Source organism: Alcanivorax sp. HI0007 (assembly GCF_001635525.1).
Classification (GTDB): domain Bacteria; phylum Pseudomonadota; class Gammaproteobacteria; order Pseudomonadales; family Alcanivoracaceae; genus Alcanivorax.
On sequence record NZ_LWEJ01000122.1, the window covers coordinates 1 to 44,880 of the forward strand.

The 44,880-nt window shown below is 56.0% G+C and carries 41 protein-coding genes and 1 tRNA gene; 27 read left to right on the top strand and 15 right to left on the bottom strand.

The window, feature by feature from the left end; genetic code table 11:
* Together A3714_RS06950 and A3714_RS06955 are read right to left on the bottom strand one after the other, a co-directional pair.
* A partial coding sequence (locus tag A3714_RS06950; protein ID WP_197463385.1) for an LON peptidase substrate-binding domain-containing protein occupies positions 1–634 on the bottom strand: 634 nt, incomplete at its 3' end.
* 54 nt (positions 635–688) lie between these two features.
* Positions 689–1,324, bottom strand: a complete 636-nt coding sequence (locus A3714_RS06955; protein WP_063509757.1) for a methyltransferase — start codon at positions 1,322–1,324, stop codon at positions 689–691.
* Between the two features lie 96 nt (positions 1,325–1,420).
* Here A3714_RS06955 and A3714_RS06960 point away from each other — a divergent pair, with 96 nt between their 5' ends.
* Positions 1,421–2,707 (top strand): AarF/ABC1/UbiB kinase family protein, encoded by a 1,287-nt coding sequence (locus A3714_RS06960; RefSeq protein WP_231866102.1) that lies wholly within the window; start codon positions 1,421–1,423, stop codon positions 2,705–2,707.
* 47 nt (positions 2,708–2,754) lie between these two features.
* Here A3714_RS06960 and A3714_RS06965 read toward each other — a convergent pair whose 3' ends face one another.
* The 3 genes from A3714_RS06965 to rimO form a co-directional block, all read right to left on the bottom strand.
* Entirely contained in the window at positions 2,755–3,705 is a 951-nt protein-coding gene (locus A3714_RS06965) for an alpha/beta fold hydrolase (RefSeq protein ID WP_062816329.1), read from the bottom strand.
* Positions 3,706–3,828: 123 nt separating this feature from the next.
* Complete coding sequence (locus A3714_RS06970; protein ID WP_063509758.1) at positions 3,829–4,674, bottom strand: DMT family transporter; 846 nt, start codon at positions 4,672–4,674, stop codon at positions 3,829–3,831.
* Positions 4,675–4,678: 4 nt separating this feature from the next.
* Positions 4,679–6,004: a 30S ribosomal protein S12 methylthiotransferase RimO gene (gene rimO / locus A3714_RS06975; RefSeq protein WP_063509759.1), complete on the bottom strand. Its 1,326-nt coding sequence runs from the start codon at positions 6,002–6,004 to the stop codon at positions 4,679–4,681.
* A gap of 130 nt (positions 6,005–6,134) precedes the next feature.
* Between rimO and thpR the strand changes: the two genes are divergently transcribed.
* Positions 6,135–6,641, top strand: coding sequence for an RNA 2',3'-cyclic phosphodiesterase (thpR, locus tag A3714_RS06980; protein WP_062816091.1), 507 nt, complete (start codon positions 6,135–6,137; stop codon positions 6,639–6,641).
* A gap of 91 nt (positions 6,642–6,732) precedes the next feature.
* A complete protein-coding gene (locus A3714_RS06985) occupies positions 6,733–7,362 on the top strand; it encodes a YbhB/YbcL family Raf kinase inhibitor-like protein (protein WP_063509760.1) in 630 nt (209 codons plus the stop codon).
* 73 nt (positions 7,363–7,435) lie between these two features.
* On the opposite strand, the gene A3714_RS06990 is transcribed toward A3714_RS06985, so the two are convergent.
* Positions 7,436–7,512: transfer RNA gene (locus A3714_RS06990), tRNA-Pro, on the bottom strand.
* 142 nt (positions 7,513–7,654) lie between these two features.
* Between A3714_RS06990 and A3714_RS06995 the strand changes: the two genes are divergently transcribed.
* A complete protein-coding gene (locus A3714_RS06995; protein WP_063509763.1) occupies positions 7,655–8,761 on the top strand; it encodes a methyltransferase in 1,107 nt (368 codons plus the stop codon).
* 104 nt (positions 8,762–8,865) lie between these two features.
* Here the strand turns inward: A3714_RS06995 and mtnC are convergent, their stop codons facing one another.
* The 5 genes from mtnC to A3714_RS07020 form a co-directional block, all read right to left on the bottom strand.
* A complete protein-coding gene (mtnC, locus tag A3714_RS07000) occupies positions 8,866–9,540 on the bottom strand; it encodes an acireductone synthase (protein WP_063509761.1) in 675 nt (224 codons plus the stop codon).
* 192 nt (positions 9,541–9,732) lie between these two features.
* Entirely contained in the window at positions 9,733–10,275 is a 543-nt protein-coding gene (locus A3714_RS07005; RefSeq protein WP_062816088.1) for an acireductone dioxygenase, read from the bottom strand.
* Between the two features lie 4 nt (positions 10,276–10,279).
* The gene (locus A3714_RS07010) at positions 10,280–10,915 is read right to left on the bottom strand and encodes a methylthioribulose 1-phosphate dehydratase (protein WP_063509557.1); all 636 of its coding nucleotides are present in this window, start codon (positions 10,913–10,915) and stop codon (positions 10,280–10,282) included.
* 4 nt (positions 10,916–10,919) lie between these two features.
* Positions 10,920–11,948 (bottom strand): S-methyl-5-thioribose-1-phosphate isomerase, encoded by a 1,029-nt coding sequence (gene mtnA, locus A3714_RS07015; protein ID WP_063509558.1) that lies wholly within the window; start codon positions 11,946–11,948, stop codon positions 10,920–10,922.
* Positions 11,938–12,393: a PGPGW domain-containing protein gene (locus tag A3714_RS07020; RefSeq protein ID WP_062816085.1), complete on the bottom strand. Its 456-nt coding sequence runs from the start codon at positions 12,391–12,393 to the stop codon at positions 11,938–11,940. The genes mtnA and A3714_RS07020 overlap by 11 nt, the downstream gene beginning before the upstream one ends.
* Before the next feature lie 121 nt (positions 12,394–12,514).
* Here A3714_RS07020 and A3714_RS07025 point away from each other — a divergent pair, with 121 nt between their 5' ends.
* The gene (locus A3714_RS07025; RefSeq protein ID WP_063509559.1) at positions 12,515–12,988 is read left to right on the top strand and encodes a DUF2489 domain-containing protein; all 474 of its coding nucleotides are present in this window, start codon (positions 12,515–12,517) and stop codon (positions 12,986–12,988) included.
* Positions 12,989–13,048: 60 nt separating this feature from the next.
* On the opposite strand, the gene A3714_RS07030 is transcribed toward A3714_RS07025, so the two are convergent.
* On the bottom strand, positions 13,049–13,786 hold the full coding sequence (locus A3714_RS07030) for a DUF3108 domain-containing protein (RefSeq protein WP_063509560.1): 738 nt from the start codon (positions 13,784–13,786) through the stop codon (positions 13,049–13,051).
* Between the two features lie 28 nt (positions 13,787–13,814).
* Between A3714_RS07030 and A3714_RS07035 the strand changes: the two genes are divergently transcribed.
* Positions 13,815–14,492 carry a hypothetical protein gene (locus A3714_RS07035; protein WP_063509561.1) on the top strand — a complete coding sequence of 226 codons (678 nt, stop codon included), beginning with the start codon at positions 13,815–13,817 and terminating at the stop codon, positions 14,490–14,492.
* A complete protein-coding gene (locus A3714_RS07040; RefSeq protein WP_231867830.1) occupies positions 14,485–14,871 on the top strand; it encodes a PilZ domain-containing protein in 387 nt (128 codons plus the stop codon). The genes A3714_RS07035 and A3714_RS07040 overlap by 8 nt, the downstream gene beginning before the upstream one ends.
* A 57-nt stretch (positions 14,872–14,928) precedes the next feature.
* Here A3714_RS07040 and A3714_RS07045 read toward each other — a convergent pair whose 3' ends face one another.
* A complete protein-coding gene (locus tag A3714_RS07045) occupies positions 14,929–15,558 on the bottom strand; it encodes a hypothetical protein (RefSeq protein WP_062816081.1) in 630 nt (209 codons plus the stop codon).
* Positions 15,559–15,947: 389 nt separating this feature from the next.
* Here A3714_RS07045 and A3714_RS07050 point away from each other — a divergent pair, with 389 nt between their 5' ends.
* Positions 15,948–16,865, top strand: a complete 918-nt coding sequence (locus A3714_RS07050) for a 5'-nucleotidase (RefSeq protein ID WP_062816080.1) — start codon at positions 15,948–15,950, stop codon at positions 16,863–16,865.
* Positions 16,866–16,952: 87 nt separating this feature from the next.
* Here the strand turns inward: A3714_RS07050 and A3714_RS07055 are convergent, their stop codons facing one another.
* Positions 16,953–17,750 (bottom strand): sulfite exporter TauE/SafE family protein, encoded by a 798-nt coding sequence (locus tag A3714_RS07055; protein WP_063509562.1) that lies wholly within the window; start codon positions 17,748–17,750, stop codon positions 16,953–16,955.
* Positions 17,751–17,922: 172 nt separating this feature from the next.
* On the opposite strand from A3714_RS07055, the gene cysB reads away from it, so the two are divergent.
* Positions 17,923–18,897: an HTH-type transcriptional regulator CysB gene (cysB, locus tag A3714_RS07060; RefSeq protein ID WP_062816078.1), complete on the top strand. Its 975-nt coding sequence runs from the start codon at positions 17,923–17,925 to the stop codon at positions 18,895–18,897.
* 199 nt (positions 18,898–19,096) lie between these two features.
* Positions 19,097–19,714, top strand: a complete 618-nt coding sequence (gene thrH, locus A3714_RS07065) for a bifunctional phosphoserine phosphatase/homoserine phosphotransferase ThrH (protein WP_063509563.1) — start codon at positions 19,097–19,099, stop codon at positions 19,712–19,714.
* A 92-nt stretch (positions 19,715–19,806) separates the two neighbouring features.
* On the opposite strand, the gene pabB is transcribed toward thrH, so the two are convergent.
* On the bottom strand, positions 19,807–20,859 hold the full coding sequence (pabB, locus tag A3714_RS07070) for an aminodeoxychorismate synthase component I (protein WP_231867831.1): 1,053 nt from the start codon (positions 20,857–20,859) through the stop codon (positions 19,807–19,809).
* A gap of 407 nt (positions 20,860–21,266) precedes the next feature.
* Between pabB and A3714_RS07075 the strand changes: the two genes are divergently transcribed.
* The 17 genes from A3714_RS07075 to A3714_RS07155 form a co-directional block, all read left to right on the top strand.
* Positions 21,267–22,127 carry a DUF6160 family protein gene (locus A3714_RS07075; protein WP_063509565.1) on the top strand — a complete coding sequence of 287 codons (861 nt, stop codon included), beginning with the start codon at positions 21,267–21,269 and terminating at the stop codon, positions 22,125–22,127.
* Positions 22,128–22,237: 110 nt separating this feature from the next.
* A complete protein-coding gene (locus A3714_RS07080; protein ID WP_063509566.1) occupies positions 22,238–24,145 on the top strand; it encodes a sulfotransferase in 1,908 nt (635 codons plus the stop codon).
* Positions 24,146–24,347: 202 nt separating this feature from the next.
* Positions 24,348–25,157, top strand: coding sequence for a C39 family peptidase (locus A3714_RS07085; RefSeq protein WP_063509567.1), 810 nt, complete (start codon positions 24,348–24,350; stop codon positions 25,155–25,157).
* A 45-nt stretch (positions 25,158–25,202) separates the two neighbouring features.
* The gene (locus A3714_RS07090; protein WP_063509568.1) at positions 25,203–26,219 is read left to right on the top strand and encodes a transporter; all 1,017 of its coding nucleotides are present in this window, start codon (positions 25,203–25,205) and stop codon (positions 26,217–26,219) included.
* 51 nt (positions 26,220–26,270) lie between these two features.
* On the top strand, positions 26,271–27,917 hold the full coding sequence (locus tag A3714_RS07095; protein ID WP_231867832.1) for an OmpP1/FadL family transporter: 1,647 nt from the start codon (positions 26,271–26,273) through the stop codon (positions 27,915–27,917).
* A gap of 56 nt (positions 27,918–27,973) precedes the next feature.
* Positions 27,974–28,876: a hypothetical protein gene (locus A3714_RS07100; protein ID WP_156493053.1), complete on the top strand. Its 903-nt coding sequence runs from the start codon at positions 27,974–27,976 to the stop codon at positions 28,874–28,876.
* Positions 28,877–28,920: 44 nt separating this feature from the next.
* Positions 28,921–30,867, top strand: coding sequence for a hypothetical protein (locus A3714_RS07105; protein WP_156493054.1), 1,947 nt, complete (start codon positions 28,921–28,923; stop codon positions 30,865–30,867).
* Positions 30,868–30,964: 97 nt separating this feature from the next.
* Positions 30,965–31,663, top strand: coding sequence for a GntR family transcriptional regulator (locus A3714_RS07110; RefSeq protein ID WP_063509572.1), 699 nt, complete (start codon positions 30,965–30,967; stop codon positions 31,661–31,663).
* A gap of 72 nt (positions 31,664–31,735) precedes the next feature.
* The gene (prpB, locus tag A3714_RS07115) at positions 31,736–32,623 is read left to right on the top strand and encodes a methylisocitrate lyase (RefSeq protein WP_063509573.1); all 888 of its coding nucleotides are present in this window, start codon (positions 31,736–31,738) and stop codon (positions 32,621–32,623) included.
* 86 nt (positions 32,624–32,709) lie between these two features.
* Positions 32,710–33,840, top strand: coding sequence for a 2-methylcitrate synthase (gene prpC, locus A3714_RS07120; protein ID WP_062816067.1), 1,131 nt, complete (start codon positions 32,710–32,712; stop codon positions 33,838–33,840).
* A 168-nt stretch (positions 33,841–34,008) separates the two neighbouring features.
* Positions 34,009–36,600, top strand: a complete 2,592-nt coding sequence (gene acnD / locus A3714_RS07125; RefSeq protein WP_063509574.1) for a Fe/S-dependent 2-methylisocitrate dehydratase AcnD — start codon at positions 34,009–34,011, stop codon at positions 36,598–36,600.
* 116 nt (positions 36,601–36,716) lie between these two features.
* A complete protein-coding gene (gene prpF, locus A3714_RS07130; RefSeq protein ID WP_063509575.1) occupies positions 36,717–37,895 on the top strand; it encodes a 2-methylaconitate cis-trans isomerase PrpF in 1,179 nt (392 codons plus the stop codon).
* 165 nt (positions 37,896–38,060) lie between these two features.
* The gene (locus A3714_RS07135; protein WP_063509576.1) at positions 38,061–39,545 is read left to right on the top strand and encodes a bifunctional 2-methylcitrate dehydratase/aconitate hydratase; all 1,485 of its coding nucleotides are present in this window, start codon (positions 38,061–38,063) and stop codon (positions 39,543–39,545) included.
* Positions 39,546–39,948: 403 nt separating this feature from the next.
* A complete protein-coding gene (locus A3714_RS07140; RefSeq protein ID WP_156493055.1) occupies positions 39,949–41,241 on the top strand; it encodes a hypothetical protein in 1,293 nt (430 codons plus the stop codon).
* A complete protein-coding gene (locus A3714_RS17720; protein WP_156493839.1) occupies positions 41,238–42,032 on the top strand; it encodes a hypothetical protein in 795 nt (264 codons plus the stop codon). Before A3714_RS07140 ends, A3714_RS17720 begins: the two co-directional genes overlap by 4 nt.
* A 3-nt stretch (positions 42,033–42,035) precedes the next feature.
* Positions 42,036–44,480 (top strand): DUF6160 family protein, encoded by a 2,445-nt coding sequence (locus A3714_RS07150; RefSeq protein ID WP_156493057.1) that lies wholly within the window; start codon positions 42,036–42,038, stop codon positions 44,478–44,480.
* A 55-nt stretch (positions 44,481–44,535) separates the two neighbouring features.
* A partial coding sequence (locus A3714_RS07155; RefSeq protein WP_156493840.1) for a hypothetical protein occupies positions 44,536–44,880 on the top strand: 345 nt, incomplete at its 3' end.

Consider the following 44,880-nt stretch of genomic DNA (forward strand, 5'->3'; position numbering starts at 1 on the left):
CCATGCGTGGTTTCAATGGCACGGTTTCCAGAATGGCCTGGAGCTCCGAACCATTGGCACTGGTCAGTGCTGCGGCAAAGTCGGTAAGCGGTGACGGTTCGCTGGGGGAAAAGTTCTGCAGATAGTGCCTCAGCCCCTCATTGTAGAGAGGGTTCAACGGCAGCAGTTCACGAATGGTATTGATGATGGCCATGCCAAAGGCGCGGATGGTTTCATCCGCCTCGGCGCGGGGTTCCGGGTAGCTGACCTCGGTCATGAAAGGCCGCTTGCGGTTCAGCCAGTGCTCAATTCGGAATCGAGTGGTGCCCTGGGCCACCATCTGGAACTGGCCGTTCTCCTCATTGAGGGCATGGACCTTGACCAGGCAGCCATATTCCGGGAAATCCTCCTGGGTGACCGTATTCGGGTCCTTGTCGCCCACGTAGACCAGGCCCAGAGACTGGTGGGGTGTCTGGCTCACCCGTTCCAGGGTGGCTTGCCAGCGTTCCTTGTCCAGCATGACCGGTTGCACCAGCCCGGGCATAAAGGGGCGATGCTGCACGGGGATCAGGTATATTCGCTGGGGTTTCAGCTGGTCGGGCAACGCCAGGCTGCCCGAGGATTGCTCAACAGTATTGGTGTTGTCTTGGCTCATAGTGTTGTCACTTCCATTCAGCGTGGAAACAACATGGTGGCGATGGGCAAAAAATCAATTGTTGATGATCAACAGGTCGGCTGACAGGGATTTCGGGGTTTTGGTGCGGCGCTCCACCACACGGGCGTCCATCCCCGCATTCTCACACTTTTCTGCCAGGGCATAGAAGGGGGAACGTCCCGGGTCGGCAATGATTACCTGCTTGACCCCGCTGCGCAGTCCCCGGCGTATCAGGTTGAAGAGCACCGGGGTCAGTTCATCCCAGAAGCAGATATCGGCGCCAGCGATAATATCCACGTCCGCCAGCCGCTTTTTAGTGAGTTTTTCAAAGCGATCCTGCTGCCGGGTTATCTGGACCTTGTTGATCTGGGCATGTAAATCCAGATAGGGGAACACGTCCGGGTCCGCATCCACAGCGGTGACCCGGCAGCCAAAACGTTTGGCGGCAAAGATCGACAGGGGCCCCCAGCCGCAACCGATATCCATCATGTGCTCATTGGCGGACACTTTTCGTCGCGTCAGATGGTCCATGATCAGGAAGCTGGAGTTCCAGACCTTGTTGCCATGAATGGAGGGTGTGTGATTGGCACGTTTCAGGCGGCGGATTTCCCGGTGGCCGGAACGCAGCAGGGTGATGCCGCGAGTGCGAATGGTATGCGGCTCTCCGGCGCGTATAACTGTTCCTGACATAATCGCTCACCAGCGGCAAAGCTAGAAACAGTAAGGTCAAGCCCGGCGGGATTCAAGCCGTATTATGCAGGCATACTATGGGCAGACAGTTTCTGGATGAATAACCATAACGATTACACCCAGATGATGAGAGAAAGTATTGCCGGTGTCAGTGGTCTCGCCGCCGGAAGAACCCGTTATTTACGTGCCCTGACAGCCATGTCTCGAGTGGCGGCTGTCTATGCCGGTGGGGTTGGCAAGGACGACCGACATCAACGGCATTGCCGGGGCGCAGATATCCTGGCGGCTCTGTGTCGTCGTAATGGGGCGTTCTGGGTCAAGGCGGCCCAGTTCTTCAGTTGCCGACCGGACGTGCTGCCGCAGGAATATATTGAAGCGTTTCAGGCGTTGCAGAATGACGCGGCGCCGGTTTCCTTTGCGCGCATCGAAAAGGTGTTGAGGAAATCCTGGGGCAGGGACTGGCGTGAGCGGTTTCGCTGGATTGAAGAAATCCCGGTGGCGGTAGCATCCATAGCCCAGGTGCATCGCGCACGCCTGGAGGATGGCACGGATGTGGCCGTGAAAGTGCGCCTGCCCGGTGTCAGCAAGCTGTTCGAGCAGGATGCAAAGGTATTTCAGGTTCTGGCGGCGATTGCGGCGCCCCGATTCCGTGAGTTCGATCTCAAACAGGCCATCGAGCAACTGTTGATCATGACCGCCATGGAATTGGATTTTCGTAACGAGGCCGCCAATACCCGGCGCTTTTCCCGCCAGCCCCATCATGACCGCATCCGTATTCCTGATTTGATCGACGGGCTGTGCTCGGAACGGATTCTGGTTACCAGCTGGGAGCAGGGCCAGCGATTGCGCAACCATCTGGATGCAAATCCGGAACAGGCAAAAGATCTGCTCTCGGTGCTGTTGACCAGCTACCTGCAGCAGGTGACCCGTTTCGGGGTCTACCAGGCGGACCCGCACCCGGGGAATTTTCTGGTCAACGATCAGGGCCAGGTAGTGATACTGGATTTCGGCGCCATCGGGGTGCTGACGCCGGATCAGGTCCGTCGCTACTCACGACTGCTTTACGGTCTGATGGGCTTTGAGGGCGAGGTGGATATTGGCGAACTCTTTGTCCAGGCCGGTTTTAAAGGCGGGAGCCCGGAAACACTGAAAGAGCTGGCACTCTTTGTGCTGACTGACAAGGTCAATCAGCAGGGGCCGGTGGCGGCCATGGGCGAGCTGATGCAGCGGTTCCGGGAAGAGCGTATCAGTATTCCCGATTCCTATATCGGCATCTCCCGGGTGTTGATTACCCTGGGGGGCTTTCTGATGAGTTATCAGGTGCCTTTTGACTGGACCCCGCCAGAGCAGCGGCGGGTGCCGTCAAAGGGAGCCGCCGAATGACGTTTTCCCGGCTCAGTGTTTCAGGCTGGCTCCCCGGTCGGATCAGATCAGGATTCCGGCTGGGCTTCACGCCAGAACACCCGGAACGCATCGGCACTTTTGGTGGGCGCTTCTGCCATGGGCACATGACCAATGCCATCCAGAATCACTGCCCGAGCACGGGGTAACGCTTCCAGGAACGCCTCCACGTTGTCCACGCCCAGCAGTCGGTCTTCACGGCCCCAGAGAATCAGCGCCGGCTGATTCAGGGTCGTCAGTGTACCGGTGCCCTCAAGGCTCATGCCCGGGTCCGTGTCCATGTCTTGCCAGATCTTGTCCGCCACCGGGGCATTCTCGGCCTTTTTTGCGCCCATGATGTCGATAAAGAATTCGGGAATATAAGGGGCATCTTCCATGGCCCATTTGAGCGTGGTGTGGAACTGTTCAGGGCTACGAGGGATCAGGGGATTGCTGTCACTGGAGGCGAGAATAGCCTTGAACTCCTCCGTCTGGCGGGTCAGACCGGCGGAATCCACCAGCCCCATGGAAAGCACCCGCTGCGGTGCTGCCTGCGCCAGCGCCAGGGTGATGGCGCCGCCCATGGAATTGCCGGCCACGTGATAAGCCGGAATTTCCAGGGTTTCCATCAGGTTAACCAGACGCTCGGCCTGTGCGGCCATGGTGTAGTCCAGAGTGGTAGTGCGAGTGGTTTCACCGTGGCCTGGCAGATCCGGCACAACAAAGTGGAAGTCGCCTTCCAGTTCGTTGACAAAGCGCACCCAGTTACTGGAATCGGCGCCAAAGCCGTGAATCAGCAGTACCACCGGCTTGTCTTGCTGGCCTTCACTGCGCAACAGGTGCCATTGAATGCCGTCTGCGGTCTCCACAGTCTGATCTGTGAGGCCAGCACGGCTTTTTTCCAGACCCAGGCCGGTTTCGTAGGCCCATTTTGCCAGGCCGTCACAGCCGGAAAGAAGAAGGGTGCTGACCAACAGCAGGCTGAGTTTGAATGTGTGCATGCAGGAATCCCGTTTGTTGTTTTGCCGAGCCATGAGGATAGGGGATTTTGTGGTCGAGTGTCCTTCCCTGCGGGCCAATATACCGTGCGTCGTTAATGGTTCTGAAGGCAGCCAGCAAATACCCTATCGACTCTTCAGATTCCAGACACCGGCGGCGACAATCAGCAGCGTGCCAATGAGGGTGGTCAGGATCAGGGTCTCTCCCCAGAACATCCAGCCGAGCAGAGCAGCCCAGACTACGGAGGAATAGTTGTAGACGCCTACCTGGCCCGGACGGGCGATTTGATAGGCGGTGGTCATGGCATATTGCCCGCCGGTGGCCACCAGGCCGATGCCGAACAGCCACAGATAATCCGTGCCAACAGGCAAGGTGCTGGCCCAGGGCAGGGGCAGGGCGGAAAACAGGGAGGCGAACAGGGCAAAGTAAAACACCACGCGCTGGGCCGGTTCCGATACCGCCATACGCCGAATGCTCACCTTGGCCACGCTCATGATGGCGGCACCGGCCAATGCCACCCACATCACCGGGTTCACGCTGCCACTGCCCACATCCATGATCACCGCAACCCCGGCAAACCCGCCGATGATGGCCAGCCAGGTGCGCAGACTGATGACTTCGCGCAGCCATAACCAGGCCACGATGGGCAGAAAAAACGGCACGGTCATCTTCACCAGTACTGCTTCAGCCAGGGCAATATGCCCGATGGTGTAGAAAAAGCAGAACATGGCGGTGACGCCGGTGAAGCCGCGGATCATGTGCAGATGCAGAAAGCGAGTGCGCAGCTGGCCGAAGCCGCCACGGGAGGCAATGATCGGAATCAGAATCAGCAGGCCGAACAGATTACGGGCAAACACGATCACCTCGGTATCGAGGTGATCGGACAGGTGCTTGATCATGGCGGCCATGACCGCCAGCAGGCCCTCGCCAAGGACCAGTAGCAGGGCGCCTTTAAGAGGCTGGTCGTTCACGGGATTACTGGCTGGCCGGCAAGGGAGTGCCCCACAGGTCGTGCTCGTCAGCGTGTTCGATATTGACCTTCAGGCGCTGGCCAGGTTTCAGATCGCTTTCCCCGTTGAGATAGACCAGCCCGTCGATTTCCGGGGCATCCGCCTTGGAGCGGCCAATGGCGCCTTCCTCGTCCACTTCGTCCACCAGGACTTCCAGGGTACGGCCGATTTTCTTTTGCAGCTTGGCAGCACTGATGCGTGCCTGCACATTCATGAACCGCTCGCGGCGCTCTTCCGCCACGTCCGGGTCCACCGGGTCGGGCAGGGCGTTGGCCGGCGCGCCTTCCACCGGGGAGTAGGTGAAACAACCCACACGGTCCAACTGGGCCTCCTCCAGCCAGTCCAGCAGTATTTCGAAATCCGCGTCGGTTTCACCGGGGAAGCCGGTGATGAAAGTACTGCGCAGGGTAATATCCGGGCAGATTTCCCGCCAGCGACGAATGCGTTCCAGGGTGTTTTCGGCATGGGCTGGGCGCTTCATGTTCTTGAGAACACTGGGGCTGGCATGCTGAAAAGGAATATCCAGATAAGGCAGGATATGACCTTCGGCCATCATCGGGATGATGTCGTCCACATGCGGGTAGGGGTACACATAGTGCAGTCGTACCCAGGCACCCAGTTGGCCCAGCGCCTGACACATCTCCAGCATGCGGGTCTTTACCGGCATGCCTTGCCAGAACCCGGTCTGGTACTTGCGGTCCACTCCGTAGGCGCTGGTGTCCTGGCTGATAACCAGCAACTCCTGAACACCGGATTTCACCAGTCGTTCGGCCTCATCCATTACATCGCCAATGGGCCGTGAATCCAGTTTGCCACGCATGCTGGGGATAATGCAGAAACTGCACTTGTGATTGCAGCCTTCGGAAATTTTCAGATACGCGTAGTGACGGGGTGTCAGCTTGATACCCTGTGGCGGCACCAGGTCGAGGAAGGGGTCGTGGTTCTGGCTGGGTGGCACCACCTGGTGAACCGCGTTGACCACCTGTTCATATTGCTGGGGGCCTGTGACAGAGAGTACCGAGGGATGCACCTTGCGGATGGTATCCTCTTCCACGCCCATGCAACCGGTGACAATGACCTTGCCATTTTCGCTCAGGGCTTCACCAATGGTTTCCAGGGACTCGGCCTTGGCATCGTCGATAAAACCACAGGTGTTGACCACCACCACATCCGCATCGTCGTAACTGGGTGTGACCTCGTAGCCTTCCGTGCGAAGCTGGGTCAGAATACGTTCAGAGTCCACCAGGGCCTTGGGGCAACCCAGGCTGATGAAACCGACTTTACCGGACATAGTGATACCTCGAGATTGGCTGCCGTTCGCTGATGGCTGACACTGGCTGGGCGAACGGGGGCGCAATTCTACCGCCGTCACCGCTTTGAAGCCATGCCACAGGGCTGGTCTATCAGACAGGAGGTTTTTGATGCGCTGTTTTGTCGGCGTACCGGTGACCGGGCCCCTGGCCCGGGAATGCAAGGAGCTTGCCCTGGGGTTGCCGCGTGCCACCCCTCGACCCAATCTGCACATGACGTTGGCCTTTCTGGGGCAGTGCACCCCGGCTGGAGTGGGCCGGCTGTCTGCAGAATTACGGTCGTTGGCCGACCGCTTCGCGGCCTTTGACCTGACCTTTGATCGTTGTGAACCCTTCCCCGCAGAACAGGGTCCATTCCTGGCGCTGACCGCTACCTGTTCAGAGGCGCTCAGCGCGCTGCATGAGGGGCTATGGGAATGTCTTGGCCGACAGGGCATTGATCGCGAACAGCGCGCCTTTCGCCCGCACATTACCCTGGCGAAGCCGGGGCTGGCCCTTGCGACGCAAACCGGCGCCTGGCAGTTGACCGTAGACCAGTTATGTTTGTACCAGAGTGAGTTGATCCAGGGGGAGGTTCCTACCTATCGGCCTCTCTCCCAGCACCCTTTGGCGGGGTGAGAGGAATCGGAATGAGGGATTGCCGGTTGAATTTTTCCTCGGCACCTGCAAGGTTGGAGCCTCTGCAAAACCGGACCCAAGGAGTCTTACCATGGAGCTAGTCAGTAACAGTCTCACCGATCAGGCTCCCATAGCTGAAAAGTTTGCCTTTGCGGTGATTGACCCGGACAACCATGTGGCCTTGTCCAGCAACATCAATCCTCATCTGGCCTGGAAAGGCGAGCCTCCAGGAACCCGTTCCTTCGCGGTGATCTGTCACGACCCGGATGTGCCCAGCGCCGGGGACGATGTGAACCAGGAAGACCGTGAGGTGCCTGCGGACTTGCCCCGGGTGGATTTTTATCACTGGACCCTTTTCGATATTCCCGCAGACCAGAGCGAAATCATGGAAGGCAGCCATTGTGAGGGGATCACCCCGCGGGGCAAGTCGGGACCGTCTGCTCCCCAGGGGCTGCGACATGGTCTCAATGACTACACCAGCTGGTTCGCCGGTGATGGTGAGATGGAGGGGAACTACTTCGGTTATGACGGCCCCTGTCCGCCCTGGAACGACAGTATCGTTCATCGCTACGTCTTTACTGTCTATGCCCTGGATGTGGACAAGCTGCCGGAGGCAGATGACATGAGCGGAGCGGCGATTGTGGCCGCCCTTGAGGGGCATGTGCTGGACAAGGCCAGTATCACGGTGAGCTACACACTGAATCCGCGACTGGCTGACTGAACCTGCCATGTGCAGACACAAAAAAGGCCGCTTTCGCGGCCTTTTTTGTAGACCCTTCGGCGAGGGTCTGAATTGGTCGGAATAGCAGGATTCGAACCTGCGACCCCTACGTCCCGAACGTAGTGCTCTACCAGGCTGAGCTATATTCCGGATCTTGTGCTGGCGCATTCTAGCAGCGAAATTTCAAAATACCATACCTAAATAACCGTCGCCGGCCTGTTTGCGCAGATTCTGGTCAACGACGGGCAGGGCAGGCAGAATGCGCCGCCTGAACGACACAACCGGGAACGGTATGACAACCTTTGAGCACCCCTGGGGCCGATTGACACTGCAGCGCTGGCCCCGACGCCGCAATGACCCTCTGCAAGCCTGGGATAATGCGGATCTCTACCTGCTGAATACCTTGAAAGCGCGGGCGCTTGGGCCGTCCACGCTGGTGGTGAACGATCAGCAGGGAGCATTGGCATTGGCGTCACTTCAGCAGGGGCCTGTGGTGAGTACCGGCGATTCTTTTCTGGCCCGGCGGGCCCGCTGTCATAACCGGGATCTGAACGGGCTGCCGGAGGAGGGGAGGCATCTGTGGCCCTTCGATCCTCTCCCGGAGTCTCCGGATCAGGTGATCATGCGGGTTCCCAAGTCATTGGCATTGCTGGAATGGCAGTTGCAGTGGCTGAGTGAGCAGCTGGCAAAAGACACGCCGGTCTGGCTGTCGGGGATGGACAAGCACCTGCCTCGCCAGCTGGTGCCGTTGATGCAACTGTATCTGGGCAATGGTCGGGCAGAGCTGGGCTGGAAAAAAGCCCGCTTGTTCAGTGCCGTGGCGCCTGGTGAGCGGCTGGCCGAGGCGCCGTACCCCACCGCGGCGGAGGGCCCCATGGGGCCGTTGACGGTGCATGCGGGCGTGTTTGCCCAGCAGCAGCTGGATATCGGGGCGCGGTTTTTCCTCGAGCACCTTCCCGGCACTCTGTCAGCGGGGACCAAGGTGGCAGATCTTGGCTGCGGCAACGGGGTGATCGGGCTATCGCTGCTTCAGACACACCCGAGCAGTCATCTGGTGTTCTGCGACGAATCCTGGCTGGCCCTGCAAAGCGCCCGTGACAATGTGGCCAGGTATTGCCCGGAAAGCACCTGCGACTTTCATCTTGGTGATGGCCTGGCCGAGTACGATGAGCGTTTTGATCTGATCCTTCTCAACCCGCCGTTTCATGAAGGGCATGTGGTCGGTGATCACGTGGCGCGGCGGTTGTTCCGGCAATCGAAACAGGCGCTGAACACTGGCGGAGAACTGCGGGTGATCGGTAATCGCCATCTGGGCTACCACAAATTACTGGGCAAGCTGTTTGGCAAGGTAGGGGTGTTGGGCAGCAACCAGAAATTCGTCGTTTGGCGCTGTTCGTAGGGTGCACTGAGCCTAGGGCGAACTGCACCGAACCGGCGCTCGAATGGTGCAGTTCGCCTTAGGCTCAGTGCACCCTACATTTTCCGATTCCCCGTTGTGCGGCCCTATAGGGCGATTTCTTCAAACGAGCTCACTACCCGGTGCTGGCTTTCCCCCTGACTGCCTTCCCGGTCCAGTCGGATTGTCTGGAATCCAGCTTCCGCGGCCGCATCAAGCTCTGCTTCTATATCCGACAGGAACAGCAATTGTTCCGCCGGCAAACCGATGGCCTGCTGAATCGTGCGGTAGCTGTCTACTTCCTGTTTATGCCCGGAGGTGGTGTCGAAATAACCGGAGAGCAGGCCTGTCAGATCCCCCGCATCGCTATAGCCGAAGAACAGCTGCTGGGCGGCAATGGAACCGGAAGAATAGACATACAGGTCCAGTCCCTGCTGCTTCCAGGCTCGCAGGGCCGCGGCGGTATCCGGGTAGAGGTGAGCGGTGTAATCCCCATTTTGATAGCCGGCCTTCCAGATCATTCCCTGCAGGGCTTTTAGCGGTGTGGCCTTGCGGTCCTCACTGATCCACTGCTGGAAGAGGGCATTGGCGGCGGCCGGACTGCCCAGACTCTGGCCGCTTTCCTGCTCGGCCGCTCGCAGCTGAGCCTGTACCTCCGGTTTGTCCCAGTGCATTTCCAGAAACCGCGGGAATTGCCTGGCAGCATAGGGAAACAGCACTTCCTTGACGAAGGAAATGCTGCTGGTGGTGCCTTCAATGTCGGTGACAATTGCCTTGATCATGGGGATCCTTACTTTCAAGCCTCAACAGGCTCTGCAGGGGCGGAGCGTTGCGAACAAGCACTGAAGTGACGAGTGATCCGGTGCAAGTTTCGAAAGGCAAAGGTCTGATGCTCGTGTTTGGATTTCGCAACTCGCAACTCGCAACTCGATCGCTTCGCGACTCAAGCGTCGCTCCTGCAGGCAGCGAGGGGATTAGCCCAAACGGTTGAACCGCTGTGCGATATCGCTACCGGTAAAATTGGCCACCCAGCCCTCCGGATTATTGAACAGGCGGATGGCCACGAAGCGCGGATTGGGCCCCATATCAAACCAGTGCGGCGTGTTGGCAGGAACGCTGATCAGGTCCCCCTTGGTGCAGAGCACCTCGTAGACACGCTCGCCGATGTGCAGGGTAAACAGGCCCTGGCCTTCCACGAAAAAACGTACCTCGTCTTCACTGTGTCGATGTTCTTCCAGAAACTTCTGACGGAAAGCCGCCTTTTCCGGGTGATCGGGCACCATGCTGACCACGTCCACAGTCTGGTAGCCTTCTTCCGCGATCAAGCGATCGATATCTGCCTTGTAGGCGGCAATCACTTCTTCCTGCTGCGGATTATCCGACAACTCTTGTGTGGCCTGCCATTGCTCATAGCGAATGCCTGCATCGGCCAACACTTTGGCCATGGCTGCCTTGTCAGTCAGGTGTTGTTCAAGGGTGTCAGGCTGACTGTCTTGAAAGATTTTCAGTTCGCTCATGGGGTCATACTCCTTGCAAACGGCGACGATCCAGCTCTACGGCGAGCAAGGTCTCCAGCGCTTCAAGTTGACGGTAACAGGTGGGTAAATCCCGTGCCCAGGTGTAAAGGCCATGACCGCGGATCAGGTAGGCGTGGCTAATGCCATCGTCCGCCATGGCGGCATCCACCTGATCGGCCAGGGTGGCGATGTCCTGGGTATTATCAAACACAGGAATCCGTAGCCGGCTGTCATGGGTGGTATAGCCGTCCAGAGCCTTGAGCAGCTCATAGCCTTCCAGGGTGATGCTGTTGGCAGGCCAGTGCATGGTCAGCACGGTACTGGCATGGCTGTGGGTATGCAGGACAGCCCCCACGTTGTCATGGCGACGGTAAAGCTGGGTGTGCAGCAGGGTTTCGGCCGAGGGTTTGCCATCGCTGGCGGCCTGGCCATCCATGTCCACGGTCATGATATCGGTTTCCTGCAGCAGGCCCTTGTCCTTGCCGGAACGGGTAATGGCGGCATGGGTGGCATTCAGGCGCACGGAGTAGTTGCTACTGGTGGCCGGCGACCAGCCATGTTGATAGATGCGCTGTCCCACGGCGGCCAGAGCTCGGGCAGCTTCACGGTAATCGGCAGTAGAGTAGGGGCGATCAGTCATGCGGTTATCCACGAAGATGGGCCATCAGTGTAGTGGTGCTGGGGTTCTGGATCACGCCTCGCTCGGTGACGATGGCGGAGATCAACGCAGCCGGGGTCACATCAAACGCCGGGTTGTACACGGGACAATGGGCCGGCGCCAGGGTCTTGCCTTGAATGCTGCGGACTTCGCTACCGTCGCGCTCTTCGATGACAATATGGCTGCCGTCCGGGAGTTCCGCATCCAGAGTCGACAATGGCGCTGCCACGATAAAAGGAATGCCATGGTGACGCGCCAGTACGGCCAGATTGTAGGTGCCGATCTTGTTGGCCGTATCGCCATTGGCGGTAATGCGGTCTGCGCCCACGATCACGGCCTGTATTTTGCCCTGCTGCATGAGCTGACCTGCGGCACTGTCTGCCACCAGGGTAACGGGAATGCCGTCGTTGAGCAGTTCCCAGCTGGTCAGGCGGCTGCCTTGCAACCAGGGCCGGGTTTCTCCGGCGTAGACTTCCTGCAGGTTTCCCCGCGCCCACGCCGTACGGATGATGCCGAGCGCTGTCCCATGGCCGCCGGTCGCCAGGGCTCCGGTGTTGCAGTGCGTGTAGACGCTGGCGTTGTCTGGAAGCAGGTCGGCACCCAGCTCGCCCATGCGCTGATTGGCTGCCAGGTCCGCCTCGTGAATGGCCTGGGCGTCCGCTTTCAGGGCGTTGACCAGGGCTTGCCCGGACTGATCAGCGGCCAGCGTCTGCAGGCGCTCCAGGGCCCAGAACAGGTTGACGGCGGTTGGCCGGCTGGCGGCGAGAGTGGCGATGGCCGGGGCCAGGGCCGCTGCGGATGCACTATCACCCAGGCGTGCGGCTTCCAGTGCCAGGCCATAGGCAGCGGTAATGCCGATGGCAGGTGCGCCGCGGACCACCATGTCCCGAATGGCGCAGGCGGCATCATCGCTGCCATGCACAGGCAGCCAAACGGTTTCCGCGGGCAGTCGCCGCTGGTCCAGTAACTCAAGGTGGTCGTCATGCCAGCGGATGGCAGCGCTGTTAATCGCCATCGGTGATGTCCTCGTCATGTCCGTCAGGGTGTTTCAGCGGTGTTCTGTGGTATTTGCGACGTATCCAGTTGGCAGCCCGGAACACGCCAGGGCGGCGCATGATAGCGCGCTCCAAACGGTATTTCCCTGGAAAGGTGCTGGCCATCAGGGCGATCAGAATGGTGAGCAGCCCTTGCCCGGGAAGCACCAGCATCAGGATGCCGGCTACCAGCAATACTACCGCGATCACGTTTCGAATCACCCAGAAAAACCAGGCAAGAGGGCCGCGATTGGCGTGTGGCAAGTAGCTCTCGGTGAAGTAATCCGCAGGCATGCGCAGCAGCAGCCAGGGAATGGCAACACAGGAGGCCAGAGCCATGACAAACCCGGTGATTGTGAGTGCGGGCACCCAGGGTTCCAATTGCTGGGCCAATGGCGCCAGCCAGGCAGGTAACTCTGCGTTCAATGGGCCTCCGGTTTGCGGTGCTGTGCAGAGAGAGTGTGCCGCGTACAATGCGGCTATGCTCGGGGATTTTCAATCCCGCAAATGTCACTTTTATCCTCACATACCCCTAGGAGAATCTGTTATGGCCCAGGCCGGACAACTCATACTGGCAGCGCTCATCGGGCTGTTGATTGGCGCTGCGCTGGGTTTGGGGCTCTGGCGGTTATGGTTGGCCCGTCGCCAGGCAAGGGAAACGCGAGCCCAGCAGGTGCATATCATTGAAAGCCTGGAGGTGTTGTGTCGCGCCGTAGAGCAGAAACAGGTGGAGCTGAGTGAAGCCTCCATTCGCATCAGTGCGCTGCTTGACTGCCTGCCTGACAGCATTGAACCGAAGGTAGACCTTGCGGCCATTCACCAGTTTGCCGAGACGTGCCGCCAGTTTGACCGTGGTGAGCAGCGGCAGGAACTCACGCCGCGAGCCCGTTTTCAGCAGGACTCCCGTCGCTGGCAAATGGAAGAGGACCAGAATGAAGTGATCAATCAGGCGACCCGGCGTTTGGCCAAGGTGCTGCCGGCCTGGCGCAGTGGTTTGGGAATCCAGGGAGGCGCTGAATAATGCCTGGCTTACCCGGTTTTTCAGGCCGGGCACGCAGGGCGTTATTCCGTGGCTACCTGTTTACGGGGTGCTCGCGAGATATCTGAATGAGGTCATTTCAATACGCCCCCGTACGAACAGATTCTCCTGATGATCCATGCGGACCATGAAGTAATCCAGCTCTCTGGCGGCCCAGAATCGTGAACGTTTACTGCGCTCAGGGTAGTCCCTCTCTATGCTGGCTGCATCCCACTCGCCAGCGGGGGTCTCCAGGGATTCCTCACCCAAAGAGCGGTACTGATAGTGCGTCATGCCATCAGGTTCCGCTACCTGGTAGCTGAATGCGGTATCGCCTCTGGCCATATTGCAGCGTGCCATCATGGCCACGCTGAGTGCATCCAGAGCATTTTCCACTAAAGGGTAAACGGCCTTGCTTCCTTGCGCTTCGCCTTCTTTCCAGTCAAATCGGATTTCGCCTTCCCGACGCATGCCAAAACCGGCGCTGGCATGGCGATAGTGGTACGGACGGGCACTACAGTCATGCCAGCGGAAGGTGGCAATTTCTTCATGTTGGAATAGCCGATTTTCAATTTGGAAGTGCAGTTGGTAATCCTGATCATTCTGCGTCAGGCGAATGGTGGCATCCAGGCCTAGCGGGATACCATTGACGACAACCCGGTATTGGGCTTCAGCGGGTTGCAGTGTCATCGGGAAGGAGGGGGTGGGGCTCTCTGCTTCCGCAAAAAGTGACTGGGACGCCAGAAGAACCAGGCCCGTCAGCAGCCGTAAGGGCCTGAAAATCACAGTAAGATTCGCCACTTTCCCTGTGTCCGCCAGTTAAACGAGTATGGATCATAGCACGCTACACATTGCCTTCGAGGCATCACCTCCACTTCAGCAATCCATTGAGCAATTTATTGATGGCATACTGGCTGCACCGCATCGTTGTCATCTGGAACAACTGGATGCGCTGGTCGCGCCTTTTGTTGATGAGGTGCTGTCGGTGTTCTTCAAAGGTCCCCTTGAAGCCGCCCAAGCAAAGGGCGCTTCGGCAAGGCTGATTCTGGGTGCCATGCGTGTCATCAACCGCTCGGCGGACAGTCTTGTTGGACGGTTGCTGAAAAATACCACCGTCGCTGAACAGCTTGCCCTCGCGCGGTACTTCTCCAATTTGCGCCGTTATCAGCAGGACACGCTGTATGTGGCCTATCCGCTAAGCCCATCGATGGCTGAAAAAGCCAGTCTGGTGTTCCAGGCCAGCCTGCAGGGTGAGGAGGACATGGCGGCACTGCTTGACGTGTTGCAGGCCATCAATGACGGGGCGATCACTCATTTTATGGATAACTCTGTGTCTTGTCTGACATTGGGACGAGTAAACCGTGCACTCGTCGCCGCTGCTCGTGTTACAATTTGTAAAGCTACAGCGTCCGCCACCCATAAAGGGCTGCCGGGCATGGAGGCCAGCGCCAGGAAGGCGGTGGTACATTATTTTGATCAGATGCTGATACGGTTCGATGATGGATAGCAGGGAAAATCGCGGCGCCAATCGTCGCAAGCTGGCACGAATCCACACCCAGATGCGGGTGGACATCTTTCGACATCGCCTGATTGGTGGGTGGCGCTTTCTCACCCGCGCCAAGGCCATGGACTATAACCGTTACGGCGTTGGACTGACGTCTCCGGTGAGTCTGTCGCCGGGAACCCGCCTCAAGCTGGATCTCTATGCGCCGGGAATGATCCTTCGACAGGTCTCTGCCGAGGTGGTCAGTTGCCAGCGGGTAGGGCAGGCGTACCGTATTGGGCTTCGCACCTATTCCAATCTGCGTGAACTGGCGGGCGATGCTCGCCAGCATCAGATTCGCTATCTGGCAGGCATGGAAGAACAGCTTTTACCCCAAGGGTAACCGCTTCATGAAAACAAAAAAGCCGCCCTTGGGCGGCTTTTTTGGTTCCGGGGCAGCCTAGCTGCCGGAGGAGGGCGCTGCTGCTTTTTTCTTGGCAGGTGCGCGCTTGGCAGCCGCTTTCTTCTTGGTTGCTGCTTTCTTGGCGGGGGCCTTTTTGGCAGCGGCTTTCTTTTTCGCAGGTGCCTTGCGAGTGGCGGCTTTCTTCGTTGCAGCGGCCTTTTTCTTGGCAGGCGCCTTGCGGGCAGCTGCCTTCTTGGGGGCGACTTTGCGCTCGATTTCCTTGGCACGCTTTTCCAGGTCTTTTTCGTACTGGCCGATCACCCGTGACAGGCTGTGTGCCTGTTTGGCGGTGGCTTTCAGCACGCGAACCTCGGTTTCCAGAATACGCTTGCGGCCTTCTGAGGCTTCAACCTGCTTGCGGGCATCCTCGGCTGCCTTGCGAGCCCGCTCAATCTGCTTCTTGACGGTAGCAGTGGCTCGTTCACGGTATTCAGCCTGGAGCTTTTCAAGCTTGGCGAAGTACTCCCGTTGGCGCTTCATTTCCTGGTTCAGGCGATCGCGCACCTTCTCCAGTTGTTTCTCAAGTTGACTGATCTGTTTCTCGCGTTCCTTGTCGAAGCGCTCAGCCAGCTTGCGAATCTGAGCCTGAAGTTCCTCGACAGTATCTTTCACCTTGCTAGCAGCCATGGATGACTCCCTTTCCCCTTCGGATTGTTCGTAGTGGCTTTGTGCCGGAGAGCAGCAATGCCCTGTTTCAATGCTAACGTGCAACGCCGTTGCTGTAGCAACTTTATGCCACATCCCAGCACTGAACAACCATTGATCAATTTCCTGATCACGCTAATGGCAATTTTTCTCTGCCAGTGACCATATTCAATGCCGGCTAAGTAGCCGCTGAATCACTCCTGTGTACTCATCGTTTCCTCCTGGCTGCGGTCTCTGCTCTTTGGGTAAAGATCGTGAACCAGACTGAAAGGTTAAGCATGCAGGGAGTGATAAGGAGGCTGCCCAAGGCCGGTTGCGAATTGCCCAACGGCACAGGATACTGGGCTAAATACACTGACATGAGAGCCATGATGCCGGTTTCCTTTGATGGCAAGTTGGTTGTAGCGATCAGCTCACGCGCCCTGTTCAACCTGGCTGACAGCCATCGGGTCTATCTGGAAGAGGGGCTTGAGGCCTTTCAGGATTACCAGACCCGCCACGAGGATGATGTACTGGAACCGGGGGATGCCTTCCCTCTGGTGCAGAAATTGCTGGCCATCAATGAGCTGAAGGAAGGCAAGGGCCGGGTCGAAGTGATTCTGTTGTCACGCAACAGTTCGGACACCGGGCTGCGGGTCTTCAATTCCATTGAACACTACGGGCTGCCCATTACCCGCGCCGCCTTTGCTGGGGGGCAGAGCCCTCACCGCTATGTTTCTGCATTCGGCGCCCATCTGTTCCTCTCTACCGATCCGGATGATGTGCAGCAGGTGCTGGAAGCCGGTTACGCTGCCGCGACGATCCTTTCCGGTGGCCAGTGCCAGCGCCCGGATGGCATTCTGCGGATCGCCTTTGACGGCGATGCCGTGTTGTTTTCCGATGAGTCTGAACAGATTTTCCAGAGTGATGGACTGGAAGCCTTTACCGAAAACGAGAAACGTTCTGCCCGTCAGCCCCTGGACGGAGGGCCCTTCAAACCCTTCCTGGCGGCATTGCATCAATTGCAGACCAGCTTTCCCGTGGCGACCTGCCCAATCCGGACCGCCCTGGTGACGGCCCGTGGAGCGCCGGCTCACGAGCGGGTGGTACGGACACTGCGGGACTGGAATATCCGTCTTGATGAAAGCCTGTTTCTGGGAGGGTTGCCGAAAGGGGATTTCCTGCGAGCTTTTGGGGCAGATGTGTTCTTTGACGATCAGCAGGGTCATTGCGAATCCGCCGCTCGTCATGTGGCCGCAGGACATGTTCCCCACGGGGTCGCCAACCGGCGTAAAACCGGAGAAAGTTGACTTCCCTGCGGCAGAGGTCTGGTCCTTTGCCAAAACGACTTGCGAAAGCTATTCCCTGCGCTGATGGGGGTTTGTCCTGGTCGCCCGTCAAAACACCGCATATTTGACCCCCAACGCCAACAACACTGTGACCAACAGTGGATGCATGATGTGGCCGGGGACCCGGTGACCCACATGGGTGCCGATGTAAATTGCCGGCAGGGATCCCATCAGCAGGGCTAACAGCAGACCCGGATCCACATGACCAAGAGCCAAGTGGCCCAGGCCAGCAACGAGAGTCAGCGGGACCGCATGGGCCAGATCGGTGCCCACCACTTTAACGGGTGCCAGGGCAGGATAGAGGATCAGCAAGACGGCTGTGCCGATGGCGCCGGCACCCACAGAGGACAGGGTCACGAAAACCCCCAACAGAATCCCCATGACCACCGTCCATGCCCCGGCCCGCTGCTGTACGGACCCCATTATGCTGGCCGATTGCGGTTTCGCCAGGGCCTGCAGACGATGCTTGAACAGTAGCACCAGAGCGGTGACGATCAGGGTTATGCCTAATGCCGTTGTCAGTAACGGGGCATAGTCACCCGCATCAGACGCCAGTAACCACAGCGCTGTAGCGGTTAGCAAGGCGGCCGGGATGCTGCCGGCAGCCATGCGCTTCAAAATGGTCCAGTCCACGTTGCCGCGGCGGGCATGCATGACCATACCCGAAGATTTGGTTATAGCGGCGTAAAGCAGGTCGGTGCCAATGGCAACCTGGGGCGGAAAACCAAACAGGAGCAGTAGTGGCGTCATCAACGATCCGCCTCCGACTCCGGTCAGGCCAACAGCAAAACCGACCAGGGCACCGGCGCCTATATAGAGAAGCAGCTCCGGTTGCAGTAGCGGCATAAAGTGACTCCATATGGGGAGAAAGACTTGACGGGGACACTGTAAAGACGGTTATCTATGCTTTGAACGAATAATTATTCATATTTTTATAACCAGGTTAGGTTGCCGTTACGAAAACCCCACACCGGGTGGCGACGGATCCGGGAGCCGTGTTCCGATTGCGGAGGCAAGGATGAAATTGCAGCAATTACGCTACATTTGGGAAGTGGCCCGCCATGATCTGAATGTATCTGCCACTGCCGCGGCCCTTTTCACGTCCCAGCCGGGAATCAGCAAGCAGATTCGCATGCTTGAGGATGAACTCGGCGTCGAAGTCTTTGCCCGCAGCGGCAAGCATTTGACCCATATCACCCCGGCAGGCCAGGCGATTTTGAAGATTGCCGGAGAGATTCTTCAGCAGACTGAATCGATTCGTCGTGTTTCCCAGGAATTCCGTGATGAATCCCGCGGGGAACTGAGCATCGCCACCACCCATACCCAGGCCCGTTATGCGCTGCCGCCGGTGATACAGCAGTTCACCGGGCGTTTCCCGGATGTTTCCCTGCATATGCATCAGGGCACGCCGATGCAGATTTCCGAGATGGCCGCCAATGGCAGCGTGGATTTTGCCATTGCCACGGAAGCCCTGGATCTGTTCACGGACCTGGTCATGATGCCCTGTTATCGCTGGAACCGAACCGTGGTGGTGCCGGAGGGACACCCGCTGACCAAGGTCAAACCGTTGACCCTGGAAGCGCTGGCGGAGTATCCCATTGTCACCTATGTGTTCGGTTTCACGGGGCGCAGCAAGCTGGACGATGCCTTTGTCGACAAGGGGCTGGAACCAAAGGTGGTGTTCACCGCTGCAGATGCGGACGTGATCAAAACCTACGTCCGCCTGGGCATGGGGGTGGGTATCATCGCCCATATGGCCGTGGACCCGGTGGAGGACAAGGGCCTGGTCGCGCTGGATGCCGGCCATCTGTTCGAATCCAGCACCACGCGCATCGGTTTCCGTAAGGGCACCTTCCTGCGCGGGTTCATGTATGACTTTCTGGAAGCCTTCGCTCCTCATCTCACCCGTGATCAGGTGGATGCCGCCATCAAGGCCCCCAACCGGGAAGAAAGAGAGGCGCTGTTCGAGGGCATTGAGTTGCCCATACGCTAATCCCTCAGAACCGCTCGCGGTTTCCATTCGTGTTGTCCTGCCTGCAAGGGAAGAGTCCCGGCAGCACTGGCGGCCTTCCTGTGCCAGCTTGGCCAGCAAGGTCCTCACAGGTTAAGCCAAGCTGAATGTGGCCAGTCGTTGCAAAGCGCATCGCCCGCCGCTACATTGTGCGCGCCTTATTCACCCAAAGGGGAAAACCGTGGAATTGCTGTGCCTGGACCTGGAAGGGGTGTTGATCCCCGAAATCTGGATCAACTTTGCGGAAAAGACCGGTATTGACGAGCTTCGAGCCACCACCCGGGATATTCCGGACTATGACGAGTTGATGCGGATGCGCCTGCGGCTGCTGGACGAGCACGGCTATGGCCTGCCGGATATTCAGGCGGTTATTGATACCCTGGAGCCTCTGGAAGGTGCCAGGGAGTTTGTCGAGTGGGCTCGCGAGAACTTCCAGCTGATCATTCTTTCCGACACCTTCTACGAGTTCGCCAGGCCGCTGATGAAGAAGCTTGGCTGGCCGACCCTGTTCTGCCATCGCCTGGAAGTGGACGGCAATGGCAGGATCACCGACTATAAATTGCGCCAAAAAGACCCCAAACGGGCATCCATCAAGGCATTTCATTCCCTGAATTACCACTGTATCGCGGCAGGTGATTCCTACAACGACACCACCATGCTGTCAGAGGCGGAGCAGGGGATCCTGTTTCATGCTCCCGACAATGTGATCGCCGAATTTCCCCAGTTCCCTGCCGTGCACAGCTATGAGGACCTGAAGAAGGAAATCGTCAAGGCCAGCCCCCGGGATATCCCGCTGTAACACAGTGGCCCTGGCCAGGATGGTAGAGTCAAAAAAGCCGCGCCCAATTCTGGGCGCGGCTTTTTTTCGAGGGTGGGATGCAACGCTGCTTTTTAGAGAAATCGTTCCTCCAGTGCCCCCATCAGCTTGGCGACCTTAAAGCGGCTTTCCTCATATTCGGCCTCTGGCACTGAATCGAACACAATCCCCCCTCCGCCATGGCAGTAGAGCCTGTCACCATCGGTCTGCAGCGTGCGAATCAGGATGTTGCTGTCCAGATTGCCCTGGTTGTCCATCCAGAAGAAGCTGCCGCAATAGGCGCCGCGGGGCACGGGTTCCAGCTCGGCAATAATCTCCATGGCCCGTTTCTTCGGGGCGCCGGTGATGGAGCCACCGGGAAAAGCGCCGAGCAGGGCGTCCAGGGGAGACAGGTCCTGGCGCAGGGTGCCGGTCACGGTGCTGACCAGATGCTGAACATTGCTGAAACGCCGTAACTCGAAGAGTGGGTCGGCCTGGACGCTGCCCGGTTCACAGCAGATTCCCAGGTCATTGCGCAGCAGATCCACAATCATCAGGTTTTCGGCCCGATCCTTCGGGTTGGACAGCAGTTCCGCACCGAACGCCAGGTCTTCCTCAGGGGTTGCCCCCCGTGGCCGCGATCCCTTGATCGGTTCGGTCACTACCTGCCTGCCGCGGATGGACAAGAACCGTTCAGGCGAGACACCGAATACCTGGTTATCACCCGTATCAAAGTAACAACTGTGCGGGGCAGGGTGGGCGTCGCGCAATCCCAGCCAGGCAACCAGGGGATTCCCCGTGAATTCGGTGCAGAAGCGCTGGGACAGATTGACCTGGTAGCAGTCCCCGGCGGACAGGTAGTCCTTGATCTGACTCAGGCTATGCAGATATTGCTCCCGGCGTTGCTCCTCCCGAAAGGTTCCACAGAGGCTGAACTGGCCTTTGAGAGCGGCTTCTGAACCGCTTACGGCCGTTGGCAATTCCCGGTAAAGGTGGATCACTGCAGGCATCACCGAAGGGGCAGACCTGCCAGTCTCGGTCACGGCGGACGTTGCGCTAACCTCTCTCAACCAGGCGCCGGCCTCATAGGGCAGGATCCCGGCTGCAAAAAGAAACCCGTCAGCCAGCGCCTCTTGAGTGTCAGTCACACAGCGTATGAGTTCCGCCTTGTTGTTGGCAGTTAACGTCAGATCCGGTCGCTGGAGCGCGACCAGACCGTCTGTGCTATTAAAGAGGCAGCTCGGTGTCATTGCGGTAACCCGGTGAAAGTGCGAGCTAGTCTACCTGCCATGGTCCGACTTGCCCAACCTTGTTACCGCGCGTAACAGGTAGACTTATTCTTTTTTCCTGTTTACATGCGTTCATGGCTGTGACTGTGGTTCCAATAACAATATTAGTTATTAAAAACAGATAGATACGAGCTTATTCTGGTAACAACAACTTTTGTAACGGGAACATTTGTTTTTGTAACTGTTGTGTTAACTTAGAGGCGTGCCCTGACAAGCGTGGCACCCGAACGATTACAACAAAACGTTGTGCACACGAGGAGATTACAATGAAATTCAAGAAGCTTGCTCTGGCGGCCGCCGTTGCAGCCCTTCCGGCTACCGGTTTTTCCATGGAAGCCATGGAAGACAGCGCGCTGTCCGGTGTGACTGGTCAGGATGGTATTAGCATTGGTCTTAACACCGAGCTGAGTGCTGAACTGCGTATTCACGATGCTGACGGTTTCGCCGATCCCGCTGGTAACACTTCCAATGACCGCCTTGATTCTGCGGCACTTATCTTCCAGGACTTTGCCATTACCGCTATCGGTGGTGGTGCTGCTCAGATTGACCTTGAAATTGATGCAGGTACCAACGCAGGTAATGATCCGACGTTGAACATCAATGTGGATCTGGCCAACGGCATTGACGTGAACATGGGCGATCTGGATGTGGCGGATTCCGGCCGGACTACTGCCTCCACGATTAGCGCAGGTTGGACAGTTGGCACTTCCGTTGGCACCAACCGTGTTGACAGCGTGATCAGCCTGGGTTCCCTGACTCTGGGTGCGGGGACCTCCCTGAACATCCAACTGGGTAATGAAGCTCAAGGTGATATGATCGCTATCGACACCACCATCTCTAATGGTATTTCCATTAGCGGCTTCGCTATTAATGATGCTGACAGCGGCGGCGGTATTACCCAGGACGTAAGCATTGTGGATAACGGTGGTACTGATCTGACCGTCTCTACCGGTATCAACGTGGATACTGACTCCTTGAATATCGGCCTTTCTGGCATCGGTAACGCTGGAGGCATGGATGTTCGCCTCGCTAACCTCAATATCGGTAACGGTGCTGGCGGCAATGTTGGCGATATCGAGCTGGTCGGCCTGCAGCTGAGTGGTAGCCTGGAAATTTCCGGTCACTAAAGCTGAAGCTTGCCATATGGCTTGCAAACCAAAAACCCGGCCATTCAGGTCGGGTTTTTGTTTTTTGACGATATGCAGTTAACTTATTATATATCGATTTTTTAATAACGATGAATCAAACCCCGAATATTCAGGCGCTGGTTCGCCAAGCTGCGTCATTGCTTCAACAAGGCTTTTCTCAAAAGGCGCAGCAGGTTATCAATCTCGCCTTTCAGCAGGGCGCTACATCTGGTGTGGCGTGGGATATCTATGCCCAGGCATGTGCGAACTTGAATCAGGTGCAACCGGCGATTTTAGGCCTCAAGAAGGCAATTTCCTTGGATGGAGGGCGGCTCGACCGTGCTCTTTTGTTGGGGCAAATGCTGATCCGAGCTGAACAATGGCAAGAAGCTGCGAATATTTATCAACAGGTAATTCAGCAGGATGACAGTCAGGCCAAGGCTTGGTTCGGACTGGGCGAGAGCTTGCTCGGTACCAAGGATGTGGAGCGAGCGTTACGTTGTTTTAGTAGGGCCTTGGATCGTGAGCCTGGTTTCCCTGAGGCCCGCCAGAGGCTTGCAGTGTGTTTCCTGGAAAAAGGGGAGGCATTGAAGTCGCTTCGCCTGCTTGAACAATTAGTTTCAGATTTCCCGGACGCTGTTGGCCCTAAAGTTGATTACGGAGAGGCTCTTCGCCAGGCAAATCGTTATCGGCAGGCGCAGATAGAGCTGGAAAATCTTCAGGACCATCCGGTAGTTGGCACTTTAGCGCGAAGACGGCTCGTCGACGTCTACTTGCATATCGGTGAATATGACCGTGCTGAACGGTTTCTGGATGATGTGGATTCGCTGCATCAAAAAGATCCAGACTGGATATTGCAACGCGTGCGTTTGGATAACATTCATGGCCGCAATGCGGAGGCCTGCGAGCGTTTACGTTTACTGCTGCAAAGGGAGCCGGGAATTGCCAATGGATGGAAGCAGCTTATGGAGCTTACAAGAAGCCCTCTTAGTGATGAAGAATTAAGCTGTATCAAAGAGCAGGCACGCTTGGCAGGCAAGTTCGGGCGGCAGGCGGTCGCAGCGGATTTTCATTTCGCGATGGCTTTTCACTTCGAGCTTTCTGGAGAAAAGGAGCTGGAATTTCGGTCCTTGGAAAAGGGTAATAATTTGAAGCATGGCTTGATACGGTTTGATTTTGATAACTATATTTCAAGGGTGCTCCCCTCGCGTGAGTGCTATTCTGCGGAAAAGATCCGTGAATGGGCGGTGGACTCGAACACCCAATCTAGTCCCGCACCAATTTTTATTCTGAGTCTTCCTCGTTCCGGAAGTACCCTGGTAGAGCAGATTCTTGGGGTGCATGAAGATGCTGAGGCAACTGGGGAGTCGGATTTTGCCGAGCAGGCTTGGTTTGCATTGACCGGTGAGCGCTCTTTATTTTCAGTCCCTGACCTACATCGTGAAATGTCAGCAGGAAAGGTTCAGAAATTCCGCCAATATTATCTTGAGGCGGCGGCAGCGGCAGGATTTGATACGCGTAAACGCTTGGTAAATAAAGGGATTAACAATCATAAATTTGCCGGATTGCTAAAGGCCGCCTTTCCCGAAGCTAGTTTTATCGATCTTCGCCGGAATATGATGGATGTTGCCTTTGGCTGCTATCGGCAAAATTTTGCCAGTCAGTTGTTCAGCTTTTCCATGGACGGGTGCGCCCGAGAAGTGGCTCTTTTCTATGACAATATGGCTTTTTGGTATAGCCAATTGCCTGCTCAAGAGTTCCATTCCCTACAGTACGAGAGTCTCGTCAGCGATTTTGAGCCGCAAGTCAGGAAGCTGCTTGCTTATTGTGGGCTTACATGGGATGCACGGTGCTTGGAGTTCCAAAATGCCAAGGGCAAAGTGAGCACAGCAAGTATTAATCAAGTGAGTCAGGGCCTCTTTACACAGGGCGTCGCTCGTTGGAAAAAATATGAGGAGTATCTGGGGCCTATGGTGGATGCTCTGAGATCACATGGCCTGGAGCCATTACCGGACTAGGATGTACCTTGTTTGAACTTTCTTACGCAAATAATCCCATATGTTTGCCAGAGTAAGCAATAACCTTTATTTGGCTGCCCAAAGATTGGCTGGAACGCCACCCGAGTCTGTCTGAATAGGTGGTTGCCTGCCTACTGGTACATGGTTAACATGGCTACCTATGTTTGAAACAAACAATAACAATAACAGCGGATAACTTGCCATGCTGACGTCCATGCTGGGTGTAGCGTTGATCTACTTTGCGGCCAATGAGTCGGTTGTGGTCGAGCCCCCCGAAAAAGGCGTGATTTATTATGAGCACCCCACCGGGAGCGGCACCTTGCGCGAGAGGGGGGTGGTCGTTAAGCCGGTTTCTGAATTCCGTTATCACAATGTCACACGCCAGGCGTACGACTATTCCTGTGGCTCTGCTGCATTGACGACCGTGCTGAATCAATATCTTGGACGCCAGTTCCAGGAGCGCCAGATAATGGAAGGGCTTCTGCGGTTTGGCGAAACCGAGAAGATTGTCCAGCGGCGAGGCTTTTCGTTATTGGATATGAAACGATTGGCAACGGCTCTGGGTCATCCCAGTGGTGGCTTCAAGGCGGAAATCAAAGACATTAAAACGCTCGACCACCCCGCCATCGTGCCTATCGCCTATGGGGGCTTCAAGCACTTCGTTGTTTTGAAGAAATACCAGAATGGTCATGTGTTTGTGGCTGATCCTGCACTGGGAAATATCAGTTTTACCGAATCCAAATTCCTTGAGGTGTGGGACCAGAACGTCCTCTTTATTGTCTTCCCCAATGGCTTTGAGCCCCAGGATGGTCTGGAATTAACAGATTATGATCTCCGTTTGCTCGACGAACGTACCGTCAATCGGCTGGCATTCCAGGAGTTTCCTGTATTCACCAATACCATTGAGAACTGGGCTGACAAGGCCAGCACGCTTCGCCGAGTATTGATTGAGGAAGACGACGGCACAGAGAGAGTGATCAATGTGCCAACCCGTACCTATTTCAGAAAATAAGAGCCTGCAGTGGCAAATAACAAACAGAATAAAGGAAGGCTTTGCATGAACATGAAGTCTGGAAAAGTGGCAGCCCTGGCTGCACTTCTGCTTGCCCAGCCCGTTGCCTGGGCGGCTGAAAGCGTTGAGGAAGCGCGCGATGCCCTGCAGACCAAAGAAGACGATGTAACCGAAGAAAAGAACCTGGAAGAGGTGTTTCAGGCCGCAGAGAAACAGTACTCCCTGCTGCCCAGTGGCCAGATGTCGCTGAATTTCTCTGCCAACTATAATTATTTCCGTGATGACCGTATTGATATTGCTCTGGACGAAGACAGCGGTAACATCAGCCGGTTTCGCATTGAACAGGACGCCCAGCACTCATTTGGCTCGTCCTTGTCCTTTGACTACGGGATCTGGAACAACCTGACCTTCAATACCCGCCTGCCGGTCTCGTACAAATATGACACCGAAAAAGATGTGTCCCAGGCTGCACTGGGTGATGTTTCCTTCGGTTTGCGTTATCAGCCTTTCCCGGTGCGACCCGGAGCCGTTAACACCACCCTTTACACCACGTTGACCACCCCTACCGGTGACAGTCCTTACGACATCAACGTCAATAGTGAGGTGTCCAGTGGCTCCGGCTTCTACTCCCTGGGCGGTGGCGTGAGCATGAGCAAGGTTGTTGATCCGGTCGTACTCTACGGTTCCTTAGGCTACACCATGGCCTTTGATATTACCGGGCTTAATCAGCGTCGTGGGTCTGACATCCTTGAGGAAGTGAACCCCGGCGACAGTATCAACTTCTCCATGGGGATGGCCTATGCACTTTCCTATGAAGTGTCCTTAAGCGCCAGCTACCAGCAATCCTATAATTTTGATACCGAATTCTTTTTTGATGGTGGGCGTATTGCCCGCTCTGAAGACTCCACCTCCAGTGTGGTGAACACCTCCATTGGCCTGCGTACTTCCAAGAACCGAATCATTAATTTCAGTTTCGGCTTCGGTCTCACCGAAGACTCTCCGGACGTGTTGCTTGGGTTGTCAATGCCGATTGATTTCAGTGCTCTGAAACCCGGTGCCTAAGCCGACATTTGCAGTTGTGAGAGGCATGCCATGAAAAATAACAAGAAGGCGTTGGTCTTTGGCCTGGTGGCTCTGCTGGGTGGGGCGTTTGCAACGAGTGTCAACGCCCAGCTGGCGAACAACCTGGCGATCGATGTGCGGGCCATGAGCATGGGCCACGCAGTCACGGCCGATCCACCGGGGATTATGGCTATTCACTTTAACCCGGCGGGTCTTGCCAAACTGGATGGTCGCAGGGTCGATTTGCAGTTTCTGGCAGCAGACTTCAGCTTAAACTCGGAGTTCTCCGCGCCACCGGACTATAACGTTTTCGGCTTTTCCGATGATCCGGTGGTTTGTAATGATGCCCCCAATGATGGTGTGGATTTCTGTCGGGATTTTAAAACCGCGAACAGTACTATTGAGGGGATTTCTCTCTATGTCCCCTTTATTAACGATACCGTGGATCTGCCGCCGGGGCCGTTGATTGCCGGCCCATTGCCGGCATTTTCCATTCGCCCGGCAGGCTCCAAATTTACCTTCGGTACCGCCACGTATTTGCCCATGGCGGCCGGTTTTTATCGCGATGAAGATGATGTCGGTAACTTCATGGGTGAAAGGGTTGCCCTGGAGCGGATTACCTATCTTTCCCCGTCGGTGGGCTACCGGGTGAATGATGAGCTTTCCATCGGTGCCTCCATCGGCATGAGTTTTCAGGCGGTTGCCCTGGAGCAAGATTTCCGAGCTCCCAATGAGCTTTTGGGCTTTGCTCGAGTGCTGGATGAAAGCATCTGTGCCCCCTTCAAAGGGGAATCGAACATCGCGCTTGATCTGATCCTGTTCGGGATATGCCGACCGGAGGAAGGCCTGGGTCCGTTCAAGAATCTGGCATCCCTGGACGTCAAAATGGATCAGCGGTTCAGCCCCTCTTACAACCTGGGTGTCTTGTGGGAGCCTAATGACCGTTTTGCCTGGGGGGCCGTATGGCGCTCTGCGGCCAAAACGCATATGCGCGGTGATTATAAAATCAGCTACTCCAATGCTGCCCAGGAAACCATCAATGGCATTGGTGGATCCGCCACCGGGGCCATTGCCTTGGCGGTGCTTGGGATACCTTCTCGTGTTGCACCAGAGGAAGTGGGCCGAGTCAGTATGGATTTGACCATGCCGGCGTCATTCCAGACCGGCATCAAAATTCGCCCCACAGAACGACTGCAGTTTAATATTGATGCGGTCTGGGCGGATTACAAAGAGTGGGATTCCTTCGATTTTGCCTTTGACCGCAGCTCGGCGGTGCTTAGTCTCGCGCGGCTGTTTTCACCGGGTTCTACCTCAACGCGGCTGAGTTATCCGCTGAACTACCAGTCCACATGGAATCTGGCGTTTGGTGCATCCTATGATCTCACCGGTCGTATTCAGCTTCGCGCCGGGTACGAGCCGCGGGCGTCGGCAATTCCCGAGGATCGCCGCAGCCCGCTGGTGCCGATCAACGAGGCCAAATACTACAGCCTGGGCCTTGGCTACAAATGGGATAAGGATACGGATATCGACCTGGGGATTGCCCAGCTTCGTAGCGAGGATGAAATCCCGGCGAATTCAAGCTGTGCGGCAAACTGTACGGGTATCGACAATGTGGTGTACAACCCCTATGGGGGGCTGGATATCAAAACCGAAGCGACAGTCACGATTATGGGGCTGGCGTTCAGGACCCGTTTCTAATATTGCATACAACGAACGCTGCCAGGTTGGCTTGCGAGGAGTCCTGCAGAATCATCATGGGTGCATGCAGTCGCGGAAAACACAAGAAGATGCAGGGTCATGGCGTGAAGCCTGCAATGCATTTGTTTGCATTTTTGATGGCCTTTTGCCTGCTTCTTTCTGCCTGCCAAAGCAACCCGGGGCAGGGTGAGTTTTACGTTTACACGGATGCCCAGGGGAACCTGGTTACCATTGAAAAGCCCGTGTCGGAGCAAGCCGCGGAAGAGGTCAAGGAAGACAGTGTTGAAACTGTCGACACATCCGGTGCGGATTTGCTGTCTGCACCCCTTGAAGATTACCGGCCCAGTGAAGAGATTGACCAGGAGCTTGCAGCGAAAGAGCGAGACCGCTTCATCACCTATGTGGATGAAAGTGGTCAACTAGTGAGCCGTCCGGTGGATATGGTGGCAGAGAAAGAAGCCAAAAACCGGGTTGAGCCTGACTATGCGGAGTTATCCGGCGGCGATGGGTTCCTGGAAACCTACCGGACGATAAGGCAGGATTGCTGCCTGCACTTGCTTGACGAAAGCGAAACCCTTGGCGCCGGGCAGGAAATGCTGATTTCGTTTGGTCCGGACAGTCAGGTCTTGCTTGGTGATCAGCCATTCAAGGCAAAGGCGCTGAAGTTGGCCGAAAATGTTAACAGTCTTGATCTGAAGGCATTTATCCGGAAAAAAGACTATGTGGCTGCCCAGCTTCTCTGGCTGGATGAGCAGGGGCGCCCATTGCTTCTTATCGATCAACCGTTCAGCCGAAAATACCCGGAGACCTGGTACCGTTACGGCTATCTGCATGGAACCTTTCCGCGTGAATCCGGTCAACGCCACTTGGTGGTTTTCCTGCCTTATCAACAACAACAGCCAAGTACTGATGGGCTGCAGGCAGTACTGAACGGCGAATTGCTGCTATCCGCCCAATGAATTCAGTCGGGACCTTCCTGGCTTGAGATGACAGGTAAAGAATTATGCGACATCTAACATTAATGGCTATTGCTGCCCTGGCGCTGGCTGGCTGTAATGGCGGCGAGGATTTTTCTGATGCCACGGTTCCGGGGTGTCCGTTAGGAGCTAACTGTGACATCAACCCTCGCGGTGATTCACTGATCGAGTTGCAAGGGCCGCGTGTTGCAAACCTGGGTTATCGGTGCGGCAATTCCAATGGCTTTACACGTGATGAGGCCTATACGCCCGCGGGGGTTGATATCGAAGTGCCCGCATTTCATGCCCTTTGCCCCGCCAATTCTCGTAGTATTGAATTTTATATCGGGAGTGCGATTTTTGAAGGCAATCGCGTCAGCTTGGGTACATACCTGCTGCCGCAGCAGTTGCGCAAGGGAACCTACCAATTAACCCTTGCGGATTTGATTGAATCGCCTCGTCGTACCGCGATCCGAGAAGGTGCGCTGGGTACAGCCAGCCCGGCACTGAACCGCTCTGCGTTGCTTCATGCTCTCAATCAACAGGGGAATGAACCTGCCGACAAGATCATTATTCCCGGCGACCAGGCTCTGCCTGCCGACCCCGGTGATCCCAACACCATTCTTGATGCGCAACCTGAACTTGCCGCAGACAATGGTTTTGACTACAGCGATTTTGACGATTTCAAGGCTGCTTGGCAGGGCTTTATTGACCGGGTAAACGGTGAAACCCCCGTGGATGGGTTTGCCAACGATACCGGCAATTACGAGGCTCGCCTTGTTGAGGGGAATAACCGCACCCGCGCCGGCCTCTATGCCTTTGAAATTGCTGGGGAGTGCATCATTCTTGAGGGGTGTGATTTTGGTGGAGAGGATGGCTCGACGGTATCCTTTACTCTCAATGCATTGGTTCTCCCTGATGGCGATATTCTCGGTGGCGGTTTGGGTGTGCGGGCCTCAGAGGGAGGTAATGAGGTACTGGATTACCTGGGCTTCAGCTCCACTGCTGGATTATCCGCGCTTCTTGAACTTCAGAATCAAAGCGACGACACACTGTCGGTCAATCTCCTTAGTGCGGGCATTGGTGAAGCTGCGGACAACAATACCGATGCCCAGGTTTCCGGCCGTTTCCTTGGCTCAAGCCTTTATGCCGGTGTGGAGATCCAGGGTAATAGCGATTTCCGGCTGGACTTTCCCGGTGCTGGTTCGGAACTGGAAGAGGCAGAAAAAGGGAAAATAACCGGCAAGTTGCTTGATGAGCAATTGACTGGTGAGCCGCTTCCTTTCCGGGCTACCAAAACCGGTTTTGTTCAGGCGAAGCCTGATATTGCTGCTGAGTTAGTCGGTGATTACACGATCCGTTTGATGCGAGCCTGCGTTAATGACGACCTTGGTGATGATGATGACGCCGGCGTCTGTATGGATATTATCGACCCGAACGAAGACACGGATGAGAATGAAGAAATCAGCAATAATAATGGTAATTATCCCGAGACACTGGGCGGAGAGACGGTAAGCCGTGAACGTGTGCGGAAGGATGAAAATGATATCGGCGAATTTTGTTTGAGGATTACTTCTGACGGACTGGTAACCACTGGTGCCGCTGGCGCCTGCGGAAACACCTATGCTGTTGGCCTTGTCACCCGAAGTTTTGACGACCCCAAAAGCGCCAATCTTTCCATTCGGTTGGCCCCTGGTTTGGATCAACGAGCCGACACCCCGCATTTTAATGCGACTATTGAAGGGCGTGTTGATCTGACAGCGGGTGCTGATGATTGTGGCCCCCTTTACCGACTTTCTGATGAAAACTTCGAGACTGGCCTTCGTGCTCGTTGGGTAGAGGAGACTTTTTTGCCGCGCATCGTTCTCGCGGGTTTCGGGGAAGGGGAGCCCAGCGATCCTGAGGCGCGACGGTTCAATGCGTTGCGCAGCGGCGCAGTGCAATTTTTTAAGGGTGCGCCTGGCGATCCTGACTGTGACCCAATGGCTCCTTAGACTTAACGCTAATTGTCAACAATGCCCCTTGAAACATCCTGTTTAGGGGCGTAAAGTCCAGCCCGGTTGTTCAGATTGTCAACAATCGGGCTGTTTTATGTCTATAGCTTCCCCAGGCTCACTTTCAGATAGTCGTGCACGAACACTGGCAGACCGGGTCTTTGCCCGGCTCCAGGACGATATCGTGCGCGGGGAGATACTGCCTGGTTCCAAGGTCAGCGAAACCGAGCTGGCCAGCCGCTATGGCGTCAGTCGTGGCCCCCTCCGTGAAGCGATACGCCGCCTGGAATCCCGCAAATTGCTTGAAAGAGTGGTGCATGTGGGGACTCGCGTGGCCTCTCTTAGTGTCAGTGACCTGATCGAAATCTACCATGTGCGTGAAGCTCTGGAAGGCATGGCCGCCCGGCTCGCCGCCGAGCATATGACTGCCGAGGAAGTCCGCGGCCTCTATGATGTGCTGGCCCAGCATGAGCAGCAGCAGGATCTGCGTGAGGATGTGGCCTATTTCCAGCGCGAAGGGGATCTGGACTTTCACTACCGCATTATTCAGGGCAGCCACAATGCCACGCTCAGCCAGTTACTGATCGGTGAGCTCTACCACTTGGTGCGTATGTATCGCTATCAGTTCAGCACCGTGGCCAATCGGCCCCAGAAAGCCCTTAATGAACATCGTCGTATCGTGGAAGCGATCGAGGCCCGGGATGCGGAAATGGCCGAGCTGTTAATGCGTCGCCATATCAGCAGTGCCCGCAAGAATATCGAAAACCAGTACACCACATCGCCAGATACCCCGTAGGAGCCATGCTCGCGTGGCGAACCCGGTTCGCATGCTGGCAAGCTCCTGAGGCACATAACGAGGAGATTGAGTATGAGTAAACTGACCGCCGGGGGCCGTTTCCGCAAGGCGTTGGCCGAAGAAAAACCGTTGCAAGTCATGGGCACCATCAACGCCTACGCGGCAATGATGGCAGAACAGACCGGGTACCGGGCGATCTATCTGTCTGGTGGCGGAGTGGCCAATGCCAGCTATGGCCTGCCGGACCTGGGCATGACCAGCATGAACGACGTGCTGGAAGACGTGCGCCGCATCTCAAGTGCCGTGGAAACCCCGCTGCTGGTCGATATCGATACCGGTTGGGGTGGGGCGTTCAATATCTCCCGTACCGTCAAGGAAATGATCAAGGCCGGCGCTGGCGCGGTGCATCTGGAAGACCAGGTGGCGCAGAAGCGTTGTGGGCACCGTCCGAACAAGGAAATTGTTTCCCAGGAGGAAATGGTTGACCGGGTCAAGGCGGCCGTAGACGGCAAGACCGATGATGATTTCTTCATCATTGCCCGTACCGACGCCTTCCAGAAAGATGGCCTGGAGGCGGCCATCGAGCGTTCCAGAGCCTGTATTGATGCCGGAGCAGACGGCATCTTTGCTGAGGCTGTGCACACCCTGGAAGATTACAAGGCCTTCAAGAAAGGGCTTGGGGATGTGCCGCTGTTGGCCAATATCACTGAATTTGGTGCGACGCCACTCTTCACCCGCGAAGAGCTGGCAGAGGCTGGCGCCGACATGATCCTGTATCCGCTGAGTGCGTTCCGTGCCATGAACCAGGCGGCGTTGAAGGTGTACCAGAGCATCCGCGAGCAGGGTCATCAGAGGGATGTGGTAGACATCATGCAGACACGTATGGAACTGTACGATTTCCTGAACTACCACGATTACGAACAGAAGCTGGATGCCCTCTTCGCCAAAGGCAAGGGCTGAGAGATTTTATCTGGGAGCGGCTTGAAAGACGTTCCCACAGAGCAGAATTCGTATTGCTGAAAATGAGTTTCACAAGGAGATAAACAATGGCAGAAGGCAAAAAACTCGGTGGCGCAGGCCTGCGTGGCCAGGTAGCAGGTAAAACCGCACTCTCCACCGTTGGCAAGAGTGGCTCGGGGCTGACCTACCGAGGTTATGATGTGAAAGACCTTGCCGAGAACTGCGAGTTCGAGGAAGTGGCACACCTGATCCTGAAAGGGGAGCTGCCTACCCAGGACCAGCTGGCCACCTACAAGGCCAAGTTGAAAAGCCTGCGCGGTCTGCCTGATGCGCTGAAAACTGTCCTGGAGCAAATCCCCAAGGATGCGCACCCCATGGATGTGATGCGCACCGGCTGCTCCATGCTGGGTAATCTGGAAACGGAAACCGATTTCAGTCAGCAGGAAGATGCCACCGACCGTCTGCTGGCCGCTTTCCCCAGCATCATCTGCTACTGGTACCGTTTCAGCCACGATGGCGTGAAAATCGATCCGGAAACTGACGACGAATCCATTGGCGCCCACTTCCTGCATCTTCTGCGCGGCGAAAAGCCCAACGAGCTGCACGAGCGGGTAATGAACGTATCTCTGATTCTCTATGCAGAGCATGAGTTCAACGCGTCTACCTTCACTGCCCGTGTTTGTGCATCCACCCTGAGCGATTTGCACAGCTGTGTCACCGGAGCCATCGGTTCCTTGCGGGGGCCCTTGCATGGCGGCGCCAACGAAGCGGCCATGGACATGATCGAGAAGTTTTCCGATGCGGAGCATGCCGAGAAAGAAATGATGGGCATGCTGGAGCGCAAGGAAAAGATCATGGGCTTCGGCCACGCGATCTACACCGAATCCGATCCGCGGAATGCCATCATCAAGCAATGGTCCGAAAAGCTGGCCAAGGATGTGGGCGATACGGTGCTGTATCCGGTATCCGTGCGTTGTGAAGAAGTAATGTGGCGCGAGAAGAAACTGTTCTGCAACGCGGATTTCTTCCATGCATCTGCGTATCACTTCATGGGCATTCCCACCAAACTGTTCACCCCGATCTTCGTGATGAGCCGTCTGACTGGCTGGGCCGCCCACGTGTTCGAGCAGCGTGCCGATAACCGCATCATCCGTCCCAGTGCGGAGTACACCGGTCCGGAACTGCGCAAGGTAACCCCGATCGCCGAGCGCGGCTGATTGACCGCGCCGGGCGTCTGATGTCGGACGCCCGGCGTTCAAGCCGATGCGGATCGAGGTGGCTTGATTGTCACCATTCGTTACCCATTTGAGCGCAACAGAAATTGTTTAAAGCGTCTGACGTGCGACTGTAAGACGTCCCCAGGATTGACTAAAGAGTCCCAGGCTATGAACACCGAATACCGCAAAGCCCTTCCCGGCACCGAGCTGGAGTATTTCGACACCCGTGCGGCCGTCGATGCGATCCAGCCTGGGGCCTACGACAAACTGCCGTACACTTCACGGATTCTCGCCGAACAGCTGGTTCGCCGCTGTGCGCCGGAAGCATTGACCGACTCGCTGAAGCAGCTGATCGAGCGTAAACGCGACCTGGATTTCCCCTGGTATCCGGCCCGGGTTGTCTGTCACGACATCCTGGGCCAGACCGCATTGGTGGATCTGGCCGGCTTGCGCGACACCATCGCCGAGCAGGGCGGTGATCCGTCCAAGGTTAACCCGGTGGTACCAACCCAGCTGATCGTCGACCACTCCCTGGCTGTGGAACACCCGGGCTTTGAAGATAATGCCTTCGAGAAAAACCGGGCGGTGGAAGAGCGCCGCAACGAAGACCGTTTCCACTTCATCAACTGGACCAAGACCGCCTTTGATAACGTGGACGTGATTCCGCCGGGTAATGGCATCATGCACCAGATCAACCTGGAGAAAATGTCGCCGGTGGTCCAGGTGCGCGATGGTGTTGCCTACCCGGATACCTGTGTCGGTACCGACAGCCATACGCCCATGGTGGATGCGCTCGGCGTAATTTCTGTTGGTGTCGGTGGTCTCGAGGCCGAGAACGTGATGCTGGGCAACCCGTCCATGATGCGTCTGCCTGACATCGTCGGCGTGGAGCTCACGGGCAAACTGCGTCCCGGCATTAACGGTACTGACCTGGTACTGGCGATCACCGAGTTCCTGCGCCGCGAGCGTGTTGTCGGTGCCTACCTGGAATTCTTTGGCGAAGGCGCTGACAGCCTGTCCGTGGGCGATCGTGCCACCATCGCCAACATGACGCCGGAATATGGCGCCACTGCCGGCATGTTCTTCATTGACGATAACACCCTGGAATACCTGAAACTCACCGGCCGGGAAGACAAGCAGGTGTCGCTGGTGGAAACCTATGCCAAGGCCACCGGTCTGTGGGCGGACAGCCTGAAGACTGCCGAATACGAGCGTGTTCTCAAGTTCGACATGACCAGCGTTGGCCGCAACCTGGCAGGCCCTTCCAACCCTCATGCCTTGCTGCCGGCCTCTGAACTGGCCAATCGTGGCATCTCCGGCAAGTGGGAAGAGAAAGAAGGTGAAATGCCCGATGGCGCGGTGATCATTGCTGCCATCACCAGCTGCACCAACACCAGTAACCCCCGCAACATGATCGCTGCCGGCCTGATTGCCCGCAACGCCAACAAGCTGGGCCTGATCCGCAAGCCCTGGGTGAAATCCTCCCTGGCGCCGGGCTCCAAGACCGTCAAGATGTACCTGGAAGAAGCGGACCTGCTGCCGGAACTGCAGCAGCTGGGCTTTGATGTGGTGGCGTTTGCCTGCACCACCTGTAACGGCATGAGTGGCGCGCTGGATCCCAAAATCCAGAAAGAAGTGATTGATCGCGACCTGTACGCCACTGCAGTACTGTCCGGTAACCGGAACTTCGATGGACGTATCCACCCCTACGCCAAGCAGGCCTTCCTGGCTTCGCCGCCGCTGGTGGTGGCCTACGCCATTGCCGGTACCATCCGTTTCGATATCGAGAAGGATGTGCTGGGCCATGACCAGGATGGTAATCCGATCATGCTCAAGGATATCTGGCCGGCTGACGAGGAAATCGATGCCATCGTCAAGGCATCCGTAAAGCCGGATCAGTTCCGCAAGACCTACATCCCCATGTTCGAGAAGAAAGGCGACGGCGCACGCGCAGCCAGCCCGCTATACGACTGGCGCCCGCAGAGCACCTACATCCGCCGTCCGCCGTACTGGGAAGGCACCATGGCCGAGGCCCGTGCCCTGAAAGGCATGCGTCCACTGGCGATCCTGCCGGACAATATCACCACTGACCATTTGTCGCCCTCCAACGCCATCCTGCTGGACAGCGCTGCCGGTGCCTACTTGCACAAGATGGGCCTGCCGGAGGAAGACTTTAACTCCTACGCCACGCACCGTGGCGATCACCTGACGGCCCAGCGCGCCACCCTTGCCAACCCGAAGCTGTTCAACGAGATGGTCAAGGACGAGCAGGGCAATGTGATCCAGGGCTCCCTGGCCCGGGTTGAGCCGGAAGGCGAAGTGAAGCGCATGTGGGAAGCCATTGAGACCTACATGGACCGCAAACAGCCGCTGATCATTATCGCCGGCGCCGACTACGGCCAGGGTTCATCCCGTGACTGGGCGGCCAAAGGTGTGGCTCTGGCGGGTGTGGAAGCCATCGTTGCCGAAGGTTTCGAACGCATCCACCGTACCAACCTCATCGGCATGGGTGTCATGCCTCTGCAGTTTGAAGAAGGCACTACCCGCAAGACCCTGGGTCTGGATGGCACAGAGATCTTCGACGTGGAAGGGGAGCGCGCGCCCGGGTCCACCATGACCCTGGTGATCCACCGTGCGAATGGCGATGTGGAACGCGTACCGGTCAAGTGCCGCCTGGATACTGCCGAGGAAGTCTCCGTGTATTCCGCCGGCGGCATCCTGCAGAAGTTCGCCAAGGACTTCATGGCAGAGGCGAGTTAAGTCGTTCGTTAATGTGAGCAAGGCTTCAGCGAAATTGGTTGGAGCCTTGTTCGCAAGGCGAAGAATCTGAAACCCCGATGGCTTCGCTCATCGGGGTTTTTTGAAGGAGAAAACGCATGACTCATGCACCTCAAATCAAAGTCCCCGCCACCTACATGCGTGGGGGCACCAGCAAAGGCGTGTTCTTCAGCCTCACGGATCTGCCGGAGGTGGCCCAGGTCCCAGGCGAGGCCCGTGACAAACTGTTGCTGCGAGTGATCGGTAGCCCGGACCCCTACGGCAAACACACCGACGGCATGGGTGGTGCCACATCCAGCACCAGCAAAACAGTGATTCTGGCCAAGAGCGAGAGCGCCGATCATGACGTGGATTACCTGTTCGGTCAGGTCTCCATCGACAAGCCCTTTATTGACTGGAGCGGCAATTGCGGCAACCTGACCGCGGCGGTAGGGGCTTTTGCCATCAATAATGGACTGGTAGCTGCCGAACGCATTCCTGAAAATGGCATCGCGGTGGTGCGCATCTGGCAGGTGAATATCCAGAAAACCATCATCGCCCACGTACCGATCACCAACGGGGAAGTCCAGGAAACCGGTGACTTCGAGCTGGACGGGGTGACCTTCCCGGCCGCGGAGGTACAGGTGGATTTCATGGATCCGGCGGATGGCGACGGTGCCATGTTCCCCACGGGCAATGTGGTTGATGAGCTGGAAGTCCCCGGCGTCGGCACCTTTCCGGCGACTATGATCAATGCTGGCATTCCTACGGTTTTCGTGAACGCAGAAGATATCGGCTACACCGGTACCGAGCTGCAAGGGGATATCAACGAAAACAAGGACGCGCTGCAGAGATTCGAGACCATTCGCGCTTACGGTGCCGTGCGCATGGGACTGATCGAGAATATCGAGGAAGCGGAAGCCCGCCAGCACACCCCCAAAATTGCTTTTGTGGCAAAACCGAAGGCGTATACCGCATCCAGTGGCAAGCAAATCGGAGAAGGGGAGGTGGACCTGCTGGTGCGGGCCTTGTCCATGGGCAAGCTGCACCACGCCATGATGGGCACCGCCGCCGTGGCCATCGCCAGTGCCTCGGCGGTGCCGGGCACCCTGGTTAACCTGGCCGCCGGTGGCGGCGAACGTGACAGCGTAACCTTCGGCCACCCCTCCGGCACCCTGCGCGTCGGTGCCGGCGCCCAGCAAGTGAACGGCCAGTGGACTGCCACTAAAGCCAGCATGAGCCGTAGTGCACGGGTGCTGATGGAAGGCTGGGTACGGGTCCCCGGCGATTGCTTCTGATTGGCTCTGCCGATTTACCTTGCGAGTAAAGCTCCAGCGATTTGTTCTGCCGTTGGAGCCTTGCTCGCAAGGCGAATACCCACCCATTTAATCTCTTTCAAGCCTTGACCCTCTGTCACCCCGGGGCGACCCTGAAGGCCAACCCATCAACGGGGAGGCGTCACCATGCCCAGCAATGTGGATAGTAACGAACGCCCGGACTATGACCCGGAAATTCAGGCCATTGCGGACTATGTGTTGAATTACCGCATTGATTCGCAAGAAGCCTGGGATACGGCGCGTCATTGCCTGATGGACACCCTGGGCTGTGGCCTGCTGGCGTTGCGCTTTCCCGAGTGCACCAAACACCTGGGCCCCCTGGTGGAGGGCACCCTGGTTCCCCATCCTGCCCGCGTACCTGGCACCTCACACCGTCTTGACCCAGTCAAAGCTGCCTGGGACATCGGCTGCATTGTCCGCTGGCTGGACTATAACGACACCTGGCTGGCAGCAGAGTGGGGGCATCCATCGGATAACCTGGGAGCTATCCTGGCGCTGGCAGACCACCTATCCCAGAAGAAGGTGGCACAGGGCAGGGCGCCGCTGGCCATGAAGGATGTGCTGGATGCAATGATTCGGGCCCATGAAATCCAGGGCGTACTGGCACTGGAGAATTCCTTCAACAGGGTAGGGCTCGACCATGTGGTGCTGGTGAAAGTGGCGTCCACGGCCGTGGCAGCAAAAATGATGGGTGCCAATCGCGAACAGCTGCTTTCCGCCATTTCCCATGCATGGGTTGATGGTCAGTCTCTACGTACCTACCGCCATGCCCCCAATGCGGGTTCACGAAAATCCTGGGCTGCCGGCGATGCCACCAGCCGGGCCGTACGGCTGGCCGATATCGCGCTGAGAGGGGAGATGGGGATCCCCGGTGCGCTGACGGCCAAGCAGTGGGGCTTCTACGACGTACTGTTTTCCAAGACCAACAAGGATCAGCAGATCAAACCCGAGGCAGAGCGCAGATTCCGCTTTCAGCGAGAGTATGGCTCCTATGTCATGGAGAATATTCTCTTCAAACTCAGTTTCCCGGCAGAGTTCCATGCCCAGACGGCCTGTGAAGCGGCGGTGACCCTGCACCCTCAGGTAAAGGATCGTCTCGACGAAATCGACAGGATCGAGCTTACCACCCACGATTCCGCTATTCGTATCATCTCCAAGGATGGCAAGTTGGCCAATCCGGCGGACAGAGACCACTGTCTGCAATACATGGTCGCCGTACCCCTCATATTCGGTGAACTGACTGCCGAACACTACGAGGATGACTTCCATGCTAGCCACCCCAGGATCGACACCCTGCGCGACAAAATGATCGTCCGGGAAGACAAACAGTATTCGTCGGATTATCACGACCCTGATAAGCGGTCCATCGCCAATGCCATCCAGATAGTATTCAAGGATGGTTCCCGCACGGACAAGGTGGCGGTGGAATATCCCATTGGACACCGCCGTCGCAGGGAGGAGGGGATCCCTGTTCTGGAAAGCAAATTCCGTCGTAACCTGCTTACCTGCTTCCCCTTGGCGCGATCAGAGAAAATCCTGGAACGCTGCCAGGACCGTGATGGGCTTGAAACTATGCCGGTCAATGACTTCATGAGCATGCTGGCTTTGTAAGAGCTCGGCAGTACAGTCGGAGCATTTCGTCAGCCCGACGCAACCCCCGAATTTTCTGTTGGGGCCATGCTTGCATGGCGAACCGCCCAACTCCGCACCTCATCCGCATAGTTAGTGACGCCCCTTGATGCGATTCAGCATCCACAATCTCCCCCCAAAGTGTGCATATTTGTAACAGGCGGAGTGAATTCCTGGCGCACGAATATTTATATGCTGAGTAAACTCGGTGTATACAGGTTTCAACTTGTTGAAATTCATTAAATTTTAAATCTGACATCGTGTAGTGTTTCTGTTAACACATGTTGTGACACGTTAACAGCCTGTGTAACCTTGTGGCATAAGTAACCAGTCCTGCCCAAAGACCCTTCATGGCCAGACTGATAACAACAAGACAGAGGTCACAGTGCGGCGCAACAACTCCCTTTCCCACATGCTGCTGGGAGCGGCCCTCACCCTCGGCGCTTCCCAGGCAATGGCTCTTCAAGAAATGAGCGATGACTCAATGTCCGAAGTTCAGGGCACGGGTCTGGCATTTGCCATGGATGACTTCAGTTTCCGCTTTGCCCCTACCAGCTATATAGAACTCACGGGCACTCAGGCACAGGGTGCAGATTGGGAACGGGGTGATGCCCGTTACTACGGCCTTTCAATTACCAATGGGGAGCAAATCGCCGGTATGGATTGGCATGGTTCAGGCTGCGGCTCCGGCGGTGCTTTCGGTAATGATTACCTGGCTTGTCCAATGGGTACGGACAATGGTGGGGGAATCGGTGCCTTTGCCTCCATTTACGACCCCTACCTGCTGCGTGCCTACCAATACGAGGGCTATGACTATTCGGGCGCTTATCTCAGTACCCCAGCAAATATGCCTACCGTGATGGAGTTGATAGGCCCCAGCGATACTGACCGCTGGCGCTGGTCTTTCTGGGGTGAGCTTGAGGTGGATCGATTAAATAACAATCCGGCCGATGGCGCTCTGAACAATAGCTATAACGTTGGTGGTGCCGATTTCCTTCAGAGCCAGACCATAATCCACGGTAAACCGGTTACTGCGGCCGGCAGACCTGCCCGCCTGCGCCTGATGCGTACCACCGGTATGGACTCGGCGCTTTACCCTTGGGCAGATTCCAACACATTCGGCATCACCTACGAAAGTGCTCTCTCAGGCGATTTTCGTTTCTCTGTTCGCCAGCAAGCTGACTCTGAAGACCGCCTGCATTGGGTGCCCAACTTCGAAGACAACGAAGGCATGTACTTCAAAAATGTTGATGCTTATCTGCCGCTAGGCCAACTGCATTATCAAGCTCTCACCCTGGATGCCGTGCGCACCGGTAGCGAGCGCGGTAACTTTGTTATCGAGCTGACCCGAATTCCCAATATCGCTGCAGTTTATGAAGATTTTTATTGCGATGGCCCTTGCAATATTGTTAGCGGAGAAATTCAGAATCCCAACAAAGATACGCGTGGCTATGTTCGCTGGGGAGACTTCACCCGTTTTGACAACCCAGGGTCTACTGAGGGCTTTGCAGTGCCGGGTGCACAATCTACTGATAACGGCATTTACTTTGTTAGTGGCGGCACCGGCATCGGCTCAGGAACAGTGACCCCTGATACTGTCACTAATCTTGGGATCTCCAGGATTGAAGGCATGCGCATCAACCATATGAAAATCACTACTTTGGGGGCTGGGTTATGACGAGTTGCGTTAGAAAACCACTTGGGCTCCCGTTGCTTTTACCGCTGCGAGGTTTCGTGTTTTTTTGTCTTGTAATGATGTTTTTAAATATAGGCTCGGCCTTTGCGCTTGAACCTATGGATGATACAGAAATGGGCGGTGTCACGGGTCAGGAAGGCGTACTCATTAGCTTGCAATACTACTACAACAGTAGGCCGCCTCATGAAGTTACAAACGATGAAGATATTGGTTCGGCTAACGCTGATTGTACTGGTTTAGCCAGTTTAAACTGTCGACTTGCCCTGCAGCTCGAAAATCGTGATTTTGGATGGTTGGTATTCAAGAATGGGCATGCCTCACTGGAAATGAATCGTTTGAGTCTAGATGCTGCATTTCTTGGCGGAGATCAAGTGACAGAAAACGGGGTTAGTGCAGCTAACAAAGCGATAAGCTTTAATGATGACAAGTTTCGTAATGAGGCAGGGGATTGCCTCTTCGGTGACTGCACAACGTCGTGGATTGATAACTCGCCTGCTGTTCGAGCTCAATACCCAGAAAGTGGTGGTGTATATACACCAGGCGTTGCAGGGCAACCTGGCACTAGCCAAGGCTACAATGATGTCCGCTTGGGTGTTTATGTTCAAGGACTCGCTGTTGAATACAATGAGCCTGAGATTGGGGAAACATGGATAGCAGCTCCCGGTTGGCAGGCAAACAATTTCGGGTCCTTTTTAGGGTTTGAAATTGCAGACAATAATAGTCATCAGGCTGGTATTGCTATCGGCGGTAACTTCTATATGTACGGCTTCTAAACCATGAAAAAACGCAGAATAACAATACAAAGCGTTTCTCTTTCAGTGGCTAGCCCACTACTCACTAGAGCGCTGCCATTTTCACTGGTTGTTGCGACTTTCCCCGCGGTAGCTATGCAGGCTCTTGATGACAGAGATTTGGCGGGCGTTTCCGGTAAGGATGGTCTGACGATCAATCTGGAAGCGACTGAAGGTTGGAATGCAGACGCTGTTAAGTGGCAACCGGATGCGGCTGAGATAAGCCTGAATACAATCAATCTTGATGGAGTCGGGGCAGATGGCACCATGGTAGGAGCTGCTCCTGCTGCCGCTACTTTCACTGTTGATGCTGGTGCAGACGCTGATGGCGCTCCCTTATTGGGTCTTGGCCTGCACACTGATAGTCGTGTTCGCGTGCAGGCAGACTCAATAACTATTCCCTCCGCAAGTAATTCACGTTCCATGGGAGCATTTGCCTTCGACTTTGAAGGTGGGATCGATCTAGTAAACAGCGGTATTTTCAGCATGGGTTACAACAAAGCCTCGCTGTTAGGTGAAATCCGTGATGCAGATTTATTCTACCGCCAAGGTGACGACACTAATCCCTGGATAGCGATGCATGACTTTGCTCTGCGCTGGGAGATTCCAGAGGGTATTCTTGGTGTCGATAATCAAGGAATCGTCCATCGTGCAGGCCACCCTTATAACCCGAACGCTGTGTCCGGCCCGTCATCTGAGGTCCCTACTTCGTCCAATATTCAAGCGTCAGATCTGATCAACCTGGCGCTGGACTTCGATTTAATATATGGCCAGAAAGTCGGAGCTGAAGAATTCCGTGTTACCAATAATGCTCGTGGAATAATGCATTTTGGCTTCCTGGGTAGCATTCGCGATGCTGAGCTTAAGTGGATGCCCGGTGGTGTTTGGCAAGGGGCAACGGTCGGTGTGTTTGACCCATATGGTGCCAGTGCTGTGACCTCAGAAGGGCTGCGTTTTAGCTCACAGTGGGACTATGTGAATCTCGACGATATCGCCGCGAACAGCTTCCTGTCCGCAGAAAATGAATTTCGCTGGAGGCTTGGCGAAACTGCTGACGTTGCAAGCGCAGACCAGTCCCGGGTGAACTTTGAGCTTGGCGATTGGACCATGTGGGGGGAGCGGACAGAGCGAAAACCCTCCGCCCATTATTTTCCATTGATCGCAATAGATGTAATTAATGGTGCAGGGCAGGGACCTGGTGGGCTTTGCTGGGGGCATGGCACAAATTTTCAGGCTGCAGGATGTGATAGCGCGGGCGGTCAGTTCATGAATATTCAGCCAGGTCGCATCGGTGATTATTATGGCTTCAGTCATGAAGGTGATTCAGGAGCTCTCGCCATTATGGTTCGCGATGGCCAGCTCCAAGCCTACTCTCGTAAGGTTCGCCTACTAGAGCGACAGTCAGATGGAGAAACAGTAAATACCCGGGAATTCGACTGGGGCCTCATCTACTCGCTGGCCAATATTGATGCCAATTTTTATTTATATCCTGGTGGCACTCGTTATGATTCTGGATCAGCATCATATGTTGGCGGGGATGGAATCATTGCGGACATTTTACTGAAATCGCAAACGCTTGATGCAAGTAATGAGCTTCAGACCCAGAATTGGGACCACGGCACACATCTAATGATAGCTGATACTGATGCCAGCATGGGCATCGGTTTTATGAGTTCCAGTTTTGTCGTGGCGGGTAACGATACCCGAATTTGGGTAAAACCGCAGAATGGAAGCGATTACTATTCTGGCGGCGTCGATATTTTCTCCCCAGAAGCACGGTTCAACTATCGTGCGACCTTTGGTGGGGGGCTGCTGCCAGGCCATCCCGACTACGATCCTGATAGCACCTCCCGAGCACAGACTGTTAACGGTGCGAATCTGGACATGAATTTGGAAGGGTTGGTTAACCTGCGATTTTCCCCGTCTGATCCTGCCTCTACCGCTGGCAACAATTATTTGGGCTTTAGTGGTGCATTGAGTCTCGGGACCACCCATAGTGACGGAATGTTGGGTGCTACCACGGACGTGGCTAACTGTGGTTCACAGGGTGATTCGAATTGCGGTAGTTACTTGTCTATTGCTGAACCAAGTCAGCCGCAAGCAGCAATAAAGCTTGCCAATATTACGGGCGACCTGGCCTTTACTGAGGGAAGAGTAGATATCGTTGGGACTAGTGAAAGAGCAATGAGCCCTGAGCCCAAAATGATAATCGCCAATAATATAAAAGTTGGGTATGCGGCGACCGACCACCTGAGCAGCGTCCTAGAAACGGCTCCAGGTATTTCTAGTGCTAATGCAGGGCAACCTGTAATTATCGACAGCATTATGCTAGGTGACGCCAAACTCGGTCGTATGGTCATTCCTTCAGCGCAGATTCACTCTAGTATCACGCTGGAGCCACAAAGCGCAGCAGTGCCGTTCTCTCCGTAAGCACTGTAAACCGACTGTGTGTGGAGCTGTCATACAAGACAACAGAGCAGGCAAAATGATGAGCAACCAGAGAATAACAATAAATTTCGCCATTAACTCTCTAGCCTCTCTATGGACCCTGATTCAGAGAATCTTTTTTGTCATGAAAAATATATTTTACGTTTATCTTCTGAGCTTCTCTAAAATGAGTAGTATTTTTTTATTCTCGCGAATTTATTCAGAAAAAGCATGGATGGCGTTAGTGTTTTGCATGTCAACTGTTTTGTTGGGTGTCGCTTTACCGGTTAGTGCAATGACTGAGATGGCTGACAAAGAAATGTCTAATGTGTCTGGTCAGGCGCTATTGCAAATGGATAAAGAGTTCACCAATGGTTTTACGTTTTATAAAGCGGGCCTTGAT

Excerpts from the sequence above, each read along its gene's own strand:
- A3714_RS17720 (WP_156493839.1), top strand. The coding sequence starts at position 41,238 with ATGACGAGTTGCGTTAGAAAACCACTTGGGCTCCCGTTGCTTTTACCG.
- cysB (WP_062816078.1), top strand. The coding sequence starts at position 17,923 with ATGAAATTGCAGCAATTACGCTACATTTGGGAAGTGGCCCGCCATGAT.
- acnD (WP_063509574.1), top strand. The coding sequence starts at position 34,009 with ATGAACACCGAATACCGCAAAGCCCTTCCCGGCACCGAGCTGGAGTAT.
- rimO (WP_063509759.1), bottom strand. The coding sequence starts at position 6,004 with ATGTCCGGTAAAGTCGGTTTCATCAGCCTGGGTTGCCCCAAGGCCCTG.
- thpR (WP_062816091.1), top strand. The coding sequence starts at position 6,135 with ATGCGCTGTTTTGTCGGCGTACCGGTGACCGGGCCCCTGGCCCGGGAA.
- A3714_RS07080 (WP_063509566.1), top strand. The coding sequence starts at position 22,238 with ATGAATCAAACCCCGAATATTCAGGCGCTGGTTCGCCAAGCTGCGTCA.
- A3714_RS07025 (WP_063509559.1), top strand. The coding sequence starts at position 12,515 with ATGGCCCAGGCCGGACAACTCATACTGGCAGCGCTCATCGGGCTGTTG.
- A3714_RS07045 (WP_062816081.1), bottom strand. The coding sequence starts at position 15,558 with ATGGCTGCTAGCAAGGTGAAAGATACTGTCGAGGAACTTCAGGCTCAG.
- A3714_RS07050 (WP_062816080.1), top strand. The coding sequence starts at position 15,948 with ATGCCGGTTTCCTTTGATGGCAAGTTGGTTGTAGCGATCAGCTCACGC.
- A3714_RS07040 (WP_231867830.1), top strand. The coding sequence starts at position 14,485 with ATGGATAGCAGGGAAAATCGCGGCGCCAATCGTCGCAAGCTGGCACGA.
- A3714_RS07010 (WP_063509557.1), bottom strand. The coding sequence starts at position 10,915 with ATGACTGATCGCCCCTACTCTACTGCCGATTACCGTGAAGCTGCCCGA.
- A3714_RS07105 (WP_156493054.1), top strand. The coding sequence starts at position 28,921 with ATGCGACATCTAACATTAATGGCTATTGCTGCCCTGGCGCTGGCTGGC.
- A3714_RS07035 (WP_063509561.1), top strand. The coding sequence starts at position 13,815 with ATGGATCATAGCACGCTACACATTGCCTTCGAGGCATCACCTCCACTT.
- mtnC (WP_063509761.1), bottom strand. The coding sequence starts at position 9,540 with ATGATCAAGGCAATTGTCACCGACATTGAAGGCACCACCAGCAGCATT.
- prpF (WP_063509575.1), top strand. The coding sequence starts at position 36,717 with ATGACTCATGCACCTCAAATCAAAGTCCCCGCCACCTACATGCGTGGG.
- A3714_RS06960 (WP_231866102.1), top strand. The coding sequence starts at position 1,421 with ATGAATAACCATAACGATTACACCCAGATGATGAGAGAAAGTATTGCC.
- A3714_RS07110 (WP_063509572.1), top strand. The coding sequence starts at position 30,965 with ATGTCTATAGCTTCCCCAGGCTCACTTTCAGATAGTCGTGCACGAACA.
- A3714_RS07085 (WP_063509567.1), top strand. The coding sequence starts at position 24,348 with ATGCTGACGTCCATGCTGGGTGTAGCGTTGATCTACTTTGCGGCCAAT.
- A3714_RS07090 (WP_063509568.1), top strand. The coding sequence starts at position 25,203 with ATGAACATGAAGTCTGGAAAAGTGGCAGCCCTGGCTGCACTTCTGCTT.
- A3714_RS07005 (WP_062816088.1), bottom strand. The coding sequence starts at position 10,275 with ATGAGCGAACTGAAAATCTTTCAAGACAGTCAGCCTGACACCCTTGAA.
- A3714_RS06985 (WP_063509760.1), top strand. The coding sequence starts at position 6,733 with ATGGAGCTAGTCAGTAACAGTCTCACCGATCAGGCTCCCATAGCTGAA.
- A3714_RS07055 (WP_063509562.1), bottom strand. The coding sequence starts at position 17,750 with ATGCCGCTACTGCAACCGGAGCTGCTTCTCTATATAGGCGCCGGTGCC.
- prpC (WP_062816067.1), top strand. The coding sequence starts at position 32,710 with ATGGCAGAAGGCAAAAAACTCGGTGGCGCAGGCCTGCGTGGCCAGGTA.
- A3714_RS06965 (WP_062816329.1), bottom strand. The coding sequence starts at position 3,705 with ATGCACACATTCAAACTCAGCCTGCTGTTGGTCAGCACCCTTCTTCTT.
- A3714_RS06995 (WP_063509763.1), top strand. The coding sequence starts at position 7,655 with ATGACAACCTTTGAGCACCCCTGGGGCCGATTGACACTGCAGCGCTGG.
- A3714_RS07135 (WP_063509576.1), top strand. The coding sequence starts at position 38,061 with ATGCCCAGCAATGTGGATAGTAACGAACGCCCGGACTATGACCCGGAA.
- mtnA (WP_063509558.1), bottom strand. The coding sequence starts at position 11,948 with ATGGCGATTAACAGCGCTGCCATCCGCTGGCATGACGACCACCTTGAG.
- A3714_RS07100 (WP_156493053.1), top strand. The coding sequence starts at position 27,974 with ATGGGTGCATGCAGTCGCGGAAAACACAAGAAGATGCAGGGTCATGGC.
- A3714_RS07150 (WP_156493057.1), top strand. The coding sequence starts at position 42,036 with ATGAAAAAACGCAGAATAACAATACAAAGCGTTTCTCTTTCAGTGGCT.
- A3714_RS06955 (WP_063509757.1), bottom strand. The coding sequence starts at position 1,324 with ATGTCAGGAACAGTTATACGCGCCGGAGAGCCGCATACCATTCGCACT.
- prpB (WP_063509573.1), top strand. The coding sequence starts at position 31,736 with ATGAGTAAACTGACCGCCGGGGGCCGTTTCCGCAAGGCGTTGGCCGAA.
- A3714_RS07075 (WP_063509565.1), top strand. The coding sequence starts at position 21,267 with ATGAAATTCAAGAAGCTTGCTCTGGCGGCCGCCGTTGCAGCCCTTCCG.